We start from the raw sequence: 56,833 nt of genomic DNA on the forward strand, positions 1-56,833 counted from the left end.
CTTTCCGAATTCCCGGAGGAAACTTGCGTCTCAGGTCACCCGCAATCGTTTCCCCCGTCGGAGGCTCTCGGCTCACGCTTGAGACTTGCCACCGTCTTCCAAGGCGGCCATGGCAATGGCCTGCCTGCGGGCGTCGCGGTAGCGGGAAAACTGCGTGTCGGCGATCACGCCGGCAAGGATGACGCTGCCCATGACGGCGAAATTCAGTGAAGAGGGGATGCCCAGGAGATTGACGAGGTTTTGCAGGACCTGAAGCAGGATCACGCCCAGCACCACGCCGATGATCGACCCCTCGCCGCCCCGCAAAGAAAAGCCACCCAGGACCGCGGCGGCTATGCCGTACAGCTCGTAGAAATTGCCATGGGAGGAAGGCTGGACGGAGCGGGTATACATGGCGAAAAACACCGCCGAAATGCCTGTCAGGAACGCGCAAAGCACATAGGCTTGGATGATGACCCTGGTGGTGTCGATACCTGAAAAACTCGCCGCCTCGGGATTCTTGCCGACGGCAAAAAGATGTCGGCCGAGCACGGTCCGGTGCAGGAGAAACCACGCTGCAACAGCGACCAGCAGGAACGCGACGACGGAATGGGGCACGCCGGCTGTGCGGCCTGCGATCAGATATTCCAGCATCGGAAAGTCGGACCCGAAGGTGAAGCCGGCCGTGCCATCCCTGGTGTAGAAGCGCGCAATGCCGCGATAGATCAGAAGCCCGCAGAGCGTGACGACGAAAGGCTGAAGCTTGAGGCGGGTTATCAGCCAGCCGTGCAGAAGGCCGATGGTGGCTGACAGCGCCATCACGATTGCAAGTGCGACTGGCCAGGGAACGCCGAAGCTGGCGATTAGATCGACAAAAATGACGCCTATCAACGCGATCACCGAGCCGATGGACAGTTCGATGCCCGCGGTGACGATGACGAAGGCCTCGGCAATGGAGAACAGCCCGAACAGGCCGATCAGGTTTGCCGTGTTGGCCAGGTTGATCGGCGACAGGAACCGTGGATTCATCACGGCGACGATTGCACCGACGGTCATCACAAGCGTGGCTAATCCGATATCTTTTTTCTGCATGCTGCGGAGTCCCTATTCCACGGCCAGTTGGAGAATGGTCTCCTCGGTCAGTTGATCGCGCGCGAGCGTCCCGGCGATGCGACCGCGGCACATGACGGCGACCCGATCGGATATCCCGATCACCTCTTCCATGTCCGACGAGATCATCAGCAGCGCAACGCCATCGGCGGCCAGCGCCTGCATCAGGCGGTAGACTTCCGCCTTGGCGCCGACATCGATGCCGCGTGTGGGCTCGTCCAGAATGATGATCCTGGGCTTCATTGCCAGCCATTTGGCCAAGACCACCTTCTGCTGATTGCCACCGGACATTTCTGCCGCCGCGCGACCGAGGCCTGCCGTCTTGATGTTCAGTTTGTGCCGCGATGCCTCAGCCAGGGCGGTCTCGGCGCCTGTATCGACAAATCCTACTCGCGACAGCGCGGCATGGCTCGGCATGGCGATGTTCTCGGTGATCGAGAAATCGAGAAAAAGGCCTTCCGTCTTGCGATCCTCCGGCACCAGGCAGAGGCCGGCGGCGATGGCGGCTGGAACGGAATGGCCGACGAGTCGCTGGCCCTCGATCTCCAGCACGCCCCCTTCGATGCGGTCTATGCCAAAAAGCGCGCGGGCAAGCTCCGTACGCCCCGCGCCGACGAGGCCCGTCAGGCACAGGATCTCGCCCGCGCGCAGGCAAAGGTCGAGCGGATGCTGCGGATAGGCCTTTGTGCGCAGCCCCTTCAATTCCAGCACCGGCCTGCCGGGGTCATGCTCTGCCTTTTCGTAGAACTGGCCGACATCGCGGCCGATCATCAACCGGATCATGGCGTCCTTGGTGATTTCGCCGCAACCGAGGGTTCCGGCATTGCGGCCGTCACGCAGCACCACGACGCGGCTCGCCACCTCCTCGATTTCAGCCAGGCGGTGGGTGATGAACAGCACCGCCACGCCGTCGACACGCAACTGCCTGATTACGTCAAGAAGACGCTTGGTCTCGGACAGGGTCAGGCTGGACGTGGGTTCGTCGAGAATGAGCAGGCGTGGATCGATCGAAAGAGCACGGGCGATTTCAAGCAATTGCTGATCAGCCAGCGACAGGCCGGAGACAGCGTCATTCGGACCGAAACGAGTATCCAGCCTGGCGAGGATCGGCGCGACCTTGCGCTCCATGGCGGCCTGGTCGAGAAAGCCGAACATCCCGCGCCTGATCTCGCGCCCCAGAAGCACGTTTGCCGTCACATCGAGATTGGAAAACGGATTGAGTTCCTGGTGGACAAGGGCGATGCCGCGCTCATGCACGCGCGCCGATGTCAGCGATGTCACTTCCTCGCCATCGATGACGATGCGGCCCTCGTCCGGTGCGATTGCGCCGCTTAGCACTTTCATCAGCGTGGATTTTCCCGCGCCGTTTTCTCCAACCAGGCCGACCACCTCGCCGCCGCGAATGCTCAGCGAGGCATTGTTGAGGGCGATTGCTCCCGGATAGACCTTGGTAATCCCCAGAAGGTCGAGCGATATATTTTTTTGCCGATAGGCCGTCATCGAAACTCCCGGATGGCAGAAACGGATAGGTGCTGCACGAACCACGGGAGTTCGTGCAGCAGGGACCTTTTTGGAGACGGCTTCTATTTCCCCACGCGCGCCTTCAATTCGGCGGCGAAGGCATCGACATTGCCCTTGTCGATCTTCTTGGTCGGCACGATGATCAGGCCGTTTGCCGRCACCTGCGACTTGTCGCCCTTCAGGTAGGCGGCCATCAGCTTCATGCCCTGGTATCCCCATTGATAGGGGTCCTGGACCACCGTTCCGGCGAATTTGCCTTCCCTCACCGCGCCGAGCGTGACGGGATCTTCGTCGAAGGCGATGACCTGGATTTTTCCCAGCTTGCCGGCCGCCTGCAGCGCTTCGTAGATCTTGGGCGGATTATAGGAGTAGAAGCCGACCATGCAGGTGATGTCAGGGCTGGCGGCCAGCACGTCATCGACATTCGACCGGGCTCGGGCGAAATCGACATCGTCGCCACGCACATCGACCAGTTCTATGCCGGATCCTTTAACCGCCTTGCGGAAGCCTGCGATCCGTTCGACGGCATTGTCGGCCCCCAGGAAGCCGACGAAGCCCATGCATTTTCCGCCCTTGGGCATGGCCGCCCGCGCGATCTCGCCGGCCTGGACCCCGGCATCCGTATTGGACGAACCGAGATAGGCGATGCGCTTGCTGGCGGGCGCATCGCTATCGGTGGTGAACAGCGGCACCTGGGCCGCGATCCTGTTAAAGGCGCCGATCGAGTTTTTCGGATCGGCCGACGAGATCATGATCGCATCTGCCCCGGCGGCGACCAGGTCGTCCATCAGGGCATTCTGCAGGGCGGCGGTCCCCTGGGCCGGGTAACGGAACTGCAGGTCGTAACCCGGCAATTCGGCCTGGGCCGCCTTTACGCCAGCCTCTGCCAGTTTCCAGAAATCGGACGCGGCGTTGACGACAAAGGCGAGCGCCGGCTTGTCCTCGGCAAGTGATGGGCTGGCGGCAAGCACCAGGCCTGCGGCAAGCATCAGTGAATTGAGACGTTTCATGTTGTTCCTCCCCGCGACCCATTCCTCAAAGGTCGCGCTAAACACGGTTTCACATCTGGTGGCTAAGTAATATTATTACTAATAATTCGCATCCTGCCAAAGGGGCCGGGAGACGAACCGGCACCTCCCTGGCAGGGATACGCACTAGTTCTTGGCGCAGAAACCCGGATCGTCGAGGTTGCAGACGTCAAGGCCGGTAAACAGCGGATCGGCCACTTTCTCGCCCTTGATCAGCTTGATCATGACGTCAGGCGCCTTGTAGCCCATCTCGAAGGGGCGCTGGCCGACCTGCGAATGGCTGCGACCTTCGCGGAAGGCCTTGGTCTGCGGAGGCAGCGTATCGCCGGCGATGATGATCAACTCCTTGCTCTTGAGCTTGGGCATCACCTGGTCCGTGACCTGCGCATAGGCCTGCGGGGCAAACTGCGCCCAGCCGCCGACAAGGATGAAGGCGTCCAGTGTGGGATTTGCAGTGAACACATCCGACATCTGCTGGTTAGCAAGGTCTGCCTGGTCATTGGTGTAAACCGGGCACCCCCCGATTTCCTTCCAACCGCCCTGTCCGGTCAGGCGATCGATGTTCTTGGCGCCGCCGATGGTGTCGCGGAAGCCCTGGGCGCGGGCATTGATATTGGCGGCGGCCACGTTGCCGAGTTGCAGGCAGACCGACCCGCCCTTCGGCTTCAGCTTCATGGCCTGCTCGGCCATCTTCACGCCCATCAGGTAGTTGTCGGTGCCCAGATAGGTCTTGCGCAGAGCATGGTCCTTCTCGAGAAAGTCCGCATCGACAGTCATAACCGGAATGGACGGGGCGATGGCCTTGATGCGGGTCGCCATGGCCGGCGCGTTCGAGGGCGAAATGGCGATGGCCGCAACGCCTTTCGTCAGCAGGTCGTCGACGATCTGGACCTCGCCGGCCTCGTCCGCCGATGAGGCCGGGCCGGTATAGAGGCATTCATATTCGCTACTCGCATTCTCCGACTTCCACTTCTTGCAGCCGAGATTGATCTGCTCGAAGAACGGATTGTCGAGACCCTTGACGACGATCGCCAAGGTCTTTTTGCCTTGCGCTGCGGCCGGCGCCGCGGCAAGCGCCGCAACTGCCATGGCCGCCATTGCCAATATATTGATTTTCATTTTCTCTCCTCCTCCTCTTACACCGGTCGAGGCCTCATGCCTCAGCCGGGATACCAGACAATGCGCGGGTCGTTGTCCGCGCGCTCGTAGCGCCATGCGCGATCGATCATCTGCTCCAGATCGACCTGCGGTGCCCAGCCAAGCAGCATTCTTGCTTTGGAATTATCGAGCCAATTGCTGTGAAACGGGGTGTCGATCTCGATCGGCCGTAATCCATGCCGCGCCGCCAAACGGGCGCCGAGATCGCCGTAATCCACTGGCTGGTCCATTGAAATGTTGAAGAGTTGGCCGGTGGCGTGCGGGTTGTCGATAGCAGCCAGGATCGCGCCGACCAGATCGTCGACATGGACGAAATTGCGCCTGAGGTAGCCGCCCCCGGCGTCGCGCATGACGGGCGCATAGCCGCCCTTGCGGCACTGTTCGAGCGCATCTGCGTCGATCAGTTCCGACCAGCTTGGGCCACCGAACTGGTCGTCGCCGAGGGCAAGCGCGAAGCGGAAGTCATCCTTTTCCATGATCCAGGGCGCCCGCAGGGTCGTCCAATTCACCCCATACTGAATGCCGAACTGCTCCAGCATCACCTCCTCCAGGGTCTTGGTCAGGGCATAGCAGCCCTTGTAGGCACGGCGCGCCGAGGTTTCCGTGATCGGCTCGTCGTAGCGCTGGAAGATATGGCCCACGGTGCAATCGCCGCTGAGAAGGATGAACTGCCGGGCGGTATCGGATTTGCGGAACGCGTCGAGCAGCAGGAAAAGGCCCTTCAGCGCGACATCGAAGATCTGTTCCGGCGTCTCCTTGACGGCGGCCATGTGGATCACATGGCTTACCCCCTGCAGGGCTCCGGCGACCACGGCGGGATCCGACATGGAACCGGCGACGACGGACAGGCGGTCTGCAGGCTCGACGGTCCTGTTGTTGCAAAGCGCCGCCACCTCCCAATCCGCGAAACGGAGATCAGACAGGAACGCCGGCAGGAAAGCCTGTCCTACCTTCCCTGTGGCGCCTGTAACCAGCAGTTTCATGTCGCACTCCCCTGCAACATTCCTGTGTGGTGGATTTTGTTTACTAATAATATTAAGTCAAGTAATTAGTTATTGAATGCGCAAAACGGGAACGCGGGCGGGGCAAAGAGCCGCCTGCCGGAGCGCCAGGAAACCATCGCGGGGGAGGAGAACCACGTGTCGCGACTTGTCTTTTCGGGAATTTCGAAAAACTTCGGGGCCATCCAGGCACTCAGCGACGTGTCGCTGTCCATCGAACCGGGAGAAGTGCTGGGACTGATGGGTGACAACGGCGCGGGCAAGTCCACGCTGGTCAAGATCATCGCCGGCAATTTCCGCCCGTCTACCGGCGAACTCAGCATCGATGGAAAATCTGTCGTCTTTCACAAGCCGATCGATGCGCAGCGCGAGGGGGTGGAGATGGTTTACCAGGACCTCGCGCTTGCCGACAATCTCTCGGCCGCCTCGAACGTTTTCTTGGGCAGGGAGCCGCTGCGCCGGTTCGGGCCGATCCGATACATCGATTTCAAGCGGATGAACACGGTCTCTGCCAACCTGTTCAAGCAGCTCAAGTCCGAAACCCGCCCGCGGCAGCTCGTGCGGCGCATGTCCGGGGGGCAGCGCCAGGCGGTCGCGATCGCCCGCACGCTGCTGTCGGAACCGAAGATCGTGATGATGGACGAACCGACGGCGGCCATCTCGGTACGCCAGGTGGCCGAAGTGCTCGACCTGATCCGCCGCCTGCGCGACCGCGGCATCAGCGTGATCCTGATCAGCCATCGGATGCCGGACATCTTCAGCGTGTCCGACAACATCGCCGTCCTGCGCCGCGGGCGCTTGGTCTGCCGAAAACCGGTGGGCGCCTCGTCGCCCGAGGAAGTGACCGGACTGATCACCGGCGCCATCGATGCCGCCTAGGAGAAAAATTGCCATGACGACACTCGACGACATCATCAACAATTCCCGGCACGACAGCTGGTTTGCCCGACTGAAGAACCTGCAGGTCTTCTGGGTCTTCATAGCGGCCGTGCTGGCATGCCTGGCCCTGTCGCTGATGACCGATGCGTTCACCAGCGACCGCAATCTCTTTAATGTCGCCCGAAATTTCGCCTTCGTGGCGGTCATTGCCATCGGCATGACGGCCGTGATCGCATCGGGCGGCATCGACCTGTCCGTCGGCTCGAGCGTGGTGCTGAGCGCCATGGTGATAAGCGTGGCCATGGCCAGCGGCATGGGCTTCTGGCTGTCTGCCGGTCTTGCGCTGGGTGCCGCCCTGCTGATCGGCCTGTTCAACGGCATCCTGATCGCCTATGCCGGTATGCCGGCCTTTGTCGTGACGCTCGGGAGCCTGTCGGCCGCCCGGTCCCTGGCGATGGTGCTTTCGGACAACAAGATGATCTGGGAGTTCGGTCCCGATCACGACCTGCTGCTGTGGATCGGCGGCGGCTCGACACTCGGGCTTCCCCATCCACTATATGTGCTGTGCGTGCTGGCCGTGGTCATGTCGCTGGTGTTTCGCTGGACGAGGTGGGGCCAGCATCTTTTCGCCATCGGCGGCAACGAGAACGCAGCTGTGCTGGCCGGCATTCCGGTGCGGCGTCTGAAAGTCAGCATCTACATGTTCTCGGCCATGACCGCCGGGCTGGCCGGCATCCTGATGGCCGGCTGGCTGGGAAGCGTCACGACCAATCTCGGACAGGGAATGGAACTGACCGTGATTGCCGCCGCCGTAATCGGCGGCGCCAACCTGGCGGGCGGGGAGGGCAATGCGCTTGGCGCGGTGGTCGGCGCATTGTTGATAGAGGTAATTCGCAACTCCCTGATCCTGTTGGGCATCTCGACTTTCTGGCAAGGAATGTTCATAGGTACGTTCATAATCGTTGCTGTGGCATTCGACCGATTCCGGAATATGCGGCGATAGGTGGAAAACCTTGCGGTGTTGTGGCAAGCGACATGGAGAACGCCTTGAAACCAACCATGATGGATGTCGCGGCGCGAGCAAGTGTGTCACAGGCAACCGTTTCCCTGATCCTCAACGGCAGTGCCGGCGCACGCTTCAGCGAAGCCACGCGCAAGAAGGTGATGGATGCGGTTCAGGAGCTCGGCTACAGGCTCCCCAACAGGTCGCCGTCTGGCGACCTGTCCGACAGCAGGGTCATCTGCTTCATCACGGACGAGCTGACAACCGATCCCTGGATGGCGCTCGCTTTCGAGGGCGCGCGGGAAAAGGCGCTCGAATTCGGCATTATCGTCACGCTCGGAATTTTTCGCGCGGGCGAGGACCCCGACGAGGACGTGTTTTCGCTGTGTCGGCAGCAGCCCTTGCTGGGCTATATCTTCGGCACCATCCTGACCCGCAAGATCGACCCGCCGGCGGCCCTGTTCACTGTGCCCTCGGTGCTCGTCAATTGCTACGACCAGGACAGGCGACTGCCCTCCATCGTGCCGGGAGACGTCGCCGGTGGCCGCGCCGCCACGGAGCGGCTGATCCGCGCCGGCCGCAGCCGGGTCGCCTTGATCAACGGCCAGGAGGGTCTCGACAATCCGCGTGACCGGTTGCGCGGCTACAAGCAGGCGCTGGCCAGCAACGATTTCACCTTCGACCCGCAACTGGTGCGCTACGGAAATTGGGAGCCGTCATCAGGCTATAGCGAAACCCATCTGCTGATGGACCTGCCCAATCCCCCCGACGCAATCTTCTGTGCCAACGATCTGATGGCGCTGGGGTGCGTCGAGGCGCTCAAGGAGCGGGGGAAGTCCGTCCCGAAGGACGTCTCCGTGATCGGGTTCGACAATCGCGACATCGCCCAGTTCATCCGTCCGCCGCTGACGACCCTACACCTGCCGCTGTTCGAGATGGGCGCCATGGCCGTGGAAATGATCCACGACATCGCCGGCGGCCTGAAAAGCAGCCATGACCAGCTGAAGGTCGAATGCGCCCTCGTCGAGCGTGAATCTGTCTAATCGACCGCGGGATACAGTCCTATTCGGCAGTGTCATGGTGTCGACCAGCGATACGGCCGTCCACTTACGGTCAGGCGAACTCAGGCGACTACTGCTGGACTTCGGCATTGACCGCGGAGAGCTTCATGCCGTTTACGCCAGCTACCGCCATGTGCCAGCTTCTCTACGGGCCTTCCTTGATTTTGTGGTGGAGAGGTCCAAGGTCAGGCAGGATTGAGACAGACAACGCGCAGGCGACCGGTCACCGCGCCCGCCGTCTGCCGCTATTCCCGCGGGGGACAATCTGAACGCTTTATCAGCTGCCCGGCGTTGCTTCGGCAGCAACAACAGCCAACACCTTCCAGACCTTGTCGATGACGGCGCGGCGCGGCCGGCGCCGGGCGATCGCCGAGAGAGAGAAGGCCGGCAACCTGCCATCAGTTATCGACGCATAACGTACGCCTTCGAACGAAAGCACCAGTGTCGATCGCGGCAGAAGTGCGGCCCCGAGGCCAGCCGAGACCAGCGACAGCATGGTGAGGGCCCGCGTTGCCTCCTGGACGATCTGCGGCTCCTGGCCAGCCGCGGCAAAAGCATCCAGGATCCGCGCATGTGTCGCCGGCCCCTGTTCCTTTGGAAAAAGCACAAGCCCGCGCGCCGCGAGCTCACCAAGGGTCACCCTATCCGGGCCGCCGTCCTTCGGCAGCACGGCGATAAGCTCCTCATCCGGAAACGTCAGGATATCGAGACGTTCGCCTGTGCCGAACGGCGGATGGGTAAAGCCGATATCCAGATCGCCTTCCGAGATCGCCGCGAGCTGCTCATTGCTGCTGAGCTCGAACAGATACGGCCGCACCCCCGGGAGTTCATCCCTCAACCGGCGCAGCAGCCGCGGCAGATGCCGGTAGAGCGCGGCCGAGACGAAACCGAGGCGGAGTTCACCCGCCTCGCCATCCGCTGCCTCGCGCGCCAGCGCCATGGCGGCGTCCGCATGCCGTAGTGCCGCGCGCGCATCGTCGAGAAAAACCCGGCCGGCGTCGGAAAGAATTAGCCTTCGGTTGATGCGTAGGAAGAGCTTGACGGCGAGTTCCTTCTCCAGCCGGGCAATCGATTGGCTGAGCGGCGGTTGCGCCATGCCCAGCCGCCCGGCGGCGCGGCCCATATGCAGCTCTTCCGCGACGGCGAGGAAATGTCTGATGTGCCGGAGTTCCATATCGCGATAATATCAAAAAGCCTCATGCGCGTCATCGATTCCGGATCCGTCTCGTCCAAATATGGGCGTGAAATAAAACGGAAGGAATTCAGCCATGAACATCATGTTCTCATCTGACGTGATCGTCACCCTTGCCCTTGCCGGGATTATCGGCACTGCCGCTTCGGCGGACATAGAGCGCACCGATCGCTTCGTCGAGCTTGCCGGCGGCGAGCGGCTGTTCGTCCGGGAGGTCAAGCGCCGAGTGGACGTTCCCGGGAGATCAGCGGTACTGCTTGTGCATGGCGCTCGCGTTCCCGGGCTCGCCTCCTTCGATCTGCCGGTCGAAGGCGGATCGCTCGCTGCCGATCTCGCAGCGGAAGGCCACAAGATCTACATTCTCGACCTCAGGGGCTATGGCGTATCGAGCCGGCCGCCGGGTATGGATGAGCCGCCGGAAGGCGGCGCACCGCTTGCCCGCACGGCCGATGCCGTTGCCGATATCGGTGCCGCGGTGGATGCCATATCCGGATGGAGTGGCGATGATCGGGTGTCGTTGGTCGGCTGGGCCACAGGCGGCCACTGGGTCGGCGCCTATGCGAGCGAAAACCCGAAAAAGGTCGAGCGTGCCATTCTCTACAACACGCTCTACGGAGGGTCCGACGAGCATCCGACACTGGGACGCGGTTCGCCGCTTGACGACAAGGAAAGTCCTGGAACCTTCGATACGGCTGCTTTCGGTGCTTACCGTCTGAACACCCGGGAGAGCCTGTTTACCGCCTGGGACAAGAGCATTCCCGCCGCAGACAAGTCGCAGTGGCGAGACCCCTCGCTGGCAAAGGCCTATGGCGATGCCGCGCTCGCTTCGGACCCAACGACGTCGGCGCGCAATCCGCCGAGCTTTCGGGCTCCGAGCGGTGCAATGGCCGATAGTTTCGAACTCGCGCTCGATCGCCGGCAATGGGACGCGTCAGCGCTGTCGATGCCTGTGCTGGTGATCCGGTCCCAGTTGGATTTCTGGAGCAGATCAGCAGATGCCGAAACCATCGCCAGGGAAGCGCCCAATGCGCAACTTGTCACCATTCCGAATGCCACGCACTTCGTGCATCTCGACCGCGACAGAGCCGGACGGGCGGCCTTCATGTCGGCGCTCCTGCGCTTCCTGAGGACGTGATGCTGCTTTCGATCGCAGAACTGCGCCAGACCGTCTGAAACTCTCACAGTGAGATCACCAGGAAGTGTAATTGGAACCGATCTTGAGCAATAATTTTATTGGGCCTCGCAGGAGAGAACGGGCGAACAACGCTCGCCCGTTCCGAGTTCATTTCGTGATGGTCTTGCCGTTCGGCAATTCTACGCCAACGACGTCATCGACGCGGCCGGCACCGGTCTCGACACCCTCGGCCGAACCAACATTCATGTTGGAGGAATTGGTATTCGAGGTGATGGCATTCGAAGTGATGGCGTTGGAGGTGATGGCGTTGGAGGTGATGGCGTTGGAAGTGATGGCGTTGGCCGTTATTGCGTTTGCGGTGATGGCATTGCTCACGGTTTCCGCGGATGCAGGAATTGCGGCGGCAGTGAGAAGCGCGATAAGCGCGAGTTGGCGGATTTTCATGATCATTTCCTTTTGACTGAAGGGAACCGAGGACAATCCAGCGGTTTCGAAATTCCTGCGCTTCAAAATTTTCAAGGACAGGAAACGGTTTTCGGCTAGCGGGAGCGGTTGAAAAGCAACGCCTTACCGAACAGCCCGGCTTCGGCATTCTGTAGTGTGCAAGGCGTCGTGCCGAGGCGGTCGGCGAGGCGAGGGCAGGAGCGGCTGAGGCCGTCGAGCGTCATCCTTTCGGGGACCCGGGTATGCGCTACGCAGACGGCCCCCGTGGAGCTCCATGCCGCTTCAAAGCTCAACTCATCGCTGCCGGAACTCTCGGCCTCGCGCTGGATGCCGCGATCGTCGTAAATGTCGATCTTCATGCCGGTTCGGGTCGTGGCGTGGTCGCCGCAATAGTCAGCACGGACCATATTGACGCAGGCGCGGTGGTACTCCGCCAGATCCATACCGTCTGACAGGGTTTTCCAGGGCTTATAACCGAAGCGGACGCATTTCCCCTGGGCTCCGGCCGAACATGTAAGGGTGAAGCCGGATCGCGAAGTCATTTTTCCCTCTCCGTTCCACTGCCCCCTGAGCGGAAACATCCAGCGATTTCCATCGGGATCAGCTTCGCAGAGCTCCGCCGGTGTCGCGCCGTCGACAATGGTGACCTTGTGCAGCAACACCTCGCCCTCGGGATCGCGACTGTCGGTCACGATGTCATCGATGCGGACACGATGGGCAACGGGGTCGCCGGACAGGAGCAGCGACAGGGTAGCGCCGATCAATTCTTTGCCCTGAAGAACTCTGCCGCTCGAAAAGGTAAGCCGGAAGGCGGTTCCCACCACGTCGGTTTTCTCGATCCGCTCCGGCAGTGACACCGTTGCCGCAGCCGGCAACGAAGAGCTTGCAACGGCGGCGCAACAGATGAGGGCCAAGGCAACCAGTTTGGTAAATGCACATGGTCCGATCATCTCGACCACACGATCAGGAGGAATGTGGCAACGGCTTTCGCGCGTCGTCGCCATGGGTTTGCTCCGTCGTCAATGACGACAAGGCGCGGCTGCTGGTGGATTCGGGTATCCATGGACGGGTCTCAAAATCGAAGCTGGAGAGCGCGCGTCGCGCCTTGACCAAGCCCTCTAAACTACGTTCCCGGCATCGTCGTCACCCGCAAGTATGATGTTGCTGTGTCTTCCGGCCAGTTAGCTGCGCTAAAGCTTCCGATTGCATATTTCCCGGTATTCCTGCCAATGTCCGGCCGGCAGAGGTGAACACGACGCGATTGCGCGGGGGGCGGCATGAGCAGACTGAGTGACGAAATATTGTCGTCGATCATCGGCGATATCTATGATTGCGCCTTGAGTCCGGAAGGCTGGACAGGCGTCATGACCCGCATCACGAGTACCATCGACGCTGCCTACACGACGATTGCCCTGACCAGCGTCAGGGACAGTCGAGGTCGATTTGCGGCGCAGTCTCCCTGGGATGCCGAGCAGTTGAGAGCGCTACAGGACTATGAGCTTGACGCGATACCTGGCCTAAGGGCCGCGGTCATCGGCGACATCGATCTGCCCCAGCGGACATTGTCTATCATCAGTGAAGGGGAACTGGAGCAATCCGCGTTCTTTCAGGAATGGGCAAAACCTCAAGGTTTGCGAGAGGCGTGCACGACGAAATTCGTCCATACGGCGGATCGGATCGGACTATTCAGTACCACGACCTGGGCGAATCGGCCGCCGATCAGTGATGAAGAACAGCGCTTTCTGGCTTTGCTTTCACCCCACCTGCGCCGCGCTTCGCTGATCGGCGATCTCCTGGACCACACGCGCGTCACCGCCGGCATATATCGCGGCGTGCTCGACAGCCTCGCTGTTCCCGTCATTCTCGCCGGAGTAGATGGTGCGATTCTTCATGCCAATGCCCATGCGGTAAAAATGCTCGACGAGAACAAACTTCTGCGCTCGCGAAGCGGCGTCCTTCAGGCTCACGCCCCTATGGTTTCACGCGCATTGCTGGACGCGATAGCGGCCGCGGCGCATGCGGACGCCTTTCTGGGTTCGCGCGGTATCGGTCTGCCAATTTCTGCCCCGGGACAGTCTCCGGCGGTCGCCTACGTCCTGCCGCTCAGCGAAGGCACTGCACGAGCGGCCTTCAGGCCTGCGTGCGCCGCCGTGTTCATATCGACCACCATCTCCGCTTCGCCGCCGCCTGAAGACGTGCTGATCGCCCTCTACGATCTGACGCCCGCGGAGGCGCGCGTCGTCCTGCAGATCGGCAGAGGATTGAGCTCAGCGCAATGTGCCGCCGCGCTTGCCATCAGCGGGAATACGCTAAAAACCCATCTCAGCCGGATCTATGCAAAGACCTCCACCTCACGTCAGGCCGATCTCGTCGCACTTGTGTCGACGATCTCGTCGCCAATCTTGCACGAGATGTCGTTGGCTGCGTCGGCCGGCACAACGTGATGGGATTGCGCCTGTGCGAGGCTGCTTCGAAGCTGCGTCGTGGAGAGGCAGCGGGCTCGATGATTTCCGACCTTGTGGACTATCTTGCCCAGCCAGAGGCGAAGATCATGGAGCAGGAACAGATCGATCCCCAAATTCCAAACATTGTCGCAACATAGGCATGAATAGCCCACGTTCGTAGAGGGCATCCGCCGATCTCGCTGCGTGGGGTGAAAATCTCTCTTTCGAGGCGGCCGCAAGCCCCTATCTGGGCCGCCGTACGACGCGGACGTTGCCGCTGCTTCCGCCGCCGCAGAAGAATTGATGGGCGCCATCGGATTCGAGGCCCGACACACCGAGCCCGGGTGGCATTTCGAGCATTTCCAATGGCTCTCCCGTTTGGGGATCGATGCGTCTCACCTCGCCCTCGTCGCCTTCCCAGACGCCGTGCCAGAGTTCGCCGTCGACCCAGGTCACGCCGGTGATGACGCGGTTGGATTCGATGGTGCGGAGGATCCTGCCCGTATCGGGATCGATTTGATGGATTTTTCGGCCTCGATATTCGCCGACCCAGAGCGTTCCTTCGGCCCAGGCGAGACCGGAATCGCCGCCATTTCCAGGTGCGGGAATCGTCGCGAGGATGGTGCCTGTTTTCGGATCGATCTTGTGGATACGGTCTTCGGCGATCTGAAACAGGTGTTTGCCGTCGAAGGCAGTCCCCGCATGCGCGGCGACATCGATCGAACGCACCGTCTCGCCGCTCGCCGGATCGAAGGCGTTCAGCTTGTCTCCCGAGGCAAACCAGACGTGCCGGCCATCGAAGGTGACGCCATGTACGTCATTTATTCCAGGGAAGGGGCCGTATTCTCGGATTATTTCGGCTTGAGATTTTTTCATGGGCCCATCCTAATCATTCGGCAGCGGACTGGGGAGTAACAAGATTGTCGGGAAGCCCGGCACGGACGGAGCCATCCACCGACGCGCCCGCCCCTGGCCGAACCACTGCACCTTGCCGCCTGCCAAAAGCTGGTCCAGCGCCCGCTGCACGGTGCGGGAACTGGCGCCAAGTGCGATCGCCAGCGCCGAGCTCGACCACGCTTCGCCGTCGGCAAGCAAGGCGAGCACCGCCGCATGCTGCTCGTCCACGGGCGGCGCCAATACGACGATGCGCCCATTTCCATGTGGTGACAGCGCAAAACCCCTCTTGGTCGCGGTGACATTCGCCAGCGTCTGAAGCTCGACACGCAGTCGGCCAATTTCGACCCGCAGGCGGGCGCGATGCGATTCGTCCGCGTGCCTGGCCCGGAAGGCGCGGTAGAGCAGCGTGCTTCTCGGCACATCGCCTGGCCAGGCCTCTCCCAGAGCGCGGGCGAGCGCGAACAATATCGGCCGCGACGAGAGCGAGATAACCGCGTCTCCGGTCCGCACGACGTTGCGGCATGCATCGACTACCAGCGCGCCGGAGGCGAGGAGGGTTTCGACCTCCTCCAGCAGCAGCGGACGTTCCTCGCCTCGTGCGATCAGGCGCACCGCGGGCGTCTTCAGGACGAGCGACGCGGTTTCGACCTCCGCCGTCAGTGCCGGAATGTCGGCTTCCCGTGCGGCCTGCTCCGCGCGGGTCAGCGCGGCGCGTGCCGCTTTCGTCCGGAGGCGGCGGATTGCGACGCCGGCGATCACCATTTCATAGGCAGCCCTCGACGCCGGCGGAAGCGGCGGTGGCTCGAAGGCGGCGAGCAGGCGCTCAGCCTCGTCGAGCCGGCCGATCAGCAGCAGGCGCCGGACCTCCAGATTGAACGCATGCGCGGCATTCACCCGGTCACCATGCGCTTCAAGCACCGCCCGGGCTGCGTCGAGTGCTTTCACCGGCCAGGTCAGATCGCGGGAGACGAGCGCGATCTCCGCCTCGGCGACGACACATCTGGCGCGCGCCATCGTCTCTTTGGGGCCGAACGCGCGAGTGGCTCTTTTGAGGAGAGCCTTCGCTCGGACGAGCTCGCCGAGCTGCGCCATGGCGATGCCTCTAAGGGCGAGTGCCGGCGCATCCTCGCGCAGCGCCACCCGCTTCAAGGCACCAAGGGGATCACCCGAGGCGAGTGCACGCGCCGCGGCGGTGATCAGCGAGTCCATCGGAATCCCGTCACACTTGTCACTCTCACCATTCGATATCCGGCCCTAGTCTATCCCTCGACCATCAAGCTGCATTCCAACAAACAGGAGGTTGATATGCAAAATCAAGTCGTTTCGCCGGAAGAATGGTTGAAGGCTCGCCTTGATCTGCTCGCTGCGGAGAAGGAATTCACCCGCCAACGGGATGCGCTGACGCGCCGCCGGATGGCGATGCCCTGGGAACGGGTCGAAAAACCCTATCGGTTCGAGGGGCCGAATGGCGAGCTTTCCCTGGCGGATCTTTTCGACGGGCGGTCGCAATTGATCGTCTATCATTTCATGTTCGGTCCCGACTGGGAGGAGGCATGCAAGTCCTGTTCGTTCTGGGCCGATAATTTCAACGGCATCCCGATCCATCTCAACCATCGCGACGTGACCTTCGTCGCCATCTCGCGGGCCTCGCTTGCCAAGATCGACGCCTACAAGAAACGCATGGGCTGGACCTTCCCGTGGTTCTCCTCAAACGGCAGCGATTTCAACTTCGACTATCAGGCGTCGGTGAGGCCGGAAGATCTCCCCAAGGGCGTGGCCTATTACAATTACAAGGTCCAGCCGAGCAACGCATCCGAAGAAGTGGGCATCAGCGTCTTCTGCAGGAACGACAGCGGCGAGGTATTCCACACCTATTCCTGCTATTCGCGCGGCGTCGACATGCTCAACGGCGCCTACCATTATCTGGATCTTGTGCCCAAGGGCCGCAACGAGGACGAATTCCGGTTCCCGATGGCGTGGCTGCGCCGGCACGACCAGTATTGAGGCAGCCTTTGGCTGGTCTTGACAGGAACCGGAGCCGACTCGGTCGATCCGGCTCAGGCAGTTAACGTTCTGACATGCCGGCATTTCACGGCTGCACGCAGGCAACTTCATCGCCGCGCGACCGGCTGCCGGACACTGCAAAATGGAGATAAAAATGACCAATATTCAATATCGGTGGATCATCGTGGCGGCTGGCGGCCTTCTCGGCTGCCTCGCCATCGGATCGATGTTTTCCCTGCCCGTTTTCCTCATGCCCATCTCGCGCGAGACCGGATGGTCGGTCACCGGCGTGTCGAGCGCCATGACCATCGGGTTTGTCGCGATGGCATTCGCCAGCATCGCATGGGGCAGCCTGTTCGATCGGTGGGGACCTCGCCCCATCATTCTCGCCGGCTCGATTCTGCTCAGCGTCAGTCTTGCATCGGCAAGCCTGACGACATCGCTGCCGGCATTCCAGCTCATCTTCGGACTTGCCGTTGGCACGGCGATCGCGGCAATCTTCGCGCCGATGATGGCCTGCGTCACAGGCTGGTTCGATACGCATAGAAGCCTCGCGGTCTCGCTGGTTTCGGCCGGCATGGGCATGGCGCCGATGACGATGTCGCCTTTCGCGGCTTGGCTGGTGTCGATCTACGACTGGAGAACATCCATGCAGATCATCGCGATACTCGTGGCGGTCGTGATGATCCCTGTCTCTCTGCTCGTCCGGCGTGCGCCGGCTTTGGAGAGCGGCAATATTGCCGCATCGCCGGGGGAAGATCCTCAGTCCTCCATGTCGACGCGGCAGGTGTTGAGATCGCCCCAGTTCATCATCCTGCTGCTTACCAATTTCTTCTGCTGTGCCACCCATTCTGGACCGATCTTCCACACCGTGAGCTATGCGGTGACCTGCGGAATTCCGATGATAGCAGCCGTGTCGATCTACAGTGTCGAAGGCCTGGCAGGCATGGGTGGCCGCGTCGTGTTCGGCATTCTCGGAGACCGGTTCGGTGCCAAGCAGGTGCTCGTTCTCGGTCTGCTGGCCCAGGCGTTCGGCGCGCTGGCCTATGTTTTCGCACAAGGTCTCGGGTCATTCTATACAGTCGCCGCCTTGTTCGGCTTCATCTATGCCGGTGTGATGCCGCTCTATGCGGTGATCGCCCGCGAGAACTTCCCGATGCGGATGATGGGCACGGTGATCGGCGGGACAGCAATGGCCGGCGGCCTGGGCATGGCGACCGGCCCCCTGGCCGGAGGACTGATCTACGATACGCTCGCCAGCTACACGTGGCTCTATGTCGGCTCCTGGGGTATCGGGATCGGCGCCTTCCTGATCGCCCTGACCTTCAAGCCTTTTCCAAAGGGTCGACAGGCGGTGCCGGCCCTCGACGCCGCCTGATGCCTCAGCGGGCAGCAGTGATCCCGACGAGGCAAAGCCAGGGCGGGATATCGGCTGCGAGGAGATGGAAGACCCTGCCGCGGGTTTTGCGACGAAGGCGCCTTGTTTTTTGAGATCTGCGTTCTCTATAGATGGGGACGGCGAGGTTTTTTCCGAATGCAAAGCAATGAGATCGCGGCCCTGATCAATCGCGTGGCGATGGGTGATCGCAAAGCGTTCGCCTCGTTGTATAATGCGACGAGCCCGAAACTATTTTCGATCTGTCTGCGTATCTTGAAAGACAGGGCCGACGCGGAAGAAGCGCTCCAGGAAATCTATGTCAGGGTCTGGCAGCGCTCCAGGACTTTTGCCGTGGATACCGGTTCGCCCCTCGCCTGGTTGGCGGCGATCGCGCGCAATCACGCGATCGACATCCTGCGGGCCAGGAAACCTGTCGCCGAAGACCTTGATGCCGCTTACGACCTTGCCGATGACGGCACGCTCGATCCCGAACAGCAGGTGGCCAATGCGGATGAAGGCCGTCGCATCGACAGGTGCATGCAGGAGCTGGATTCCGCGCATGCACGTGCAGTTCGACGTGCCTATGTGGAAGGTTTGAGTTATCTTGAACTGGCGGAAGAATTGAAGGTACCGTTGAATACGGTGCGCACGTGGCTGCGCCGGAGCCTTCTCAAGTTGAGAGAGTGCATGCAGCGATGACGTCGGGCGAACAAAGTCAGGGCAGGCGGCCGCAGGACGAGATCCTGGCCGGCGAATATGTGCTCGGCGTTCTCTCACTCGAGGCTCGCCGCGCCGTTGAACAGCGGATCGCCAATGATCGCGCGTTTGCTCGGATCGTCGAACGGTGGCAGGCGGATCTTGCCTCCTTCAACGACGACTACCAGGACGTGGCGCCGCGCCCGGTGGTTTTTGGCCGGATAGAAACCCGTCTCTTCGGTCCTGCCCGGGTTGCCGCCCCCTCGTGGGATCTGTGGAATTCCGCGCTGTTCTGGCGATGGTTCGCGCTCGGCACGTCGGCGGTTGCTGTCGCTGCCGTGTTTTATGCGTCGGGTGTGATTCCAAGGCCGCAGGGAGCTGCTCCGCTGGTGGCGGAATTGTCCTCGACCAATGACCAGATCAACTTGCTCGCGTCCTATGATGCCGGAACCGGCCGATTGCGGATCGTGCCGGTCGCGGCCGGTGGACGCGAAGAGAAATCGCTGGAGCTCTGGCTGGTGCCCGGAAGCGGCGATCCGCGTTCCCTCGGCGTGTTCCAGCCGGATCGGGCCGGCGAGCTCGTCATTCCCGCAGATCTGCGCGGCAACATGGCCGAAGGCGCGACACTTGCCGTCAGCCTCGAACCGTTCGGTGGTTCGCGGACCGGCCTGCCCACCGGCCCGGTCGTGGCAAGCGGTGCCGCCCACCGACCATGACGGCGAAAGCTGAAGGTCAGGCCGCAGTCTCGCCGATATCCCAATAGAGCCCGGCCATCATCGCGAGGCCCTCCCGGACGATCGAGATCGGCAGGTGCTCGTTCGGCGCATGCTGCAGGCAGCCGGGATAGGAATGGGGAATCCAGATCGTCGGTAGGCCGAGCAGATCGGAAAAGATGTTGTTCGGCAGCGAGCCGCCGAGATTGGGCAGGATCGCCGGCGGGCTCCCGAGCGTCTTCTCGATCGAGGCGACGACGCGGCTGACCCAGGGATGATCGGGATCGAGGCGGCTGGCGAGGAAGATCGCGTCGGTCGGGTCCTTGACCACCACCCGGTCATAACCCGCATCGATCAGCACTTTGCGGACGGCGGGGACCACCGCATCCGGATCGACGCCGACCGGGAAGCGGAGCTGCATGCGGGCGCGAGCTTTTGGCGGGATGGCGTAGAGCGGCTGGGCGAGGTTGCCGCATTCCATTTCCATCACCTCGAAGGAACTCCAGGCAAACACCTTCTCCTCCGGCGTCAGGCCGGGCTCGCCCCACCAGGGCTCGATCGGCGGGTCGCCGGCAGTGGGCGTGATGTGGCAATCCTTCAGCGCAGTGCGGACATTTTCCGGAATCGAACCCGGCGTCATTTCGGGCACCTTGATCTGGCCGGTGCGGCCGACCAGTGCGGTGATCGCGTGGCAGAGTTCGATGCCGGGATTGGAGAGGATGCCGCCCCAGTTGCCGGAATGCTGAAAACTTTCGCGCGCATTGATCTCCAGATGGAAGGACATGCCGCCGCGGGCGCCGAGGAAGATCGTTGGCCGTTCGAGGGCGAGGCGTGGACCGTCCGAGGCGATGAAGACGTCCGCCTTCAGCTCGTCCCGATGCGCCGCGCACATTTCCTCCAGCCCCAGCGAACCGGATTCCTCGCCCATCTCGATCAGGTATTTGAGGTTGAAGCCGAGCGAACCCTTTGTCGCGAGCAGTGCTTCGACGGCGGCGAGGTTCACCGCGTGCTGGCCCTTGTTGTCGGCCGTGCCGCGGCCATACCAGGCGCCGTTCTTCTCGGTCATCTCGAAGGGCGAGAGGCCTGCCTCCCACTGGCCGTCGAGACCGGCGACGACATCGCCGTGGCCGTATTGCAGGACGGTCGTGAAGCGCGGGTCTTCGATGCGTTCGGCGAGCAGGAACGGGCCGGGAGCTCTATCGTTTTCGTAGATCTTTGTCGTGAAGCCAAGCCGTTCGAAAAACGGCTGCATGTCCTCGGTGACGTAGCGCCAGAGGTCCGGCCTGTTGGCCGCGACGCGGCTGGCAGACGGGATCGCCACGCGTTTGCGCAGCGTGGCCTCAAATGAGCCGTCATCGAGATAACCGACGGCCTTGTCGATCGTTGCTTGGCGGGAGGAAGCGGTCATCGGGGCATCCTTGGAAACTCAGGCCGTCCTGGCCTTCGCGGCGGGAAAGACAGTCGCGTTCGAGAGGTCGAGGTCGAAATGGCAGCGGAACATGCCATGCGTCTCGGTCACCTTCTGCGGTGGCAAGGTATTGCGACAGATGTCCTGCGCGAAGGGACAGCGGGTATGGAAACGACAGCCGGACGGCGGGAAGGCCGGGTTCGGAAGCTCGCCCGCGATCGGATGCAGCGAACGGTCGCTGGTATCCATGTCTGGTGCTGCGTCGATCAGCAGGCGGGTATAGGGATGGCGCGGCTTGCGGAACAGTTCTTCCGACGTCGCCTCCTCCACCAACTCGCCGAGATACATGACCCCGATCCGGTCGGCCATGATGCGCACGACCGAGAGATTGTGGGTGATGAACAGGCTGGTGAGGTGCAGGTTCTTCTGCAGGTCGCGGAGCAGATTGAGGATCTGCGCCTGCACCGATACGTCGAGCGCCGACGTCGGCTCGTCGAGGATCAGGAATTCCGGCTCACCGGCAAGCGCCCGGGCGATGCAGATGCGCTGCCGCTGGCCTCCTGAAAACTCCTGCGGGTATTTTTCGGCGTCCGCTGCGGAAAGGCCGACCTGGACCAGCAATTCGTCGACGCGGGCGCGGATCGCGGTGCGGCCCGTGCGCAGCCTATGCACCCGGATCGGCTCGGCGATGATGTCCTCGATCGTCCAGCGGCCGTTGAGCGAGGAATAGGGATCCTGGAAGATCATCTGCAGCCGCGGCTTGTTGCCGGATGCATTGGGCGGAAAGCTGATCTCGCCGGATGTGGGCGCCATCAGGCCGGAGACGAGGCGTGCCAGCGTGGACTTGCCGCAGCCGCTTTCGCCAACCAGGCCCATGGTTTCGCCATGGCGGACGGTGAGGCTGACGTCGCTGACGGCCTTGGTGCCGCCGCTCCCGCTCTTCTTCAGCCGTTCGATAAGGCTCTGGTTGCGGCGGTAGACCTTGCTGACGTGATTGAGGATGAGGAAGTCGGAAGCGCTCATGCGGTCACCCTTTCCAGCGGGTGGAAACAGGAAAAGGCAGAGCTTTCCCCGTGATAAAGCGGCGGTATGGTCACGCGACAATCGCCTTCCGCCCTGAAACAACGCGGATTGAAGGCGCAGCCGGGCGGAACCGCACCGAGCCCCGGCATGGCACCTGGGATCTGGTCGAGCCGCATCTCGCCGGTGGCCGACGGCATCGGCGTCGCCCGGATCAGCCCGCGGGTATAGGGATGTTTCGGCGCATTGAAGAGCTCGCCGACCGGGCTGATCTCGGCGACGCGGCCGGCATAAAGCACCGCGACGCGATCGGCCATCTTGGCGATGACGCCAAGGTCGTGGGTGATCAGCATCATGCTGACATTGCTTTCGCGATGCAGGTCGCGCAGCAGTTCGAGGATATGCGCCTGGACGGAGACATCGAGGGCCGTGGTCGGCTCGTCGGCAATGACCAGCACCGGGTCGGCACAGAGCGCGAGCGCGATCACCACGCGCTGCCGCATGCCGCCGGAAAGCTGGTGGGGGAAACGCTTGAACTGGACGTCAGGATTGGGCAGGCCGACCCGGTCGAGCCAGCCCAACGCTCGTTTCTTCGTCTGGCTGCCGCTGAGTTTCAGATGCGCCTGAATGGTGTCGCAGAGCTGCTGGCCGATGGTGATGACCGGATTGAGGCTGGTCATCGGGTCCTGGAAAACGAAACCGATCCGGCCGCCGCGCACGCCGCGCATCGCCTTTGGGGAAAGCTGGTCGAGCCGTTCGCCGGCAAGGGTGATGGTGCCGCCGGTGCGTTTCAGCGGCGGCACGAGAAGGTCGATGATCGCAGCGCCGGTGATCGACTTGCCAGCACCGGACTCGCCGACGATGCCGAGCACCTCGCCAGGATTGACGAAAAAGGAGACCTTGTCGAGCGCGGTGACCAGCCGCCCATCGCGATTGATGGTGACGGTGAGGTCGCGGACGTCGAGGAGGGGAGTGGCTGCGTTGATCATGAGCGGCCCCGCAGGCGCGGATTGTAGACGTCGCGCAGATGGTCGCCGAGGATGTTCACCGAAACGACGAAGAGGACGAGGATCAGGCAGGGCCAGACCGAGATCCACCATTCGCCCGACTGCAGGAAATTGTTGCCGTTGCGGATCAACGTGCCGAGCGACGGCGAGGTGACCGGAATGCCGATGCCGAGGAAGCTCAAGGTCGCCTCGGTGATGATGGCGATGCCGAGATTGATGGTGGCGATGACCAGGACCGGGGCCATGACGTTCGGCAGGATATGCAGGACGATGATCGCGAGATTGCTGCGGCCGGTGATGCGGGCGGCCGAGACATAGTCCTGGTCGCGCTCGATCATCACGGAAGAGCGAATGGTGCGGGCATACTGGACCCAGAAGGCGATGCCGATCGAGAGCACTACGATGGTGATGGCGGTCGTCACGCTGCGTTCCGCGCCGAGCACGGCGCGGGCGGCGCCATCGATGATCATCGCCAGCAGCAGGGCGGGGTAGGCGAGCTGCACGTCCGCGACGCGCATGATGAAGGCGTCGACCCTGCCGCCGACGAAACCGGCGATCAGGCCGAGGCTGCCGCCGAGGACGAGGCCGATGGTGACCGACAGGAAGCCGACGATGATCGAGGTGCGCATGCCATAGGCCATGGCGGTGATCAGGTTGCGGCCCTGGTCGTCGGTGCCTAGCGGGAAATCAACCGACCCTTCCGCCATCCATGCCGGCGGAATGAAGCTGTCCAGCACCGACATGCCGGAGAATTCGAACGGGTTCAGGGAGAACAGCGGCACGACGAAGGCATAGACCAGCAGGGCTAAGATCATGACGGCACAGAAAGTGGGGCCGGGTGCTCTGCGCATGGCGCGCAGAAGCTTGGCGCCTCTGCTGCGGCGAGCGGGGCCGGCTACCGGGGTGTTGACGACAGGCGTCATGATTGCCTCCTCAACACACGGGCGTCGATCAGCGGATAAAGCAGCTCGACGACCAGATTGATGACCATGAAGACCAGGCCGACGAAAATCAGGTAGATGGCGATGACCGGAATATCGGCACCCTGGATCGATTGCAGGAACAGCGAGCCGAGGCCCGGCCAGGCGAAGACGTTTTCGGTGACCACCGAAAAGGCGATGATGTTGCCGAGCTGCAGGCCGAGCATGGTGATGACCGGCAGCAGCGTGTTCTTGATCGCATAGACATACCAGATGCGCGCTTCCGACAGGCCGCGGGCGCGGGCAAAGCGGATATGTTCGCTCTGGCCGACCTCCATCAACTGGGTGCGCAGCATGCGGATGATGAAGGCGACCTGGAAGGTGGAAAGCGTCGCTGCCGGCAGGAGGATCGCCCGCCAACCGGAGACGGTGAGGAGCCCGGTCTTCCAGAAGCCGAGATCGACGACCGTGCCGCGCCCGAACGAGGGGAGCAGGCCGAGCTGTACCGAAAACACGGCGATCAGCAGGATGCCCACGACGAAGTTCGGCAGCGTGATGCCGGCCGTGGAGATCAGCATGATGAAGCGGCCGAACAGCGAATTCGGATTGACGCCGCAATAGATGCCAGCCGGCACTCCGACCACGATCGTGATCAGCAGGCTGACGAAGGCGAGCTCGACGGTCGCGGGAAGGCGTTCCGCGATCAGGTTGGCGACCGGGTCCTGGGTGCGATAGGAAAAGCCGAAATCGCCCCGCAGCATGTTGCCGATGAAATGCAGGAAGCGCGTCCATAGCGGCTGGTCGAGGCCGAGCTTGGCGATCAGTTCCAGCCGCTCGTTGACGGTCGCGTCGGCGGAGAGGAGGGCCGCCAGCGGGTCGCCGATATTGGCGACCAGCAGGAAGGCGATGAAGCTGATCACCAGCAGGACGATGACCGTCTGCACGATCCGTGACGCGGCATAATTCAGCACGACAAATTCCTTAGCGGCAGCTGTCCCCGAGCCGGTCGAGGAAGGCGGCGCATTTCTCGAGCTCGGAGATCGCGACCGATTCGTCCGGCTGATGGGCATCGGCGATATCCCCCGGACCGATGACGACCGAAGGGACGCCGGCGATCTGGAAAATGCCCGCTTCCGTGCCATAGGAAACATAGCGGGGTTCGGTGCGGCCGAGAAGCGCCAACAGTTCCGCATCGAGCGTCGGGTCGTTATTGGGTTTGAGGCCCGGGATGCTGGCCTGGACGTCGAAGACGATGCCGCAGGACGGATCGATCGCCTTCATGGCCGGTTCGAGCTTTTCGGCGGCAAAACGCTTCATGTGGTCCAGCACTTCATAAGTATTCTGACCCGGAATGAGGCGCATTTCCCAGAAGAATTCGCAGTTTTCGGAGACGATATTGCCGTGCAGGCCGCCCCTGATGACGGTGACCTGGGTTGTCGAATAGGGCGGATCCAATCCTTCGAACTGCGGGCCGTTGCGCATGTCTTCGCGGATGCGGTTGATTTCGGCGATCATGTCGCCGGCGACCATGACGGCGTTGACGTAGCGGTCCGGCTGAGAGGAATGGCCGGGCTTGCCCTTGATGCGGCACCAGCCGATCAGGCCGCCCTTGTGGGCCGCGATCATGTCCATGCTGGTCGCTTCGCCAATGACGGCGAGCCGCGGCTTCAGGTCACTCTGGCCCACCCATTCGGCCATCGAACCGACGCCCGTGCAGCCGACCTCCTCGTCATAGGAAAAGGCGAGGTGGACGGGCTTCTTGAGGTTCTTGGCGGCAATGCCCGGCATGGCTGCCAGGCAGCAGGCGAGGAAGCCCTTCATGTCGGTGGCACCGCGACCGATCAGGCGGCCGTTCGCTTCTCTGAGCGTCCACGGATCGCCGGTCCAGGCCTGGCCTTCGGTCGGCACCACATCCGTATGGCCGCTGAAGATGATGCCGCCGGGCGCTTCCGGGCCGATCGTGATCAGCACGTTTGCCTTGTCGCCCTCGGGATTGGCAAACCGCCGGACGCGCGCGCCGAAGGGAGCGGTCTGGTCTTCGACATATTCGAGCAGGTCGAGGTTCGATACGGCACTGACCGTGGGATAGGACACGAGGCCGGCAAGCTGCCTCGTTATATCGGTTGCAATGGTCATTACTTCACCGTGAAATAACGCAGCGGGTAGGCAAGGTCGGCCGGCTGGACGACGGTGACATTGTCCTTCACGCCCCAGAGGATATTCAGCTGGTGGAGCGGAATGAAGGCGACGTCGGCCTTCATGAGCTTGAAGGCCTGGGTGATATAGCCGGTGCGCTTGGCCTGGTCGGTCTCCTTGCCGATCAGGTCGATCAGCTTGTCGACTTCCGGATTGGAATAACCGCCGATGTTGAAGGCGCCGAGGCCGCTCTTGGCGTCGCGGGTGGCGGCGATCGAGGTCAGGAAGATGTGGGCGTCATAGGTGGCCGGCGAATAACCGAGCATTGCCATGCTGGTATTATATTCCGGCGGGTTGACCTGGGTCGCCCACTTGGCGGTCGGCTGGGCGCGTGGATCGACCTTGATATTGATGCGGGCGAGCGAAGCGGCGACCGCAAGGCAGGTCGCCTCGTCGTTCATGAAACGGTCGCTGGTGCAATCCAATGTGACGGAGAAGCCGTTTTCATAGCCGGCTTCCTTCATCAGCGCCTTGGCCTTGTCGACATCGGGCTTCACCGGCGCGCCGAGAGCTGCATCGAAACCGTTGACTTCCTTGCCGATCGGCAGGCCGACCGGTACGGAGAAATTGCGCATGATGCGCTTCTGGATCGCGCCGGTATCGATCGCCAGCTCCATGGCCTGGCGGACCTTGAGCTCCTTGAAGGGGTTCTTGGTCTTTTCGCTGCCGAAGATCAGGCTGTCGCGGGCGACGTCGGGCTGGATGTAGATGGTCCGGAGGTCCGGACCCGCCTGCATATGCAGCTTCGGATCGTTCTCGATGCGCTCGGCATCCTGCGGCGGCACGCCGTCGATCATGTCGACTTCGCCGGAGATGAGGGCGGATACGCGGGTCGACGGGTTGGGGATCACGAAGAACGTCGCGTTGTCGACATTGCCGGTCTTCTTGTCCCACCAGCCAGGGTTCGGCGCAAAGACCGTCTTCACGCCCGGATCCCGCTCCTTGATGACGTAGGGACCGGTGCCCATGGCATTGCGGTTGGCAAAGGTCTCGGTGGCGTTATTGGCCGCACCCGGCTGCACGGTGTTGTTCGCTTCGGCCCATTCCTTGTCCATGATGTACCAGTTGGTGATCTGGTTCGGCAGGATCGGGTTGATGGCGCGGGTCTTGATGCGGATCTTGTAGTCGTCGACCTTCTCGATCGAGGCGATCGAATTCAGGTTTGCCTTGATGCCACCGGCCTGGCCGCGGGTCAGCGAGAAGATTACGTCATCGGCATTGAAGGCATTGCCGTTCGAAAATTTCACATCCTTGCGAAGGTTGAATTCCCAGGTCGTGCCGTCGATCTGCTTCCAGTCGGTCGCAAGTGCCGCCTCGATCTTCTGCTCCGCGTTACGGCGCACAAGCGGTTCGTAGACATTGGCAAGAACGGCGAAAATCAGCGTGTTCGAAACCGCATGGGGATCAAGCGTATAGGCATCGAGTGGGCCGGCGAACTTGAAATCCGCCGCCTCGGCCACGCTTCCAAGCGGAGCGGCGATCGCGGCTGCAGCGATGGTACCCAGCAGCATCTTACGTTTGAATGCAGAAAACGGGAAAGGCATCATGATCTCCTAAGCGCGCCACGAGACAGTCGGAATACGGGACAACGATGCGGTAGATATTTTATGATTAAAATATCTCGACGGAGTGAGCTCTGGAAGTGTGAGCATGCAGCGTTCCCTGTCGTTGTTTTGAGATGCCTACTTGCGAGGCTTGGGCAAACAATAGGCGATTTAAGGAAACATGCAAGCATGTTTGATCAAATGAGCGTAACTCTTTCGGGCGAACGGATTCCGAGCACGCAAAAGGGTCTCAAAGACCTTGAAGGCATCGGAATATTACAAGCATATCAGGGGTTTATGTTTTTAAAGGCGCCTTCGTAAGCCTTAAGTCCTGGCAAACATTGGGCCGCCCTTATGGGCCGGAAAGCCGTAGCCGTTGATCATCACCAGGTCGATATCGCTGCTCCTCGCGGCGATCCCTTCCGCCAGCAGAGCCTCACCTTCCAATGACATTGCGCCGAGCAATCTTTCGAGAATATCGTTCTTCGAAAATGTGCGTGGCGTGATGCCCTTTTTGGCTCGCGCGGCTTCTATGATAGCGGTCACTTCCGGGTCGACGGTCCGCTTGCCGTCCGGATAATCGTACCAGCCGCGGCCGGTTTTCTGGCCCAGGCGTCCCGCCTCGCAGAGCGTATCGGCTATCTCGACATAACGCATAGAGGGATCGCGGGTAGCCGCCTGCCGCTTCCGGCGGGCCCAGGCGATTTCGAGGCCGGCCATGTCGTAGACGGCGAACAAGCCCATGGGAAAACCGTAGTCTTCCAGCGCAGCATCGACCTCGTGCGGCAGGGCACCGTCTTCCAGCAGGAATTCGGCTTCACGGCGATAGGCGGAAAAGATGCGGTTGCCGATGAAGCCTTCGGTGACGCCGGTGACGACCGGCAGCTTGCGCAGTTTCTTGGCGACCGCCAGCCCTGTCGCCAGCACATCCGGCGCGGTCTTGGCGCAGCGCACGACTTCCAGGAGGCGCATCACATGGGCAGGCGAGAAGAAATGCAGCCCGAGCACCCGTTCCGGATGGGCGCTCGCGGCGGCGATCTCGTCCGGGTTCAGGTAGCTGGTATTGGTCGCCAGCACGGCATCCGCGCGGATGACCTTGTCGAGACGCCGGAAGAGATCGGTCTTGACCGCGAAATCGTCGAACACGGCTTCGACGACGAGATCGCAAGGGACGAGATCGACATCTTCCGCGGTCACGGAAAGCCGCGCCTTCTGGGCCTCGAACCCGGCCTCGTCGAGGCGGCCTGCGGCGACATTGCGCTCCAGCAGGCCGATGATGCGTTGGCGGCCCTTTTCGGCGGCTTCCGACGTTTGATCGAGGCCGATCACCGAATAACCGGCGCCAAGGGCTGCGACTGCGATGCCACTGCCCATGAGGCCCAGACCGCAGATGCCGATGGTCTCGACCGGGCGAGGCTTGACACCTTCCAGACCTTCGACCTTGGAAGATTCCCGCTCGGCAAAGAAGACATGGCGTAGCGCTGCCGCCTCGCGGCTGTCGCGCAGTGCGAGGAAGGTGGCGCGTTCGTCCGCCAGACCTTCGGCAAGCGGGCGATTGGACGCGGTGACCAGCCGAACGGCCTCCACCGCCGCCTTCTGGCCGCGCGCCTTGGCGATAATTTTGACCGAGGCTTTTTCGATTTCGGCCGGATCGATAGCGGCGATGTTCAGCTCGCCCGTGCGGCGGAGTGGTTTCTCAGCCAGGGCCAAGGCCGCGGATGTTGCTGCCTCGACGAGATCGCCCGCGGCTACCTCGTCGATGATCCCGAGCTTCAGGGCTTCCTCGGCCTTCACCGAACGTCCCGAGGTGATCAGGTCGAGCGCTGCCGGAATGCCGATCAGGCGCGGCAGGCGTTGCGTTCCGCCGGCGCCCGGCACGATGCCGAGTTTGACTTCCGGCAGGCCGACCTGTGCAGCTGGCGAGGCGATGCGATAGTGGCAGGCAAGCGCTACTTCGAGACCGCCGCCGAGCGCTGCGCCATTGAGCGCTGCGACGACCGGTTTCGACAGGCCTTCGATCTTGTCGATGACATCAGGCAAGGTCGGTTCCATGGCGGGCTTGCCGAATTCCTTGATGTCGGCACCGCCGATGAATGTCTTCCCGGCGCCTGTGATGACGACACCGGTGATCTCGCCCGTCGTTTCGCTATGGGCGAGAGCCTTTTCCAGCCCGTTGCGGACATTAATGGAGGTTGCATTGACCGGCGGGTTGTCGATGGTGACGACCAGAACCCCGTTCCGGATCGTGGCGGAAACCGTGGCGGAAAATTCGATCGTCTCATTCATGATCTGCCTCAGGCCGGAATGACGGCGGTCGCCTGGATTTCGATCTTGGCGCGGTCTTCCACCAGCGCCACGACCTGCATGGCGGCCATGGCCGGGAAATGCTTGCCGATGATCTCGCGATAGACCTGGCCGATGCCCTTGAGGTTGCCGAGATATTCAGCCTTGTCGGTGAAATACCAGGTCATGGTGGTGATATGCTCGGGCCCGGCGCCGGCCTCTGCCAGCACGGCGACAACGTTCTGCAGCGTCTGCTTGACCTGGCCGACGAAATCGTCGGTTTCGAACTGGCATTGGCCGTTCCAGCCGATCTGCCCGCCGACGAAGACCTGGCGGCCGGTGGCGGCGACGCCGTTGGCGTAACCGATCGGTTTTGCCCAGCCTTCAGGCTGCAGGATGGTGTGCATTATTCTTCTCCAAATGCTGTGTCAGCGCTGAGCGCATATCGTCGGGCCAGGGTAGGGCCTTGTGGGTTTCGTTCGAGGTGGCGACCAGCCGCTGCCGGGCGGTCCAGAGCAGGCGGTCGCCGGCCCGCACCTCGTATTCGAGATCGGCGGAACTGTTGCCAATCCGCATAACCTTGATGGTGAAATCCATCATATCGCCGTGGTAGCCCGGGCTCTTGAACGCGACGTCCAGCGTCACGGTCGGCACGCCGATCTTGCGGCGACTGATCATGTCCGGCCAGGGTGAGCCGATCGCGCCGAAAAATTCCTCGCAAACGCCGACCATGATGTTCAGGTAGGAGGGGAAATAGGCGATGCCGGAAGGGTCGCAATCTCCAAAATTCAATCGGCGGGATGTCGCGTAAGCCATGGTCGCCCTCACGCCTTCAACAGTTCACGGGCGATGATGAGCTTCTGGACCTCGGTCGCGCCTTCATAGATGCGCAGCGCCCGGATCTCCCGGTAGAGGCTCTCGGTGATCTCGCCGCTCTTCACGCCGCGGCCGCCAAAGATCTGAACCGCCCGGTCGATGACGCTTTGGGCGTTCTCCGTCGCGACCATCTTGGCCATCGCGGCCTCCTTGGTGGTCGGCAGGCCCTGCACGTCGCGGCGCCAGGCGGCCCGGTATGTCAGCAGTGCGCCGGCATCGATCTGTGCGGCCATGTCGCCGAACGCGGCCTGCGTCAGTTGCAGATCGGACAGGTGATTGCCGAACATCGGCCGCGCCTTGGCATAGGCGAGCGCCTCATCCAGCGCCCGCTTGGCGAAACCGAGAGCGGCTGCGGCGACGGAGGCCCGGAAAATGTCCAGGGTCCGCATGGCGATCTTGAAGCCTTCACCCGGTGCCCCCAGCAGCCGCGAAGCCGGGATGCGGCAGTTTTCGAAGCGGATCGTCGCCAGCGGATGCGGGGCGATCACATCGATGCGCTCGGCGATCGAGAAGCCCGGATCGTCGGCGAAAACGACGAAAGCGGAAATGCCGCGCGTGCCGGGTGCCTCGCCGGTGCGAACAAAAACGGTGTAGACATCGGCAATGCCGCCATTGGAGATCCAGGTCTTTTCGCCGTCGAGGATATAGTGGTCGCCGTCCTTTCGGGCAGCGCAGGCCATGGCGGCGACATCCGAACCGGCTTCCTTTTCCGACAGCGCGAAGGCCGAAATCCATTCGCCGGACTGCGCTTTCGGCAGGACGGTTCGGCGAAGCTCTTCAGAACCGGAAAGGCCGATCGCGCCGGTGCCGAGGCCCTGCATGGCGAAGGCGAAGTCGGTAAGGCCGTCATGCCAGGCGAGCGTTTCGCGGGTCAGGCAGGCGGCGCGGCTGTCGATCGGCTGGCTGCCGCCGGCGCCGGTCGCCGCGTCGAGAAGGCCGGCGTTTCCGAGCGCTTTGACGATCGCGCGGCAGGCGTTGTCCGTATCCGAATGATCGACATGGCTGAGCGCGCCGGAGGCGGCGAAGGCATCCAGTTTTTCGGCGAGCGCCTTGTGGCTGTCGTCGAAGAAAGGCCAGTCGAGGAAATCGCGTGCCGGTCCTTTGAGGGTCGTGGGATTGGCCATCAGTCGCCCTCGAAGACCGGCTTGCGCTTTTCGGCAAAAGCCTCGAAGGCGCGGCGGAAGTCCTTGGTCGCCATGCAGATCGCCTGGGCCTGGGCTTCCGATTCGATCATCTCTTCGATGCCCATCGCCCATTCCTGGTTCAGCATGGTCTTGGTCATCGTGTGTGCGAACCACGGGCCGTCGGCCAGCGAATGCGCGAGCTTGACGGCCTCTTCCTCGATAACGTCACCAGGATGGATGGTATTGAAGAAGCCCCAGGCTTCGCCTTCGCGGGCGTTCATCGTGCGGCCGGTGAACAGAAGTTCGGCGGCACGGCCCTGGCCGATGATGCGCGGCAGGATCCCGCAGGCCCCCATGTCGGCTCCGGCAAGGCCGACGCGGGTGAAGAGGAAGGCGGTCTTGGCTTCGGGCGTTGCCAGCCGGATGTCGGAAGCCATGGCGAGGATCGCGCCAGCACCCATGCAGATGCCGTCGACGGCAGCGACGATCGGCTGCGGGCATTTCTTCATCGCCTTGACGAGATCGCCGGTCATGCGGGTGAAGGCGAGCAGGTCCGGCATCGCCATATGGGTCAGCGGCTCGATGATTTCGAAGACGTCGCCGCCGGAGGAGAAATTGCCGCCGGCGCCGGTCAGGACGATCGAGCGGATATCGGAGGCGTAAACGAGGTCGCGAAAAAGATCGCGCAATTCCGCATAACTTTCGAAGGTCAGCGGGTTCTTGCGCTCCGGACGATTGAGGCGAACCGTCCCGACGCGGCCGTTTTCGCTCACTTCCCAGAGGAAATGTTTCGGCTGGTAGTCGCGAAAACTGCGCTTCATGTCCTTCATCACGTCACTCATGTTCGTCTCCTCTCCTTTTCATCGACCGTCCCTTTCCGGGCGGCAGGACCTCTCCCGCGTCAGTCGTTGGCGGAGGGTGGCAGGAAATCCACCTCGTGCGCGGCGGAAACCTTCACGATCTCCTCCACGTCGGTCATTTCGTGCAGCTCTTCGAAAAGTTGTCGGAGCTTGCGGGCCGGAGAGACCCAGAAGAGTGCCCGGCACGGCTTGTCGGACTTGTTGAAGTAACCATGAGGGATGCCGCGCGGCATGCGCACCAGATCTCCGGCCTTCGCCTTGACCCACTGGCCGTCGAGCTTCAGATCGAGTTCGCCCTCCTGCACGAGGATGAATTCGTCCTGGGTCGGGTGGACGTGCACAGGCACGAACTGCCCCGGCAGGCTGTTGGTTTCAAAGGCGAAGGTGTCGCCGCAGACCGCCTTCGGGAAATAGACCTGGCCGAGGATATTCCAGCTGGTGCCGTTATATCCGCTACCATTCTCGGTTATGCCCTTTTCCAGTTTCATCCTGATCTCCCGGTTTTCGTTTCCTGGTTCATGCCGAGGCCGATTAGCCTGACATGACTTCTCCCCCGGCAACCGCGATTGCCTGTCCGTTGATCGACGCCGCTCCGGGCGATGCCAGCCACAGAACCGTGTCTGCGACTTCCTCCGGCTTCACCAGCCGCCCCTGCGGGTTGCTCCTGGTAAATTCCTGTTGCGCCTGCTCTTCCGTCCGTCCGGTCTTGGCTACGATCGTCTTGATCGAACGGGCGATCAGAGGCGTATCGGTAAAGCCGGGGCAGACGGCGTTGACGGTGATGCCGGTCCTCGCAAGCTCGAGCGCCAGCGAACGGGTGAGGCCGACGACGCCATGTTTGGCGGCCACGTAGGCCGAAACATAGGCGTAGCCGGTGAGCCCCGCAGTCGAGGCGATGTTGATGATGCGGGCGCCTGACCCAAAAGCCTTGAGATCCGGCAGTACGGCCTGAGTCACGAGAAATACGCCGGTGAGGTCCACCGACATGACGCGGTTCCACATCTCCAGCGAGGTTTTTTCAAAGGGCGCGCTCGGGCCCTCGCCGGCATTGTTGACGAGGATATCGACAGGACCGAACGCGGCTCGTGCCGTCTTCAGGCCGGCGCCGATGGCGATCTCGTCGGTGACGTCGAAACCGGCCGCGACGCAGACCTTGTCCCTGCCAAGCGTTGCGGCAAGTGCCTCCAGAGGTTCGGCTCGTCGGCCGGCGAGGGTGACCAGCGCACCGGCTTCCACCAGCGTCGTCGCGATTGCCGCGCCGATGCCCGAGCCCGCGCCGGTGACGAGGGCGTGACGGTTGGCAAGATTGGCGCTGGCAAGTCTAGCAGAGGGCGCTTCGCTCATGACGCGATCCTTATTTCGCAGCCGCCGGGCCGACAGACGGAGGGGCAACGGCGGCCGCAGCACGCGCGAGGTTGGTTTCGTACTGCGCCTTGCCGGAATAATACTGTTTCGGCCAGGGAATATCCGTCAAGCCGATCTTGGCCGCCTCGTGAAGAACCCAGGCCGGATCCGCGAGGTGCGGACGGGCGACGGCGCAGAGATCGGCGCGGCCGGCGGCAATGATCGAGTTCGCATGATCGGCCTCCGAAATCGCGCCGACGGCGATGGTCGGGATACCGATTTCGTTGCGGATCTTGTCGGAGAACGGTGTCTGGAAAAGGCGGCCATAGACCGGCTTTTCTTCCTTCCACACCTGGCCGGACGAGCAGTCGATGAGGTCGGCACCGGCATCCTTGAACATCTGCGCGTAGATCGCCGCGTCTTCGGGCGTGTTTCCGCCCTCGAACCAGTCATGGCAGGAGAGACGCACGGAAATCGGCTTGTTGTGCGGCCAGACGTCGCGGATCGCCTTGAAGACTTCCAGCGGATAACGCGCGCGGTTCTCGTGGCTGCCGCCGTATTCGTCGGTGCGGATGTTGGTGAGCGGCGACAGGAAGCTCGACAGAAGATAACCGTGGGCGCAGTGAAGTTCCAACCAGTCGGCGCCGGCTTCTGCCGCGAACTTTGCGGAGCGCACATGGTCGGCGATGACACGATCCATGTCGGCGCGGTCCATCGCCTTGGGAACCTGGCTGGTCTTGAGGTAGGGGAGTGCCGAAGCGGAGATCAGCGGCCAGCCACCTTCTTCGACCGGCTGGTCGATGCCTTCCCAGGCGACCTTGGTCGAACCCTTGCGGCCGGCGTGTCCCAGCTGGATGCCGACCTTGGCGGCGGAATTGTCATGGACGAAGGTGACGAAGCGTTTCCAGGCGGCCGCCTGTTCTTCGTTCCAGAGGCCGAGGCAGCCGGGAGTGATGCGGGCATCCGGCGAGACGCAGGTCATTTCCCCAAACACGAGGCCGGCACCGCCGAGCGCGCGGGAGCCGAGGTGGACCAGATGGAAATCGTCCAGCAGCCCGTCCCTGGCAGAATACATGGCCATCGGCGACATGACGATGCGGTTCGGCAGATGGGTTTCGCGCAGCGAATAGGGCGTGAACATCGGCGGCAGGGTGCGGCCGTTGCCGGTCACCTCGATGCCGTTTTTCCTGGCGAACCAGCGCTCGTAACCTTCCAGCCATTTTGGGTCGCGCAGCCGGAGATTCTCGTGGCTGATACGTTGCGAGCGCGTCAGCATGGAATACATGAACTGTTCCGGCTCCAGCGTATCGGCATAACGCTGGCCGACCACTTCGAACCATTCCATGGCGTTGCGGGCGGCATTCTGGATGCGGGCGACGTCGACGCGGCGGATTTCCTCATAGGTTTCGAGGACTTCCGGGATCTTGTCCTTGGAATGGCCGAGCTTGTTGAACTGGTTGCTGAGCTCGATCGCATCGTCGATCGCGAGCTTGGTGCCGGAACCGATGGCGAAATGGGCGGTATGGGCGGCATCACCCATCAGCACGACATGCGAGTTGCCGTTGAAATGGCTCCACTTGCCGCAGATCAGGCGGTTGAAGTTCAGCCAGGCGCTGCCGCGCAGATGCCGGGCATTGGTCATCAGCTCGGAGCCTTCGAGGACTTCCGAGAACAGGTCCTGGCAGAAATCGATCGAGCCCTGCTGGTCCATCTGACCAAGGCCGTGCTTTTCGTAAGCTTCTTCCGTCGTTTCGACGATGAAGGTCGAGGTCTTGTCGTCGAACTTGTAGATATGCGCCTGGAACCAGCCATGATCCGTCTTGCGGAAGTCGAAGGTGAAGGCGTCGAACAGCTTGTTTGTGCCGAGCCAGATATAGCGGTTCGGACGCACGACGAGGTCCGGTTCGAAGACCTCCGGATAACGGTTGCGGATCTTCGAGTTGAAGCCGTCCGAGGCAATGATCAGGTCCGCATCCGGATAATCGACATCGCCATTGGAATCGGTTTCAAAAACAAGCTCGACGCCGAGCGCCTCGCAGCGGCGCTGCAGGATGTTCAAGAGCTTCTTGCGGCCGATGCCAACAAAGCCGTGGCCGGAGGTGCGCTGGCGTGTGCCCTTGAACAGCAGCTCGATATCGTCCCAGTGATTGAAGGCATCCTCGATTTCGGCCGCACTTTCCGGGTCCCAGGCCTTCATCGATACCATGGTGGCGTCGGAGAAGACGACGCCCCAGCCGAACGTGTCGTAGGGCTTGTTGCGTTCGACGACGGAAATGGAATGCTCGGGATGCAGCTTCTTCATCAGGAGCGCGAAATAGAGACCGGCCGGGCCGCCACCGATACAGACGATGCGCATATCCAAGTCCTCCTGATGTTCAGTCGCTCATTATTTTAAGTTTAAACTATATGGCGTTTGATCGACCCGTCAAGCGGATTTGCGGCGGCTCCGGCAGTTTTCATGCTGGATCGGCCAAATAATATGCATTAGCATATATAATGACCCCTGTTGCGCGCTCCTCTGTCCTGCTCGATGTTCGAATGAAGCAAGACTTGCCGTTCCGCCGGCATTTGTGAATTGACAAATGGCCGGCGCCGAAAATATGCTTTTGCAAATGATTATGGATTGAAGCCGACAAGGCGAAGAGGAACTGCCATGGCCGAGCGATCTTTTGCGCGCGAAGTCGAGGATCTCAAGCTTGGAGAAGGCGAGATTTTTCGTGGGGAAGGCATTCTCGCCATCACCAAGGCGCTGCTGCAATCCGGCGTTTCCTATGTCGGCGGTTACCAGGGCTCTCCGATCTCGCATCTGATGGACGTGCTTGCCGACGCCAAGGACATCATGGAGGATCTCGGGGTCCATTTCGAGACCTCGGCTTCTGAAGCCGCAGCGGCAGCGATGTTGTCTGCCTCGGTGATGTATCCGGTGCGTGGCGCGGTAACCTGGAAATCGACTGCCGGCACCAATGTCGCGTCGGACGCGCTCTCCAACCTTTCTTCCGGCGGCGTCAACGGCGGTGCGCTGATCATCCTCGGCGAGGATTTCGGCGAAGGCTCTTCGATCATGCAGGAGCGCAGCCATGCGTTCGCGATGAAATCGCAGATGTGGCTTCTCGACCCGCGGCCGAACCTGCCGTCGATGGTCCAGGCGGTCGAGGATGGCTTCCAGCTGTCGGAGGCGTCGAATACGCCGGTCATGCTGGAGGTGCGCATCCGCGCCTGTCACGTGCACGGCCAGTTCGTCGCCAAGGATAACCAGCGGCCAAAATTCACGCTTCGGCAGGCGCTGGAAAACCCGATCCGCGACGTCAACCGCATCGTCCTGCCGCCGGCGAATTTTGCGCAGGACAAGGACAAGCTGGAGCGCCGTTGGCCGGCGGCCGTCAACTTCATCAAGGAAAAGAAGCTCAACGAGTATTTCGGCCCTGACGAAGGCGAGATCGGCATCATCACGCTCGGCGGTCTCTACAACGGCGTCATGCGCGGCCTGCAGCAGCTGGGTCTCGCCGATGTCTACGGCAATTCCTCGGTGCCGATCTATGTGATGAACGTCGCCTATCCGACGATCGACGACGAAGTGGTCGATTTCTGTCTCGGCAAGAAGGCCGTGATCATGGTGGAAGAAGGCGCGCCGGAATATGTCGAGCAGTCGCTCCACACGCTGATGCGCCGCCGCGATATCCAGACCCGCCTGCACGGCAAGGACATTCTCCCGCTTGGCGGTGAATATACCGCGCCTGTCATGATGAAGGGGCTGAAGACCTTCATCGAGATGTACGATCGCCTGCTGCTCGGCAACCAGCCGCCGGTGCCGGATCCGAGCGATGTCCTCAACGATCCGAAGGTGAAGGCGCTGGCCGAAGTCGTGCCACAGCGTCCCGCCGGCTTCTGCACCGGCTGTCCGGAGCGGCCGATCTTTGCGGCCATGAAGCTGGTCGAAAAGGAACTCGGCGAACACCACGTCTCGGCGGATATCGGCTGTCACCTGTTCTCGATCCTGCCGCCCTTCAATATCGGCGGCACGACGATGGGTTATGGCCTCGGCCCGGCTTCCGCCTCCGCCTTCAATGTCGAGGCCGACAAGCGCTCGATCGCGGTCATGGGCGATGGCGGTTTCTGGCACAACGGCCTTGCGACCTCGGTCGGCAATGCGGTGTTCAACAAGCAGGACGGCGTCATCCTTGTCGTCGACAATTTCTATTCGGCGGCGACCGGCGGGCAGGACATCCTGTCGTCACGGGCTATCAATCCGAACCGCAAGACCAACAATTCGATCGTCAATGCGGTGAAGGGCATCGGGGCCACCTGGGTGCGCCAGATCGACCGCACCTATGACGTCGCCAAGATGCGCGACACGCTGAAGGAAGCGCTGACGAGCAAGGAAAAAGGCCCGAAGATCATCGTCGCCTCTTCCGAATGCATGCTGAACAAGCAGCGCCGCGTGAAGCCGCAGTTCAATCAGGCGGTCAAGGACGGCAAGCGCATGGTGAAGGAGCGCTTCGGGGTGGACGAGGACGTCTGCACCGGGGATCACGCCTGCATCCGGCTCTCTGGTTGTCCGTCGCTGTCGGTGAAGCACACGGATGATCCGCTAAAGGACGATCCGGTCGCGGCGATCGACAACAGCTGCGTCGGCTGCGGCAATTGCGGTGAGGTTTCGGAAGCCGCCGTTCTCTGTCCGTCGTTCTATCGCGCCGATATCATCCACAATCCGACCGGCTGGGACAAGTTCCTCTCGAAATTCCGTAGCTCGGTGATCGGCTGGCTGCAGGCCCGCCGTGCCGCCGGCCGCGTCGTTTTTGCAGAGGTTTGATCGATGAACGAGACCGTGAACCTCAAGACGCTCCATGCTTCCGACAAGCCGCTGACGCTGGCGATCATGGCCATGGGCGGCCAGGGCGGCGGCGTGCTGGCCGATTGGATCGTCGGCCTTGCCGAGGAGCAGGGCTGGATGGCGCAGTCGACCTCGGTGCCGGGCGTTGCCCAGCGCACCGGCGCGACGATCTATTACATCGAGATGTTGCCCGCCCGCGACGGTGTGTCGCCGATCTTCTCGCTGATGCCGACTCCGGGCGATGTGGATGTCGTGCTGGCCGCCGAGCTGATGGAAGCCGGACGCTCCGTGCTGCGCGGTCTGGTGACGCCGGACAAGACCACGCTGATCGCCTCGACGCACCGTTCTTTCGCCGTCGGCGAGAAGGAGAGGCCGGGCGATGGCATCGGCGATCCGACCGTGGTGGTCGGCGCGACCGATTTCGCCGCCAAACGCACCATCGCCTTCGACATGGATACGCTGGCGACGAAAAACGGCAGCGTGATTTCCGCCTCGATGTTCGGCGCACTTGCGGCAGCCGACGTGCTGCCCTTCCCGAAGGAAGCCTTCGAGGCGATAATTCGCGGCGGCGGCAAGGGCATCGAACCCAGCCTCAGGGCTTTCAATGCCGCCTACGAGCGGGCGAAAGCCAAGCCGCGCGACGAAGTGGTCGCGATGGCGCCGAAGCGTTTCGATACGATGCCGGAAACCGCTGGCCATCCGGATCTCGATCGTCTCGTCCATCGCATGCGCGCAGAATTTCCGGAGGTCGCCTGGCCGCTGCTGTTTGCAGGCGTCAAGAAGCTCACGGATTTCCAGGATCCGGCCTATGCCGGTGAATATCTTGATCGGGTTGGCAAACTTCATGCCCTCGATCGTGCCAATGGCGGCGGCGAGCACGATTATGCTTTCACCGTCCAGTCGGCGAAATACGTCGCCGTCGCCATGGCCTATGACGATGTCATCCGCGTCGCGGACCTCAAGACCCGTGGCACCCGCTTCAATCGGGTCGCCAGGGAGGTCGGCGTCAAGCAGGACCAAATCCTCTACATGACCGAATACATGCATCCGCGCATGGAAGAGGTCGTGGGAACCATGCCGAAGCGGCTCGGTCTCTGGGTCGAAAACCGCCCGAAGGTCTTTGCCTGGCTCGATCGCCGCATCAACAAGGGCCGTCGCGTGCAGACCGGCACGCTCTTCTGGTTCCTGACGCTTTATACGCTGGCAGCGTTGCGGCGCACCCGCCGTGGCACGCTCCGGCACTTGCGCGAGACCGAACACCGTGAGGCCTGGCTCAATACCGCGATGTCGCTTCTTCCGAGAAATTACGATCTCGCGGTCGAGGTGATCAACAACCGCCGCCTGGTGAAGGGTTATTCCGACACCCATGCGCGTGGGCTTTCGAAGTTCGACCGGGTGATGTCGGCGCTGACGACCTTGGCGGACCGCGAAGACGGTGCTGCCTGGATGAAGCGCCTGCGCCAGGCGGCTCTTCTGGACGAAAGCGGCATTGCTCTCGACGGCGCGTTGAAGACGGTCTCTACGCTTTAGGTTTTAAGGATAAAGACACATTATAGCCGCGATCCCGTTGCTTTTGCTGCGTATCTGACCGAAGTCTAGACACCCAGTTTTTGCAAGTACCGGCAGCCCACATGGAATCCACGGATCGTCAGCCAAGTCGCTTTCGAGACATTCTTGAGACGTACCGTCCTTACCTCATCGCTGTTGCGGCGCTGGCGGTTTTCGCGTTCACGACTTTTGCAATCTACAACCTCACGACCGAGGTCAGCTATGACGATGTTATCGAGGCGCTCGCCAACACGCGTTTATCCTCGATCGGCCTTGCGGTTTTCTTCACGGCCCTGAGCTTCGCGGCACTGGTCGGATACGACGTGAACGCGATTACCTATATCGGCCGTTCCTTGCCGTTCGTGCCTGTCGCGATAACGGCCTTCAGTGCTTACGCGGTCGGCAACACGGCCGGTTTTGGAGCGCTCAGCGGCGGGGCCATCCGGTTCCGCGCCTATTCGCGCCTGGGGCTTTCGCCGGACGATATCGGTCGCGTCATCGCATTCGTGACACTTGCCTTCGGCATCGGGCTTCTGGCGGTCACGGCGCTCGCATCGCTGGTCACCGCGCCGAGGATCGGCGCCCTCCTCGATATCGACGGTGATTGGGTGCGCGCCGGTGCAATCGTGATCATTATCGTGCTCACTGCGGTTCTGATCCTCGGGCGGGACGGACGAACGGTCTCGGTCGGAAGCTTGAGCATCCGTCTGCCGGATAGCCGCACGTCCTCACAGCAGTTCCTGATCACCGCGCTCGACATCGCCGCCTCGGCCTCGGTTCTCTACGTGCTCCTGCCGCAGACGGAAATTGGCTGGCCATCCTTCCTGGCGATCTATGCGACCGCCGTGGGCCTGGGTGTCCTCAGCCATGTGCCAGCCGGTCTCGGCGTCTTCGAGACGGTGATCGTAGCGGCACTCGGCAATCGGGTCAGCCTTGACGAAGTGCTCGGCAGTCTCGTTCTCTACCGCGTTATCTATCACGTCCTGCCGCTGCTCATCGCCACGCTGATGGTGATTGGCATCGAAGTTCGCCAGCTAGCCCATCATCCCGTTGCCTCGACGCTTCGCAAGCTCGAATTCCGTCTCGCGCCGCCGCTTCTGGCGACGTTCTCGATGATCGCCGGCGCAATGCTGATCTTCTCGAGCGTGACGCCGACACCGGATTTCGATATCAATTTCCTCGGAAACTACCTGCCGCTGCCGGTGTTCGAAGGCGCGCATTTCCTTTCCAGCATTCTAGGCCTGCTGCTGTTCATCACGGCGCGCGGCATTGGCCAGCGGCTGGACGGTGCGTGGTGGGCCGCCATGGTCTGCACCGCCTTGGCACTGGTTTTGGCCTTCATGCGGGCGCTCGCGCTTTTCGAGGCATCGTTCCTGGTTATCCTGCTGATCGGCCTGTTCCTCAGCGCCCGGCAGTTCAAGCGCCGGGCATCGCTGTTCGGGCAGGTGCTGTCGCCGAGCTGGATCGCCGCCATGCTCATCGTCGTCGCCGCAGCGATCACGGTACTGCTTTTCGTCTATCGCGAAGTGGACTACAGCCGCGAACTCTGGTGGCAGTTCGAATTTTCCGAGGAAGCGCCGCGCGGCTTGCGCGCAGTCCTTGGCCTTGCGATTTTCGCGGCCACAATCTCCCTGTTCAGTCTTTTGCGGCCGGCGGCCAGACGTTCGGCTCTGTCCACAGCGGACGATCTGGAGCGGGCAATCCGGCTCGTCATGGCTCACGACAATGCGGACGCCAACCTTGTGCGGATGGGCGACAAGCGGCTGATGTTCTCCGAGAGCGGCAATGCCTTCCTCATGTACGGCATCCAGGGGCGCTCCTGGATTGCGCTTTTCGATCCGGTCGGACCGCAGGAGGAGATGGCGGATCTCGTTTGGCGTTTCGTCGAGGAAGCTCGCGCCCAGGGTGGTCGCGCCGTGCTCTATCAGATTTCGCCCGGCCTTCTTTCTCATTGCGCCGATGCTGGGCTGAGGGCCTTCAAGCTCGGTGAATTGGCGATCGTCGACCTGTCCCGCTTCGACCTCAAGGGCAGTCGGCTGGCCGGGCTTCGCCAAGCCGTCAACAAGGGTGCACGCGAAGGGCTGGAGTTTTCCGTCATCGAGCAGCCGGACGTGATGGCGCATGTCGAAGAACTCCGGTGCGTGTCGGATGCCTGGCTGGAAGATCACAATACCCGTGAGAAGACTTTTTCGCTCGGAGCTTTCCGGGATGATTATGTAAGCGCCCAGCCGGTCGCGATCCTCAGGAAGGACGGCCGCATCGTCGCTTTCGCGACGCTGTCGCTCACCGATACGAAGCAAGAAGGTACCGTCGACTTGATGCGCTTTATGCCGGATGCGCCGAAAGGCTCGATGGATTTCCTGTTCGTGAAGATCATGGAATATCTTCGCGATGCCGGTTATAGACATTTCAATCTCGGCATGGCTCCGCTGTCCGGCATGTCCACACGCGAGGCTGCGCTCGCCTGGGACCGGATCGGCAGCGTTGTTTTCGAGCATGGCGAACGGTTCTACAATTTCAAAGGGTTGAAAGCCTTCAAGTCGAAGTTCCATCCCGCCTGGGAGCCGCGTTACCTCGCTGTGGCAGGGGGTGTCAGCCCCGCCATCGTGATGATGGACGCAACGCTCCTGATCGGCGGCGGCTTGAGAGGAGTGGTTGGTAAATGATGTTTCTGCGTTCTTTTTTTGTCGCGCTTGCCGCTCTGCTGTGTGGCGCCTTGCCGGTCGCCGCCCAGGATCAGCAGGACTATCATACAGGCCTGATCCCGCAGCCGCGTATCCTCGTGCCGAACAATGGCAGCGAGCTCGAAGGCATCGTTTTCCTGATTTCCGGCGGGCAGGGTTGGGGGGCTCGGGAGGATACCGAGGCGCAGAAGCTGCTTGCCGCCGGTGCGGCCGTGGTCGGCATCGATTTCCCCTCCTATATCAAGTCGCTCGGCGCCGACGACGGCGAATGCATCTATATGGTTTCCGATATCGAGGACGTCTCGCAGCAGGTGCAGCGGCGGATCGGCAATCCGCAATATCGTCACCCGATCGTCGCCGGCATCGGCGAGGGCGGCGCCTTGGCGCTTGCGATGATTTCCCAGAGCCCGAATGCGACGATCGACGAGGCCATTGCCGTCGATCCGCTGGCAGGCATCCCGCTTGCGAAGGAACTCTGCACGCCGGCCTCCAAGCAGAAAATCGGCGATCGCATCGTTTATGGTTTTGACGACGGTGCTCTGCCGGCCGCGGTGACGATCATTTCCACCGCTACAGCCGATGCAGCCGGCAAGGCACATGGCCTTCGCCTGAAACAAGATCATCCCGAGGTCGAGCTCAGCAATTCGGGCGAGACCTCCGATGTGGCGCTCTCGCAGGCGCTTGCCGCACGCATCGCGGCTACCGGCCGTACAAGCCAGCCGCTCGACCTGCCGCTGAACGTGCTTCAAGCCAAGCCGGCGATGAACACGATGGCGGTGATCTTCTCCGGCGATGGCGGGTGGCGCGACCTCGACAGCGAAGTGGGAGGTTATCTGCAATCGCAGGGAATCCCGACGATAGGGCTGGATTCGCTGCGATATTTCTGGTCCGAACGCACGCCGCAGGCGACTGCGGACGATCTGGCGAAGATCATCGAATATTATCGCCGGCAATGGGACGTTCAGAACGTCTTGCTGGTCGGCTATTCGTTTGGCGCCGATGTGCTGCCAGCCGCCTACAACCTCCTGCCGGCAGCAGACCGGGTGCGAGTGAAGCAGATCACGCTGCTCGGCCTGTCGAACAAGGTGGATTACGAAATTTCCGTGACCGGGTGGCTCGGCGTCGCAAGCGACGGAAAGGGAGGCGATCCGATGACCGACATCGTCAGGATCGATCCGAAGCTCATCCAATGCGTCTACGGCACCGATGAGGACGACGATCCCTGCCCGACGTTGAAGACCAAAGGCGTCGAGGTGGTGCCGATCGAGGGCGGACATCATTTCGACGAGAACTACCAGGCGCTCGGCAAACGCATCCGCGACAGCCTGCAGACCCGGCTTTCGAAATAGACCGGTCAGATCTCGTGCTTGCGGATGTTGAGGAGGATCTTGTGCAGCGTGCCCGTGAAGGCGCGGTATTCTTCCTCGTCGATGCCGTCGAACATCCGCAGCAATGAATCATACATGGTCGGCCAGAAGCGCCCAAAGGCGGCACGGCCTTCCTCGGTGATCGTCACATCACGGATGCGCATGTCCTCGGCGCGCGGCGTGCGGCGAATGTAACCCTGGTCTTCGAGGGAATCGAGCGTGCGGCTCATGGTCGATTGCTCGATGACGGCGAAGACGGAAAGCTCGTTGATGGTGAGCGACGCAGAGACGCTGAGGACCGCAAGCGTGCGCATCTTGGCCGTCGACAAGTCGTATTCGCGCAACTCCTCCGCCATGTTGGAATTCCAGCGGGAGATGATGCGGTTCATCAGGTAGGGTGCGAAATGGTTGAGGCCGATCTCGCCCATGGTCGGCCGATTTTCCTGATCACCCTCCTGATGCCAGCGCAGCACCACACCTGAAAACCGTTCCGCCATGAAATCCATGTCTCCTAGACCACGTCGTTTCAACGCAACGACGATGCGAGCAGAAAGCCCGAGCCGCCAGCAAGCCCCGGCCCCGGATGGGTCGAGGCGCCGATATGATAAAGGCCCGGCACGTGGGTGCGGTGGTTAACAGACGACTTGAAGGGCCGCCAGAGGAAAAACTGGTCGAGCCCGCAGAAGCCGCCATAGGGATCGCCGCCGACGAGGTTCACGTTCATCGCCTCCAGATCGGTCGGAGAATAGGCCCGGCGGGCGAGTTTTATCTCGGCAAAATTCTCGATGTGGCGGGAAAGCAGAGCCTCGATGCGATCGGCATAAAGTTCGCGCAGCTCATCGGTCCAACGGCCGTCGGCAGGTGTAGCGATCTCACCGGTCGCATCGCCCTTGATGAAGCGCGGCGCTTCGGGAAGCTGCAGCCAGAGTATCGACTTGCCGTCCGGCGCGCGCGACGGATCGAAGCTGACGGGCTGGCCGACGCAGACGGTCGGCTCGGCCGGCAGCAGTCCGCGTTCGCATTCGTTGGTGGCACGCGAGACGCCGTCGAGACCGGATGTCAGGTGAAGCAGCGCCACTTTGGCGAGCTCCGGGTCGCCCTTCCAGCGCGGCGGCGCGGAGAGGGCGTAATGGATCTGCATGTTGCCCTTGCCATAACGGTAGCGTGCGACGCTTTCCTTTACGTCTGCGGGGGCGGGCTGCGGCCAGTCCTTCAGCAGCCGGTCATAGATCTGGTTCGGCGTCGTGGAGCAGACGACGCCGGATGCGGCGTGGATCGTCTCGCCGCCTGCAAGCCGCACGCCGGCAGCCTTATTATCCGGACCGGGAAGGATACGTTCGACATCCGCGCCAGTGCGGATCGCGCCGCCTTGATCCGTGATCAGCCGTTCGAAGGCGGTGACGAGGTTAGCCGCGCCGCCCTTGACGATCGGGCAGCCGGCGAGTTCGATAGCAAAACCGATGACCTTGACCATTTCGGCCGAATAGGCGCTTTCCGGCGCCAGGCCGCAATGCAGGACCCAGGGCGCCCAGAGTGCGTGAGCGCCTTCCGACTTGTAGGTGGTTTCGAGATAACCGCGCGCTGGTGTCAGTGCATCGCCGAACCAGGCAGCGAGTTGGCGCAGGCCCTTGCCCCATCCCTGTCTGGCGACCGTTTTCAGCGTCGTGCCGGACCAGAGTGCGCCGCCGAGCAGAGAGAACAGGAAGGCCGCATCGGTGCCAAGCGCATTCATTTCCTTGTCGAACGTCTTGCCGTCGCCGGCTGCGAGGGCCTCGAAGGTTGCGATATTGCGCTGGCGGTCTTTTGCGAAGATGACGGAGGAGCCGTCCGGGCGCAGCACACCGGTCGGCAGGTCGGCATGGGCGAATTCGAGGCCGCGGGCTTCAAGATCCTTGCCGAGCGCGCCGTAGGCGGGCGAGGTCAGGAACAGCACCATGGTGGTGGCCATCACGTCGTGGATAAAGCCGGGCTCGGTGATTTCATCGGTGTGCAGGCAGCCGCCGATGCGGTCGCTGCGCTCCAGAACGAGGACCTTTTTGCCCTTCTTGCCGAGCATGGCGGCGGCGACGAGCGCGTTGATGCCGCTGCCGACGATGATGTAGTCGAAATCCGCCATGCCGCCCGTCTTCCTGCTGGATACGGAAAGGGCCGGAACCTTCCGGTCCGGCCCTTCGATCGGATCAGGAGATCAGCGCAAGGGCGCGGACCGGTGAACCTGTGCCCTTGACGAGCTTCAGCGGAGCGGCGATCAGCACGGCGCCCTTCGGTGGCAGCTGATCGAGGTTCGACAGCGATGCGAGGCCGTATTTGCCGGCGCCGTGCATGAGGTTGTGGGCCGGGAAAGGCGGGTTCATGCCGCCGGCCGAACCGGCATCGGTGCCGATGGTTTCCTGGCCCCAGCCGATAATGTCCTTCGAAATCAGGTATTGGATCGCTTCGGCGGTCGGGCCGGGAGAGTGCGGGCCGTTCTCGTCTGCGTTCAGGAAGGTTTCGGTCGAGCCGTTGCGCTTGTACCAGTCGGAGCGCATCAGCACCCAACTGCCGGCCTCGATCGCGCCATGCTCGGCTTCCCATTCCTTGATGCTGTCGACGGTCAGCAGATAATCCGGGTTTTCGGCGGATTCCTTGGAACGGTCGATGACGTTGACCGGCGCCACGAAATTCTGCGGCGGGATGGTGTCGGTCGTGTTGTTCGGTTTGTCCTTGCCTGTAACCCAATGACAGGGCGCATCGAAATGGGTGCCGGTGTGCTCACCGAGTTCCAGCCAGTTCCAGGCCCAGAACGGACCGTCCTCGTTGTATTCGGAGATCGTGTGGACGGCGACTTTCGGCGTGTTCTTGCCGAACTGAGGCGGCAGGTAAAGAACGGGGGTATCCGGCCCGAGCGGCGCCGTCAGGTCGACGACCTTGACCGAGCCGGAGAGAAGAGCGGAAGCGAGACTGGTGAGCGTGCTGGAAGACATGGTGCCGGGTTCCCCTTGAATTGACCGGTTTCGTAAGCCGGGCAGCAGCCGGTTTTCCTCTCCGGATGCCGCTGAACGATGAGGGAGCCTATTGCAGAAAATATGAGGATGCAAGCAACTGGGAGAGGCTGCATCGCGCAAATTTATGTGGTCGATCCCTATCGAAGAACATCGATCACTTCCGTGAGAAATAAGCTGTTGCGGACTCAGTGAAGGGCAAGCATGAGTAGCTATCCGCTTATCGACAGATTGCCTGTTCTTGATGCTGTTTTCAGAAAATGTATGCATATGAATAAATAATGGACGCGGATGACGGCTAATGATGGGGTGATGATCGGGCCAGTCACGTGGGCTGGCGAGCGCCGTTCCCAATAATGGTCGCAGCACGAACCTTTGACATTTCAAATATCTGCTTCTAGACGGTGGATCGGTTACAGAGGCAACATTCGAAATGGTAGAAGCAGAAGCGGTCGGCGTCGATCTGGAGATCATCGTCCAGGGCGCCCATGGGCGGTCGAAGCCCGAGCTGCGCCTGTGGCTGCGGATGCTGTCGACGACCAAGCTGATCAGCCAGGAAATCCGCCGCCGCCTGCGCGCCGAGTTCGGCGCGACGCTGCCGCAGTTCGACCTGATGGCGCAGCTTTATCGGGAGAAGGACGGGCTTCGTCTCGGCGAGCTTTCCAAGCGCACCATGGTCACCAACGGCAATGTCACCGGGCTCGTCGAGAGGCTCGAAGCCGATGGTTACATTCAGCGGGTAACGCCGCAGGGCGACCGGCGCGTGACGGTGGCAAAACTGACCGAGGCGGGTGTGACACTGTTTGCGGCGATGGCCGCGGCGCACGAAGGCTGGCTGCAGGACATGATGGCGGATATCGGCCCGGATGCCGTTGCTGCGCTCTGGGCGGAGATCGGCACGGTCAAGACCTCCGCCAACAACCACCTTTCCGGCGCCGCCTTCGAATAGGCCTTGCCGCCAGCGTCAGCGCTTCTTTTCCTTGTTGAACCTCTGTTCGAGCAGATTGACCAGCCGCACCATCGGCCAGAGGAAGGCGATGTAGATCAGCGCAGCGCCGATCAGCGGCGTCGGGTTGGCATAGAGCGCCTGCGCGTCCGTCGCCTCCTTGAGAAGCTCCGGCAGCGCGACGGTTGAGGCGAGCGACGTGTCCTTGAACATCGAGACGCAGTTATTGGTCATCGGCGGAATGACGATGCGGATCGCCTGCGGCAGCACGACCTTGCGCAGCGTGACGAAGAAAGGCAGGCCGAGGGCCGCCGCCGCCTCGAACTGACCGCGCGCAATACCCTCGATGCCGGAGCGGAAAATTTCAGCCGAATAGGCCGCCATGACGATCGAGAAGGCGAGGCCGGCGGACGTCCAGGAGGACAGGCGGATGCCGACGAACGGCAGCGCGTAGTAGATGAGAATCAGCACCACCAGCATCGGCGCGGCGCGAAAGATGTCGATATAAAACACCGTCAGATAACGCACCGGCTTTGGCCCGTAGAGGCGCAGAAGCGCGATCACCAACCCGATCGGAATGCCGATGCCAATGCCCGCGACGCCGAGCAGGAAGGTGTTGATCAATCCACGCAGCAGCGCTGGAAATGCGTCGCCGAGAACCCCGAGGTTGAAGAATGTATCGAGGAGGGTCATTTCCTGGTGCCTTTACGCTCACGAAAAAGCCGGCCGTCGCCGGCCGGCATGACTGGGGTGTATTATCGGTAGCCGGCTCAGGGCTTCGGCAGCGGCTGTTCGACGGCGGAAGCGGAATCGGCCGCCGGATCGGAGCCGAACCACTTCTTGTGGATCGCGGCCAGAGTGCCGTCCTTCTTCATGGCGGTGATCGCGTCGTTCGCCTTGGCCAGCAGCGGGTGATCCTTGGTCATCATCAGGCCGTATTGTTCGCCGGTCTTGATGCGCACCTTGACGGCGAGGTCCTTCATCTTGAGGAAGGCGTATTCCATGCCCGGGACGTCGCTAACGGCCACATCGGCACGACCGGCGGAGAGATCCATCAGCAGGTCCTGCTGGGCATTGTAGCTCTTGATGTCGGTGATGCCGTATTTTTCCTTGTTGTCCTTGGCCCACTTGTCGCCGGTCGAACCGGCAAGCACGCCGACGACCTTGCCCTTCAGGTCTTCGACCTTGGAAACGGTCGCTTCCTTGCGGGTGGCAATGCCCATGTCGGCGTCATAATAGGCCTGGGTGAAGGACTGGCTGCCGAGGCGTTCCTTGGTGATGGTGATCGAGGAGATCGCCACATCGATACGCTTCGAAGAGGTGGCCGCAAAGAGCGCCTGGAAGCCGAGGTCGGAAATTTCGACCGTCATGCCGAGACGCTTGGCGACTTCGTTGACGATATCGACTTCGAAACCCTCGAACGTACCCGCAGCCGTCTTGTATTCGAAGGGCGGATTGCTCGGATAGGAGCCGACGGCAAGCGATGCCGCGGAGGCAAAGCCGGCGCTCGCGACGGACAGCGCCGCGGCACCCGCAAGGCCAAAAAAGGCGCGGCGGAAAAGGGTCGTGGTCATGATTGCGTTCCCTCTGTTTTGGTGACCGGCGGCTGTTTTCCCTGCCGGATCGGATGCGAATTCTTCTTGATCGTTGGTAGATGAAGTGACCTGAGCGGGCCCTTTCCCAAGAGCTATCCGGCGGCGTCTCATATCCTCTTTCAACGCGCCTGGAAGCGGATCGTGATGGAAAATCCGGCAAGTTTCAAGGGGAAAGATTGAAGCTTAAATCATGTCCAGACCGGTTGTCCGGGTGGCTGAATCATGGCTCAAAATAGTTTAGGTTTAAACTTGTTTTTTCTTTCCGACGGTTCGATAGTGAGCCACTACCGGGGAACAGAGGCCGCTGGCAATTGTTGCGGTCCCTTAAAGAGAAGCAGGAAGCCGAGCCATGCGTTTTGCCTATTTCGCCTTTTTCGAGAATGTCGACGGAAGCCAGCTCGCCGTGAGCAAGGCGGATGTCGAGACCGCCTCCGAGATCATCAAGCTGACACCCGGGCTGACCACGGCCAACCTCTACACGCCTGAGGTCACCAAGGACATGTACAACAAGGACGAGCAGTCTCCGATCTTCGGCATGCAGCTCTATTTCAACGAGTTGACCGACCTGGAAGACGCGATGGCGCCGACCGGCCACCTGCATCAGCTTGCGGCTTCGGGCGTGCTGTCGAGCATTCGCGGCGCCAAGGGCACTCAGCAGGCCATGTATGCGCGACACTTTCCGGTCGACGATGCCAGGCTTGATGTAGAAAAGAACGGCAATCCCTGTTCCTACGTGGTCCATTATACCGGCCCGGCCGAGGACCTGAACGTCTGGATGCACCACTATGTCAGCCATCACCCGCAGGTGATGCGCACCTTTCCGGGGATCCGCAAGATCGAGGTCCTTTCACGGGTCGACTGGTGCGGGTTTCTGCCCTGGGAGCGGGTCAACCACATGCAGCGCAACCGGGTGATGTTCGACAGCCCTGTCGCACTTCAGGCAGCGCTGCAGTCGCCGGCCCGTATTGCAATGCGCGAGGACTTCAAGACCTTCCCGCCCTTCGAAGGCGGCAATTCGCACTTCCCGATGGAGACGCAGATCATCGTCCCTGACGGACGGTGAGGCCGCTCAGAACTTTATATGGTCGCGGTCGAGATCCGCGACCGAACGGCAGCCGAGAAGCGCCATGGTGCGGCGGATTTCCTCTTCGAGGATGGTGATGGCGCGGGCCGCGCCAGCCTCACCGCCGGCTGCGAGGCCATAAAGTGTTGCGCGGCCGGTCATCACCGCATCGGCACCGAGCGCCAAAGCCTTGACGATATCCGTGCCGCGGCGAAAACCGCTGTCGGCAAGGATGGTGATCCTGCCTTTCAGCTTGCCCGCGATCTTCGGCAGAATGGTGATCGGCGATGGCGCACCGTCAAGCTGACGACCACCGTGATTGCTGATAACGATGCCATCGGCTCCCGCGTCAGCGGCGAGTTCCGCATCGCGCAGCGTCATGACGCCTTTGACGATCAGCGGCTTTTTCCAGATTTTCCGCAGGCGGCGGATATGGCTCCAGTGAAGGTCCGGCTCCACCTGTTCGCGCGACCAGATGGCCGTGCGAGCGAAGGTCTGCTGGTCGGTCGGCAGAAAATCGAGCAGATTGCCGAAGGGCGGAATGCCGCGTGCCATGACCGACAATGCCCAGCGCGGATGACAGAGGATATCTAGCTTGTGGCGGAAAGTCGGGTCCATGCCGGAGCGGTAGTTGCGGCGGTCCCATTCGCGGTTGCCGAAGGTCGCAGCATCGGTCGTCACCATCAGCGCCTGGCAGCCGGCTTTTTCGGCGCGCCCGACCAGTTCGTCCATGAAGGCCTGCGAGCGGAAGACATAGAGCTGCATCCAGTGGGAGAGATTGGGGATGCCGGAAAGCTCCTCGATCCGCATGTTGGAGACAGTGCTCTGGGTGAAGGTCACGCCCGCCTTGGCGGCGGCTTCGGCAAGCAGCCGATCTCCCTGATATTGGAACAGGCCATTGAAGCCGGTCGGTGCGATGATGAAGGGAAGCCGCATCTTGCGGCCGAAGATCGTCGTCGAAAGATCGGGTATACCGATGCCGGTCAGCGTCGAGGGCCGAAATTCGATTTCCGAGAAGACTTCGCGGTTGCGGCGAAGCGTCCATTCGTCTTCGGCGCCGCCCTCGAGATATTCCATAACGAAGGCCGGCAGGCGGCGTCGCGCCATGGCCTGCAGATCGGCGATGGTGACGGCGCGGTCGACATCCCGGCCGCTGTAATATCTGCGTCCTGCGATTGGCATCATTCGACCTGATAGCCGGCTTCCGCAAGCACCGGCGACCATTCCGCATTGACGTCGTCCGGCGGCACGGCGGCGAGCAGGCTGCGCGTATAGGCGTGCTGCGGATCGGCAAACACGGTTTCCGTTCGGCCGCTTTCCACCACCTCGCCGCGATACATGACCATCACCCGATCGCAGAGATATCGAACGACGGACAGGTCGTGGCTGATGAACAGCATCGAGAAGCCGTGTTCGTCACGCAGTTTCAGCAGGAGGTCGAGAAGCTGGGCCTGAACCGAGACGTCGAGGCCGGAAACGATCTCGTCGGCGACAAGGATGCGCGGCAGGGTGCAAAGCGCGCGGGCGATATTGACGCGCTGCTTCTGGCCGCCCGAAAGTTGCGAGGGAAAACGCATCGCCGCATCCGGCGGCAGGCCGATTTCCTTCAACAGTTCGGCGGCGCGGTCCATGCGCTCGCGGGTGCTGTTGTGCAATCCGCTCGCCTCGTTCGCCTGGGTGACGATGCTGCCGATCCGCCGGCGCGGGTTGAGCGCCGATTGCGGATCCTGGAAGACCATCTGGATATAGTCGCGGCGATAGGCCCTGTCGGCATTGCCATTGGCGGTAATGTCGCGGCCAGCCAGCGTGATCTTGCCGTCTGTCGGTGTATCGAGGCCGACAACGAGGCGGGCGAGCGAGCTTTTGCCGCTGCCGCTTTCGCCGACGATACCGACGAACTCACCCTCGCCGAGCGAAAAATCGACGCTGTTGACCGCCTTGAAGGCGCTGCGCTTGGCGAACGGACTCCAGGCCGTCGTGTAGGCCTTGGTGAGCTTCTCGCCGTTGAGATGGATCCTGCTCGATGCGATCTCGCGGCCGGGTGCCAGCGGCGGCGGCACGATATCGGGTGTTTTTTCGGTGCGGATGCAGGCGGCGATATGGTTCGGGCCGATATCGGCAAGCGGCGGTTCGGACCGGGTGCAGGCCTCGATCGCGTTCGGACAGCGCGAGGCGAAGCGGCAGCCCTTCAGTTCCTTCAACACGCGCAGGCCCGGCATGCGCTCGGGCAGGATGAAGAGACCGCGGCGGGGGCCGGTAATCGTCGGGTTGGCGAGCTGCAGACAGCGTGTATAGGGATGGGCCGGTGCCGAAAAGAGCTGCTTGGCGGGTCCGCGCTCGGCCGGGCGGCCGGCATAGAGGACCATGATCTCGTCGCTGATCTGCGAGGCGAGGCGCAGGTCATGAGTGATGAAGATCACCGCCGTGCCATCGCGCTTCTGCATTTCGGCGATCAGCTTGACGATGCGGGCCTGGATCGTCACGTCGAGCGCGGTGGTCGGTTCATCGGCAATCAAGAGACGCGGGCGGCTGGCAAAAGCCATGGCGATCAGGATGCGCTGGCACATGCCGCCGGAAAGCTGGTGCGGATATTTTTCGAGCAATGCCGCGCCATGCGGCAGATGTACGGATTCGAACTCCTTCAGCGCCCGCTCGCGCCAGTTCTCACCGGGGGCAAGGCCGATCCGCAGAAGATGTTCCTTGATCTGCTGGCCGACCGTCAGCACCGGGTTGAGGCCGGAAAGCGGCTCCTGCGGAATGAAGGCGATGTCGCGGCCGAGCAGGCTGCGGCGGCGTTCCGGCAGCATGCTCACCAGATCTTCGCCGTCGAAGGCCAGCGTGCCCCTGGTAACCGCAAACCCCTTCGGCAGATATTGCGAGATGGTGCGGCCGATCATCGACTTGCCGGCACCGGATTCGCCGACCAGGCCGAGGATCTTGCCGGGCTCCAGCGAGAAGTTGAGATCAGTCAGGACCGGGAAATTTTCCTTGGCTCCTACCGATTCAACGCAGAGATTTTGCGCAGAAAGAATGGGATTTTTGGGCGAGGGAATGGCCATGTCAGGTGCGCTCCGTCTGGGTCAGGCGCGTGTCGAGGGTGCGGCGCAGGCCGTCGCCCAGGATATTGAAGCCGAAGACCGCGAAGAAGATCGCGAAGATCGGCGCGATCAGGTTGAACGGCGCCTCGTAGATGTTCTGGCGCGCATCGGCGATCATCTGCCCCCAGGCCGGCGTTTCCGAGCCGACGCTCATGCCGACGAAGGAGAGGATCGCCTCGACGATGATGGCGACGCCCATTTCGAGGCTCATCAGTGTGATGAGCAGCGGCAGGGTGCCGGGCAGGATTTCGCGGGTGATGGTGCGCCAGTGCGAGAAGCCGATGAGCTGCGCGGCAGAGACGTAGTCCCGTCGGCGCAGGACGATGACTTCGCTTCGCAGCACCCGACAGAAGCGGGTCCAGTCGACCAGGATGATGGCGAGCACGACGTTGCGCAGTCCGGTGCCGAGGCCGACCATCAGGATCAGGGACAGAATGACCGGGGGGAAGGACAGCCAGATCTCGACGATGCGGCCGATCACCCAATCGACCCAGCCGCCGAAATAACCGGCGACGTGGGCAAAGAAGGCGCCAATGATCATCGCGCCGATCGAGGCTGTAAACGCCACGGTGAGCGCCACGCGGGCGCCAAAAATCAGGCGGGACAGGACGCAGCGGCCGAGGCTGTCGGTGCCGAGCGGAAACATCGCATCGCCGCCATCGGCCCAGACGGGCGGGGTCAGGATCGACAGCAGGTTCTGCTCGTTCGGATCGTTGGGCGCCAGATAGGGCGCAAAGATCGCACAGACGGCCAGAATGAAGATGATGACGAGGCCCGTCTGGACGCGGCCGGATTTCAGCCAGAGCGGAAGCGGTCGCCCGTTCGCATATCGTAGCATGTCAACGCACCCTCAGTTTCGGGTTGAGGATCAGGTAGAGGCTGTCGACCACGATGCTGATCACCAGAACGGCGACGCAATAGGTGAGCCCCGCACCCTGGATGATCGGCAGGTCGGCGTTGCGGATCGCATCGACCATCAGGTTGCCCATGCCCGGATAGGAATAGATGATTTCGACCAGCAGGGTGCCGCCGAACAGGAAGCCGAACTGCACGCCCATCAGGCTCAGCGTCGGCAGGATGGCGTTCTTCAGGCCGTGGCGGATCAGGATGCGCTTTTCGGAAAGCCCGCGAAGCCGGGCCTGCTGGATGTAGTCGTCCTGATAGGCATCGAGCAGGCTCGAGCGCAGCACGCGCATGAGAGAGGGGGACAGCGCGATGCCGAGTGCAAGGCACGGCAGGATCATGTGCTGGAGCGCATTGAGGAGGGTCGGGATATTGCCGGTGATCAGGCTGTCGAACAGCAGGAAGCCAGTGACGAGCGGGCGCTCGAAACCGGGGCTAAGACGGCCGGTGAAGGGCAGGACCTCGAAAAAGACACCGAATATCAGGAGCAGGAACAGGCTCCAGAGGAATTCCGGAAGGGAGAGCAGCAGGATGGAAACGAAATCCATCACCGCTTCGGCGCGGGTGCCGCGCACGTAGAACAGGAAGAGGCCGCCCGCGAGGCCGAAGACGGTTGCGACCATCATGGCGATGACGGCAAGCTCGATAGTGGCGGGCAAAGTCGAACCGATCAGGCTCGTCACATCCTGGCGGAAATGGATGGAGCGGCCGATATCGCCTTGGAAGAGCTTGTTCAGCCAGATGCCATACTGCTGGTAGAGCGGCAGGTTGAGCCCCATTTCCGTGCGCATCGCCTCGACTTCCTGGACCGTCGCATTGGGCGGCAGGGACATGGCGGCCGGATCGACCGGCAGGATGCGCAGGATGCAGAAGAGAAGCGCGGAAACAAGCAGCAGGATCGGTATCGCGGTGAGGACACGCTTTACCAAGAGCTTGGCAATGGTCGCAAACATGCGCATGCCCCGTATGACGATGTGAAGGAACGGGTCCGGGCGTGCCCGGACCCCAGGATGGCGAGGTCAGCCGGTATCAGGACCAGGACATGGTACTGCCCAGGACCCAGGCATTGCCGTACTTGACGTAGTTCAGGCTCTTCTTGCGCACCAGCGTCTGGACGCTCTGAAGGATCGGGATGTTGGCGCCGGTCTCGACAGCTTCCTGTGCGACGGCCTTATAGCCGGCGATACGCTTCTCGTAGACCGGTTCGACAAAGAGTTTGAGGATCTTGTCGCCGATTTCCGGACCCTTCCAGGCGCCGAACGGCATTTTCGGGTTCATCAGGTAACCGGAGAAGATCTCCGGGTCGCCGGTGGCGTTGTCGAAGCTGTAGAGGGTCGCTTCCGGCAACTGGCCGCCGCGGTTCAGTTCGAAATATTTGGAATATTCGATCTGCTGCAGTTCGACCTTCAGGCCGACTTTCTGCCACATCTGCACCAGTGCCCGGGCAATATCGAAATCGCTCGGGAACTGGCCGTTGGTGGCGGCAAGCGTGAAGGTCGCCGGCTTGTCGGCCGAATAACCCGCATCGGCCAAAAGCTTCTTCGACAGTTCCGGATCGTAGGCGAACTTGTAGTCGGGCAGGTAGCCCGGCG

51 protein-coding genes (1 of these 51 cut by a window edge) are annotated in these 56,833 nt (G+C 62.0%); 16 read left to right on the plus strand and 35 right to left on the minus strand.

Going from position 1 to position 56,833, the window contains the following annotated elements:
• Positions 1-72: 72 nt before the first annotated feature.
• The 5 genes from AC1DLT_RS14915 to AC1DLT_RS14935 form a co-directional block, all read right to left on the minus strand.
• Entirely contained in the window at positions 73-1,071 is a 999-nt protein-coding gene (locus tag AC1DLT_RS14915; protein WP_477487250.1) for an ABC transporter permease, read from the minus strand.
• 12 nt (positions 1,072-1,083) lie between these two features.
• Entirely contained in the window at positions 1,084-2,589 is a 1,506-nt protein-coding gene (locus tag AC1DLT_RS14920) for a sugar ABC transporter ATP-binding protein (protein WP_477487251.1), read from the minus strand.
• Positions 2,590-2,672: 83 nt separating this feature from the next.
• A complete protein-coding gene (locus AC1DLT_RS14925; protein ID WP_477487252.1) occupies positions 2,673-3,620 on the minus strand; it encodes a sugar-binding protein in 948 nt (315 codons plus the stop codon).
• Between the two features lie 144 nt (positions 3,621-3,764).
• A complete protein-coding gene (locus AC1DLT_RS14930) occupies positions 3,765-4,757 on the minus strand; it encodes a substrate-binding domain-containing protein (protein WP_247039135.1) in 993 nt (330 codons plus the stop codon).
• Between the two features lie 41 nt (positions 4,758-4,798).
• Positions 4,799-5,779, minus strand: a complete 981-nt coding sequence (locus tag AC1DLT_RS14935) for an NAD-dependent epimerase/dehydratase family protein (protein ID WP_247039134.1) — start codon at positions 5,777-5,779, stop codon at positions 4,799-4,801.
• 156 nt (positions 5,780-5,935) lie between these two features.
• Here AC1DLT_RS14935 and AC1DLT_RS14940 point away from each other — a divergent pair, with 156 nt between their 5' ends.
• Genes AC1DLT_RS14940 through AC1DLT_RS14950 form a run of 3 tightly spaced genes read left to right on the plus strand, consistent with a single transcriptional unit; the run spans position 5,936 to position 8,722 of the window.
• Positions 5,936-6,676: an ATP-binding cassette domain-containing protein gene (locus AC1DLT_RS14940; RefSeq protein ID WP_038547041.1), complete on the plus strand. Its 741-nt coding sequence runs from the start codon at positions 5,936-5,938 to the stop codon at positions 6,674-6,676.
• A 13-nt stretch (positions 6,677-6,689) separates the two neighbouring features.
• Positions 6,690-7,679 (plus strand): ABC transporter permease, encoded by a 990-nt coding sequence (locus AC1DLT_RS14945; RefSeq protein ID WP_038547039.1) that lies wholly within the window; start codon positions 6,690-6,692, stop codon positions 7,677-7,679.
• A 44-nt stretch (positions 7,680-7,723) separates the two neighbouring features.
• Positions 7,724-8,722 carry a LacI family DNA-binding transcriptional regulator gene (locus tag AC1DLT_RS14950; RefSeq protein WP_244447450.1) on the plus strand — a complete coding sequence of 333 codons (999 nt, stop codon included), beginning with the start codon at positions 7,724-7,726 and terminating at the stop codon, positions 8,720-8,722.
• A gap of 295 nt (positions 8,723-9,017) precedes the next feature.
• Here the strand turns inward: AC1DLT_RS14950 and AC1DLT_RS14955 are convergent, their stop codons facing one another.
• Complete coding sequence (locus AC1DLT_RS14955) at positions 9,018-9,914, minus strand: LysR substrate-binding domain-containing protein (RefSeq protein ID WP_477487253.1); 897 nt, start codon at positions 9,912-9,914, stop codon at positions 9,018-9,020.
• Positions 9,915-10,008: 94 nt separating this feature from the next.
• Here AC1DLT_RS14955 and AC1DLT_RS14960 point away from each other — a divergent pair, with 94 nt between their 5' ends.
• Positions 10,009-11,067 carry an alpha/beta fold hydrolase gene (locus AC1DLT_RS14960; protein ID WP_477487254.1) on the plus strand — a complete coding sequence of 353 codons (1,059 nt, stop codon included), beginning with the start codon at positions 10,009-10,011 and terminating at the stop codon, positions 11,065-11,067.
• A 147-nt stretch (positions 11,068-11,214) separates the two neighbouring features.
• Here AC1DLT_RS14960 and AC1DLT_RS14965 read toward each other — a convergent pair whose 3' ends face one another.
• Positions 11,215-11,511: a hypothetical protein gene (locus AC1DLT_RS14965; protein WP_247039130.1), complete on the minus strand. Its 297-nt coding sequence runs from the start codon at positions 11,509-11,511 to the stop codon at positions 11,215-11,217.
• A 95-nt stretch (positions 11,512-11,606) separates the two neighbouring features.
• The gene (locus AC1DLT_RS14970; RefSeq protein ID WP_477487255.1) at positions 11,607-12,515 is read right to left on the minus strand and encodes an ADYC domain-containing protein; all 909 of its coding nucleotides are present in this window, start codon (positions 12,513-12,515) and stop codon (positions 11,607-11,609) included.
• A gap of 273 nt (positions 12,516-12,788) precedes the next feature.
• Between AC1DLT_RS14970 and AC1DLT_RS14975 the strand changes: the two genes are divergently transcribed.
• The gene (locus AC1DLT_RS14975; protein WP_477487256.1) at positions 12,789-13,955 is read left to right on the plus strand and encodes a LuxR C-terminal-related transcriptional regulator; all 1,167 of its coding nucleotides are present in this window, start codon (positions 12,789-12,791) and stop codon (positions 13,953-13,955) included.
• On the plus strand, positions 13,955-14,113 hold the full coding sequence (locus AC1DLT_RS14980; protein WP_477487257.1) for a hypothetical protein: 159 nt from the start codon (positions 13,955-13,957) through the stop codon (positions 14,111-14,113). The genes AC1DLT_RS14975 and AC1DLT_RS14980 overlap by 1 nt, the downstream gene beginning before the upstream one ends.
• 85 nt (positions 14,114-14,198) lie before the next feature.
• Here the strand turns inward: AC1DLT_RS14980 and AC1DLT_RS14985 are convergent, their stop codons facing one another.
• Both AC1DLT_RS14985 and AC1DLT_RS14990 read right to left on the minus strand, forming a co-directional pair.
• Positions 14,199-14,831: a Vgb family protein gene (locus AC1DLT_RS14985; protein WP_477487258.1), complete on the minus strand. Its 633-nt coding sequence runs from the start codon at positions 14,829-14,831 to the stop codon at positions 14,199-14,201.
• Positions 14,832-14,840: 9 nt separating this feature from the next.
• On the minus strand, positions 14,841-16,061 hold the full coding sequence (locus tag AC1DLT_RS14990; RefSeq protein WP_477487259.1) for a helix-turn-helix domain-containing protein: 1,221 nt from the start codon (positions 16,059-16,061) through the stop codon (positions 14,841-14,843).
• A gap of 96 nt (positions 16,062-16,157) precedes the next feature.
• Here AC1DLT_RS14990 and AC1DLT_RS14995 point away from each other — a divergent pair, with 96 nt between their 5' ends.
• The 4 genes from AC1DLT_RS14995 to AC1DLT_RS15010 all read left to right on the plus strand — a co-directional run bounded on the left by AC1DLT_RS14995 (position 16,158) and on the right by AC1DLT_RS15010 (position 19,646).
• Positions 16,158-16,856, plus strand: coding sequence for a DUF899 domain-containing protein (locus tag AC1DLT_RS14995; RefSeq protein ID WP_477487260.1), 699 nt, complete (start codon positions 16,158-16,160; stop codon positions 16,854-16,856).
• A 154-nt stretch (positions 16,857-17,010) separates the two neighbouring features.
• Positions 17,011-18,234 (plus strand): MFS transporter, encoded by a 1,224-nt coding sequence (locus AC1DLT_RS15000; RefSeq protein WP_477487261.1) that lies wholly within the window; start codon positions 17,011-17,013, stop codon positions 18,232-18,234.
• 156 nt (positions 18,235-18,390) lie between these two features.
• Positions 18,391-18,933, plus strand: a complete 543-nt coding sequence (locus tag AC1DLT_RS15005; protein WP_477487262.1) for a sigma-70 family RNA polymerase sigma factor — start codon at positions 18,391-18,393, stop codon at positions 18,931-18,933.
• Positions 18,930-19,646, plus strand: coding sequence for an anti-sigma factor (locus AC1DLT_RS15010; RefSeq protein ID WP_477487263.1), 717 nt, complete (start codon positions 18,930-18,932; stop codon positions 19,644-19,646). The genes AC1DLT_RS15005 and AC1DLT_RS15010 overlap by 4 nt, the downstream gene beginning before the upstream one ends.
• Positions 19,647-19,662: 16 nt before the next feature.
• Here AC1DLT_RS15010 and AC1DLT_RS15015 read toward each other — a convergent pair whose 3' ends face one another.
• The 15 genes from AC1DLT_RS15015 to AC1DLT_RS15085 all read right to left on the minus strand — a co-directional run bounded on the left by AC1DLT_RS15015 (position 19,663) and on the right by AC1DLT_RS15085 (position 36,581).
• On the minus strand, positions 19,663-21,051 hold the full coding sequence (locus tag AC1DLT_RS15015; protein ID WP_477487264.1) for a M20 family metallopeptidase: 1,389 nt from the start codon (positions 21,049-21,051) through the stop codon (positions 19,663-19,665).
• 18 nt (positions 21,052-21,069) lie between these two features.
• The gene (locus AC1DLT_RS15020; protein ID WP_477487265.1) at positions 21,070-22,074 is read right to left on the minus strand and encodes an ABC transporter ATP-binding protein; all 1,005 of its coding nucleotides are present in this window, start codon (positions 22,072-22,074) and stop codon (positions 21,070-21,072) included.
• Positions 22,071-23,060: an ABC transporter ATP-binding protein gene (locus AC1DLT_RS15025; RefSeq protein WP_477487266.1), complete on the minus strand. Its 990-nt coding sequence runs from the start codon at positions 23,058-23,060 to the stop codon at positions 22,071-22,073. The genes AC1DLT_RS15020 and AC1DLT_RS15025 overlap by 4 nt, the downstream gene beginning before the upstream one ends.
• On the minus strand, positions 23,057-24,001 hold the full coding sequence (locus AC1DLT_RS15030) for an ABC transporter permease (RefSeq protein ID WP_477487267.1): 945 nt from the start codon (positions 23,999-24,001) through the stop codon (positions 23,057-23,059). The genes AC1DLT_RS15025 and AC1DLT_RS15030 overlap by 4 nt, the downstream gene beginning before the upstream one ends.
• On the minus strand, positions 23,998-24,969 hold the full coding sequence (locus tag AC1DLT_RS15035) for an ABC transporter permease (protein ID WP_247038838.1): 972 nt from the start codon (positions 24,967-24,969) through the stop codon (positions 23,998-24,000). Before AC1DLT_RS15035 ends, AC1DLT_RS15030 begins: the two co-directional genes overlap by 4 nt.
• Before the next feature lie 10 nt (positions 24,970-24,979).
• Entirely contained in the window at positions 24,980-26,134 is a 1,155-nt protein-coding gene (argE, locus tag AC1DLT_RS15040) for an acetylornithine deacetylase (protein ID WP_477487268.1), read from the minus strand.
• Positions 26,134-27,741 (minus strand): ABC transporter substrate-binding protein, encoded by a 1,608-nt coding sequence (locus AC1DLT_RS15045; RefSeq protein WP_477487269.1) that lies wholly within the window; start codon positions 27,739-27,741, stop codon positions 26,134-26,136. The genes argE and AC1DLT_RS15045 overlap by 1 nt, the downstream gene beginning before the upstream one ends.
• A 321-nt stretch (positions 27,742-28,062) precedes the next feature.
• Positions 28,063-30,024, minus strand: coding sequence for a 3-hydroxyacyl-CoA dehydrogenase NAD-binding domain-containing protein (locus AC1DLT_RS15050; protein ID WP_477487270.1), 1,962 nt, complete (start codon positions 30,022-30,024; stop codon positions 28,063-28,065).
• An 8-nt stretch (positions 30,025-30,032) separates the two neighbouring features.
• Positions 30,033-30,428: a RidA family protein gene (locus tag AC1DLT_RS15055; RefSeq protein ID WP_046637978.1), complete on the minus strand. Its 396-nt coding sequence runs from the start codon at positions 30,426-30,428 to the stop codon at positions 30,033-30,035.
• Positions 30,406-30,837 (minus strand): acyl-CoA thioesterase, encoded by a 432-nt coding sequence (locus AC1DLT_RS15060; protein ID WP_477487271.1) that lies wholly within the window; start codon positions 30,835-30,837, stop codon positions 30,406-30,408. The genes AC1DLT_RS15055 and AC1DLT_RS15060 overlap by 23 nt, the downstream gene beginning before the upstream one ends.
• A gap of 8 nt (positions 30,838-30,845) precedes the next feature.
• On the minus strand, positions 30,846-32,021 hold the full coding sequence (locus tag AC1DLT_RS15065) for an acyl-CoA dehydrogenase family protein (RefSeq protein ID WP_477487272.1): 1,176 nt from the start codon (positions 32,019-32,021) through the stop codon (positions 30,846-30,848).
• Positions 32,021-32,863: an enoyl-CoA hydratase family protein gene (locus AC1DLT_RS15070; protein WP_477487273.1), complete on the minus strand. Its 843-nt coding sequence runs from the start codon at positions 32,861-32,863 to the stop codon at positions 32,021-32,023. Before AC1DLT_RS15070 ends, AC1DLT_RS15065 begins: the two co-directional genes overlap by 1 nt.
• Before the next feature lie 59 nt (positions 32,864-32,922).
• On the minus strand, positions 32,923-33,369 hold the full coding sequence (locus AC1DLT_RS15075) for a cupin domain-containing protein (protein WP_477487274.1): 447 nt from the start codon (positions 33,367-33,369) through the stop codon (positions 32,923-32,925).
• A gap of 43 nt (positions 33,370-33,412) precedes the next feature.
• Positions 33,413-34,225, minus strand: coding sequence for an SDR family NAD(P)-dependent oxidoreductase (locus tag AC1DLT_RS15080; protein WP_477487275.1), 813 nt, complete (start codon positions 34,223-34,225; stop codon positions 33,413-33,415).
• Positions 34,226-34,235: 10 nt separating this feature from the next.
• The gene (locus tag AC1DLT_RS15085) at positions 34,236-36,581 is read right to left on the minus strand and encodes a bifunctional salicylyl-CoA 5-hydroxylase/oxidoreductase (protein ID WP_477487276.1); all 2,346 of its coding nucleotides are present in this window, start codon (positions 36,579-36,581) and stop codon (positions 34,236-34,238) included.
• Positions 36,582-36,878: 297 nt separating this feature from the next.
• Here AC1DLT_RS15085 and AC1DLT_RS15090 point away from each other — a divergent pair, with 297 nt between their 5' ends.
• The 4 genes from AC1DLT_RS15090 (at position 36,879) to AC1DLT_RS15105 (ending at position 44,637) form a co-directional block, all read left to right on the plus strand.
• Positions 36,879-39,035 carry a thiamine pyrophosphate-dependent enzyme gene (locus AC1DLT_RS15090; RefSeq protein WP_477487277.1) on the plus strand — a complete coding sequence of 719 codons (2,157 nt, stop codon included), beginning with the start codon at positions 36,879-36,881 and terminating at the stop codon, positions 39,033-39,035.
• Between the two features lie 3 nt (positions 39,036-39,038).
• Positions 39,039-40,586 carry an indolepyruvate oxidoreductase subunit beta family protein gene (locus AC1DLT_RS15095; protein ID WP_477487278.1) on the plus strand — a complete coding sequence of 516 codons (1,548 nt, stop codon included), beginning with the start codon at positions 39,039-39,041 and terminating at the stop codon, positions 40,584-40,586.
• A gap of 101 nt (positions 40,587-40,687) precedes the next feature.
• Positions 40,688-43,270 carry a bifunctional lysylphosphatidylglycerol flippase/synthetase MprF gene (gene mprF / locus AC1DLT_RS15100; protein ID WP_477487279.1) on the plus strand — a complete coding sequence of 861 codons (2,583 nt, stop codon included), beginning with the start codon at positions 40,688-40,690 and terminating at the stop codon, positions 43,268-43,270.
• On the plus strand, positions 43,267-44,637 hold the full coding sequence (locus AC1DLT_RS15105) for an AcvB/VirJ family lysyl-phosphatidylglycerol hydrolase (protein WP_247136799.1): 1,371 nt from the start codon (positions 43,267-43,269) through the stop codon (positions 44,635-44,637). Before mprF ends, AC1DLT_RS15105 begins: the two co-directional genes overlap by 4 nt.
• A gap of 5 nt (positions 44,638-44,642) precedes the next feature.
• Here AC1DLT_RS15105 and AC1DLT_RS15110 read toward each other — a convergent pair whose 3' ends face one another.
• The 3 genes from AC1DLT_RS15110 to AC1DLT_RS15120 form a co-directional block, all read right to left on the minus strand.
• Positions 44,643-45,152 (minus strand): MarR family winged helix-turn-helix transcriptional regulator, encoded by a 510-nt coding sequence (locus tag AC1DLT_RS15110; protein ID WP_038549831.1) that lies wholly within the window; start codon positions 45,150-45,152, stop codon positions 44,643-44,645.
• A gap of 29 nt (positions 45,153-45,181) precedes the next feature.
• Positions 45,182-46,771: a phytoene desaturase family protein gene (locus AC1DLT_RS15115; protein WP_477487280.1), complete on the minus strand. Its 1,590-nt coding sequence runs from the start codon at positions 46,769-46,771 to the stop codon at positions 45,182-45,184.
• Between the two features lie 64 nt (positions 46,772-46,835).
• Positions 46,836-47,618, minus strand: a complete 783-nt coding sequence (locus AC1DLT_RS15120; RefSeq protein ID WP_038546964.1) for a cyclase family protein — start codon at positions 47,616-47,618, stop codon at positions 46,836-46,838.
• Positions 47,619-48,069: 451 nt separating this feature from the next.
• Between AC1DLT_RS15120 and AC1DLT_RS15125 the strand changes: the two genes are divergently transcribed.
• Entirely contained in the window at positions 48,070-48,585 is a 516-nt protein-coding gene (locus tag AC1DLT_RS15125; protein WP_477487281.1) for a MarR family winged helix-turn-helix transcriptional regulator, read from the plus strand.
• A gap of 15 nt (positions 48,586-48,600) precedes the next feature.
• On the opposite strand, the gene AC1DLT_RS15130 is transcribed toward AC1DLT_RS15125, so the two are convergent.
• A complete protein-coding gene (locus AC1DLT_RS15130) occupies positions 48,601-49,275 on the minus strand; it encodes an amino acid ABC transporter permease (protein WP_247136796.1) in 675 nt (224 codons plus the stop codon).
• Positions 49,276-49,352: 77 nt separating this feature from the next.
• Positions 49,353-50,156, minus strand: coding sequence for an ABC transporter substrate-binding protein (locus AC1DLT_RS15135; protein ID WP_477487282.1), 804 nt, complete (start codon positions 50,154-50,156; stop codon positions 49,353-49,355).
• Between the two features lie 370 nt (positions 50,157-50,526).
• On the opposite strand from AC1DLT_RS15135, the gene AC1DLT_RS15140 reads away from it, so the two are divergent.
• A complete protein-coding gene (locus AC1DLT_RS15140; RefSeq protein ID WP_477487283.1) occupies positions 50,527-51,240 on the plus strand; it encodes a hypothetical protein in 714 nt (237 codons plus the stop codon).
• A 6-nt stretch (positions 51,241-51,246) separates the two neighbouring features.
• On the opposite strand, the gene AC1DLT_RS15145 is transcribed toward AC1DLT_RS15140, so the two are convergent.
• From AC1DLT_RS15145 to AC1DLT_RS15165, 5 genes are all read right to left on the minus strand, one after another.
• Complete coding sequence (locus tag AC1DLT_RS15145; RefSeq protein ID WP_477487284.1) at positions 51,247-52,425, minus strand: alpha-hydroxy acid oxidase; 1,179 nt, start codon at positions 52,423-52,425, stop codon at positions 51,247-51,249.
• On the minus strand, positions 52,422-54,299 hold the full coding sequence (locus AC1DLT_RS15150) for a dipeptide ABC transporter ATP-binding protein (protein WP_477487285.1): 1,878 nt from the start codon (positions 54,297-54,299) through the stop codon (positions 52,422-52,424). The genes AC1DLT_RS15145 and AC1DLT_RS15150 overlap by 4 nt, the downstream gene beginning before the upstream one ends.
• 1 nt (position 54,300) lies before the next feature.
• Positions 54,301-55,176, minus strand: coding sequence for an ABC transporter permease (locus tag AC1DLT_RS15155; protein ID WP_477487286.1), 876 nt, complete (start codon positions 55,174-55,176; stop codon positions 54,301-54,303).
• Between the two features lies 1 nt (position 55,177).
• Complete coding sequence (locus AC1DLT_RS15160) at positions 55,178-56,194, minus strand: ABC transporter permease (RefSeq protein ID WP_477487287.1); 1,017 nt, start codon at positions 56,192-56,194, stop codon at positions 55,178-55,180.
• Positions 56,195-56,270: 76 nt separating this feature from the next.
• Positions 56,271-56,833: the end of an ABC transporter substrate-binding protein gene (locus AC1DLT_RS15165; RefSeq protein ID WP_477487288.1), read on the minus strand. 973 nt of this gene lie beyond the right edge of the window; 563 of the gene's 1,536 nt are visible here — the last part of the coding sequence; its start codon lies off the right edge, out of view; the stop codon is at positions 56,271-56,273.

The sequence above is a fragment of the Neorhizobium sp. 05N33 genome (assembly GCF_056397445.1).

Excerpts from the sequence above, each read along its gene's own strand:
- AC1DLT_RS14915 (WP_477487250.1), bottom strand. The coding sequence starts at position 1,071 with ATGCAGAAAAAAGATATCGGATTAGCCACGCTTGTGATGACCGTCGGT.
- AC1DLT_RS14920 (WP_477487251.1), bottom strand. The coding sequence starts at position 2,589 with ATGACGGCCTATCGGCAAAAAAATATATCGCTCGACCTTCTGGGGATT.
- AC1DLT_RS14930 (WP_247039135.1), bottom strand. The coding sequence starts at position 4,757 with ATGAAAATCAATATATTGGCAATGGCGGCCATGGCAGTTGCGGCGCTT.
- AC1DLT_RS14935 (WP_247039134.1), bottom strand. The coding sequence starts at position 5,779 with ATGAAACTGCTGGTTACAGGCGCCACAGGGAAGGTAGGACAGGCTTTC.
- AC1DLT_RS14945 (WP_038547039.1), top strand. The coding sequence starts at position 6,690 with ATGACGACACTCGACGACATCATCAACAATTCCCGGCACGACAGCTGG.
- AC1DLT_RS14955 (WP_477487253.1), bottom strand. The coding sequence starts at position 9,914 with ATGGAACTCCGGCACATCAGACATTTCCTCGCCGTCGCGGAAGAGCTG.
- AC1DLT_RS14960 (WP_477487254.1), top strand. The coding sequence starts at position 10,009 with ATGAACATCATGTTCTCATCTGACGTGATCGTCACCCTTGCCCTTGCC.
- AC1DLT_RS14965 (WP_247039130.1), bottom strand. The coding sequence starts at position 11,511 with ATGAAAATCCGCCAACTCGCGCTTATCGCGCTTCTCACTGCCGCCGCA.
- AC1DLT_RS14970 (WP_477487255.1), bottom strand. The coding sequence starts at position 12,515 with ATGGCGACGACGCGCGAAAGCCGTTGCCACATTCCTCCTGATCGTGTG.
- AC1DLT_RS14975 (WP_477487256.1), top strand. The coding sequence starts at position 12,789 with ATGAGCAGACTGAGTGACGAAATATTGTCGTCGATCATCGGCGATATC.
- AC1DLT_RS14980 (WP_477487257.1), top strand. The coding sequence starts at position 13,955 with ATGGGATTGCGCCTGTGCGAGGCTGCTTCGAAGCTGCGTCGTGGAGAG.
- AC1DLT_RS14985 (WP_477487258.1), bottom strand. The coding sequence starts at position 14,831 with ATGAAAAAATCTCAAGCCGAAATAATCCGAGAATACGGCCCCTTCCCT.
- AC1DLT_RS14990 (WP_477487259.1), bottom strand. The coding sequence starts at position 16,061 with ATGGACTCGCTGATCACCGCCGCGGCGCGTGCACTCGCCTCGGGTGAT.
- AC1DLT_RS14995 (WP_477487260.1), top strand. The coding sequence starts at position 16,158 with ATGCAAAATCAAGTCGTTTCGCCGGAAGAATGGTTGAAGGCTCGCCTT.
- AC1DLT_RS15000 (WP_477487261.1), top strand. The coding sequence starts at position 17,011 with ATGACCAATATTCAATATCGGTGGATCATCGTGGCGGCTGGCGGCCTT.
- AC1DLT_RS15005 (WP_477487262.1), top strand. The coding sequence starts at position 18,391 with ATGCAAAGCAATGAGATCGCGGCCCTGATCAATCGCGTGGCGATGGGT.
- AC1DLT_RS15010 (WP_477487263.1), top strand. The coding sequence starts at position 18,930 with ATGACGTCGGGCGAACAAAGTCAGGGCAGGCGGCCGCAGGACGAGATC.
- AC1DLT_RS15015 (WP_477487264.1), bottom strand. The coding sequence starts at position 21,051 with ATGACCGCTTCCTCCCGCCAAGCAACGATCGACAAGGCCGTCGGTTAT.
- AC1DLT_RS15020 (WP_477487265.1), bottom strand. The coding sequence starts at position 22,074 with ATGAGCGCTTCCGACTTCCTCATCCTCAATCACGTCAGCAAGGTCTAC.
- AC1DLT_RS15025 (WP_477487266.1), bottom strand. The coding sequence starts at position 23,060 with ATGATCAACGCAGCCACTCCCCTCCTCGACGTCCGCGACCTCACCGTC.
- AC1DLT_RS15030 (WP_477487267.1), bottom strand. The coding sequence starts at position 24,001 with ATGACGCCTGTCGTCAACACCCCGGTAGCCGGCCCCGCTCGCCGCAGC.
- argE (WP_477487268.1), bottom strand. The coding sequence starts at position 26,134 with ATGACCATTGCAACCGATATAACGAGGCAGCTTGCCGGCCTCGTGTCC.
- AC1DLT_RS15045 (WP_477487269.1), bottom strand. The coding sequence starts at position 27,741 with ATGATGCCTTTCCCGTTTTCTGCATTCAAACGTAAGATGCTGCTGGGT.
- AC1DLT_RS15050 (WP_477487270.1), bottom strand. The coding sequence starts at position 30,024 with ATGAATGAGACGATCGAATTTTCCGCCACGGTTTCCGCCACGATCCGG.
- AC1DLT_RS15055 (WP_046637978.1), bottom strand. The coding sequence starts at position 30,428 with ATGCACACCATCCTGCAGCCTGAAGGCTGGGCAAAACCGATCGGTTAC.
- AC1DLT_RS15060 (WP_477487271.1), bottom strand. The coding sequence starts at position 30,837 with ATGGCTTACGCGACATCCCGCCGATTGAATTTTGGAGATTGCGACCCT.
- AC1DLT_RS15065 (WP_477487272.1), bottom strand. The coding sequence starts at position 32,021 with ATGGCCAATCCCACGACCCTCAAAGGACCGGCACGCGATTTCCTCGAC.
- AC1DLT_RS15070 (WP_477487273.1), bottom strand. The coding sequence starts at position 32,863 with ATGAGTGACGTGATGAAGGACATGAAGCGCAGTTTTCGCGACTACCAG.
- AC1DLT_RS15075 (WP_477487274.1), bottom strand. The coding sequence starts at position 33,369 with ATGAAACTGGAAAAGGGCATAACCGAGAATGGTAGCGGATATAACGGC.
- AC1DLT_RS15080 (WP_477487275.1), bottom strand. The coding sequence starts at position 34,225 with ATGAGCGAAGCGCCCTCTGCTAGACTTGCCAGCGCCAATCTTGCCAAC.
- AC1DLT_RS15085 (WP_477487276.1), bottom strand. The coding sequence starts at position 36,581 with ATGCGCATCGTCTGTATCGGTGGCGGCCCGGCCGGTCTCTATTTCGCG.
- AC1DLT_RS15090 (WP_477487277.1), top strand. The coding sequence starts at position 36,879 with ATGGCCGAGCGATCTTTTGCGCGCGAAGTCGAGGATCTCAAGCTTGGA.
- AC1DLT_RS15095 (WP_477487278.1), top strand. The coding sequence starts at position 39,039 with ATGAACGAGACCGTGAACCTCAAGACGCTCCATGCTTCCGACAAGCCG.
- mprF (WP_477487279.1), top strand. The coding sequence starts at position 40,688 with ATGGAATCCACGGATCGTCAGCCAAGTCGCTTTCGAGACATTCTTGAG.
- AC1DLT_RS15105 (WP_247136799.1), top strand. The coding sequence starts at position 43,267 with ATGATGTTTCTGCGTTCTTTTTTTGTCGCGCTTGCCGCTCTGCTGTGT.
- AC1DLT_RS15110 (WP_038549831.1), bottom strand. The coding sequence starts at position 45,152 with ATGGCGGAACGGTTTTCAGGTGTGGTGCTGCGCTGGCATCAGGAGGGT.
- AC1DLT_RS15115 (WP_477487280.1), bottom strand. The coding sequence starts at position 46,771 with ATGGCGGATTTCGACTACATCATCGTCGGCAGCGGCATCAACGCGCTC.
- AC1DLT_RS15120 (WP_038546964.1), bottom strand. The coding sequence starts at position 47,618 with ATGTCTTCCAGCACGCTCACCAGTCTCGCTTCCGCTCTTCTCTCCGGC.
- AC1DLT_RS15125 (WP_477487281.1), top strand. The coding sequence starts at position 48,070 with ATGGTAGAAGCAGAAGCGGTCGGCGTCGATCTGGAGATCATCGTCCAG.
- AC1DLT_RS15130 (WP_247136796.1), bottom strand. The coding sequence starts at position 49,275 with ATGACCCTCCTCGATACATTCTTCAACCTCGGGGTTCTCGGCGACGCA.
- AC1DLT_RS15135 (WP_477487282.1), bottom strand. The coding sequence starts at position 50,156 with ATGACCACGACCCTTTTCCGCCGCGCCTTTTTTGGCCTTGCGGGTGCC.
- AC1DLT_RS15140 (WP_477487283.1), top strand. The coding sequence starts at position 50,527 with ATGCGTTTTGCCTATTTCGCCTTTTTCGAGAATGTCGACGGAAGCCAG.
- AC1DLT_RS15145 (WP_477487284.1), bottom strand. The coding sequence starts at position 52,425 with ATGATGCCAATCGCAGGACGCAGATATTACAGCGGCCGGGATGTCGAC.
- AC1DLT_RS15150 (WP_477487285.1), bottom strand. The coding sequence starts at position 54,299 with ATGGCCATTCCCTCGCCCAAAAATCCCATTCTTTCTGCGCAAAATCTC.
- AC1DLT_RS15155 (WP_477487286.1), bottom strand. The coding sequence starts at position 55,176 with ATGCTACGATATGCGAACGGGCGACCGCTTCCGCTCTGGCTGAAATCC.
- AC1DLT_RS15160 (WP_477487287.1), bottom strand. The coding sequence starts at position 56,194 with ATGTTTGCGACCATTGCCAAGCTCTTGGTAAAGCGTGTCCTCACCGCG.